56 protein-coding genes and 1 pseudogene (1 of these 57 cut by a window edge) are annotated in these 56761 nt (G+C 68.8%); 33 read left to right on the forward strand and 24 right to left on the reverse strand.

Features of this window, described 5'->3' with window-relative positions; translation table 11 throughout:
• Positions 1-129: 129 nt before the first annotated feature.
• Together ABFX45_RS31840 and ABFX45_RS31845 are read right to left on the reverse strand one after the other, a co-directional pair.
• Positions 130-330, reverse strand: a pseudogene (locus ABFX45_RS31840) (hypothetical protein); the annotation flags it as partial.
• Positions 327-905, reverse strand: coding sequence for a DJ-1/PfpI family protein (locus ABFX45_RS31845; RefSeq protein WP_346133965.1), 579 nt, complete (start codon positions 903-905; stop codon positions 327-329). The pseudogene ABFX45_RS31840 and the gene ABFX45_RS31845, both read right to left, overlap by 4 nt.
• A gap of 106 nt (positions 906-1011) precedes the next feature.
• Between ABFX45_RS31845 and ABFX45_RS31850 the strand changes: the two genes are divergently transcribed.
• A complete protein-coding gene (locus tag ABFX45_RS31850) occupies positions 1012-1938 on the forward strand; it encodes a GlxA family transcriptional regulator (protein WP_346133967.1) in 927 nt (308 codons plus the stop codon).
• On the opposite strand, the gene ABFX45_RS31855 is transcribed toward ABFX45_RS31850, so the two are convergent.
• Positions 1935-2471 (reverse strand): NUDIX domain-containing protein, encoded by a 537-nt coding sequence (locus ABFX45_RS31855; protein WP_109634595.1) that lies wholly within the window; start codon positions 2469-2471, stop codon positions 1935-1937. The genes ABFX45_RS31850 and ABFX45_RS31855 overlap by 4 nt on opposite strands.
• 54 nt (positions 2472-2525) lie before the next feature.
• On the opposite strand from ABFX45_RS31855, the gene nucS reads away from it, so the two are divergent.
• Entirely contained in the window at positions 2526-3185 is a 660-nt protein-coding gene (nucS, locus tag ABFX45_RS31860; protein WP_346133970.1) for an endonuclease NucS, read from the forward strand.
• On the opposite strand, the gene ABFX45_RS31865 is transcribed toward nucS, so the two are convergent.
• Entirely contained in the window at positions 3186-3479 is a 294-nt protein-coding gene (locus ABFX45_RS31865; protein ID WP_346133972.1) for a hypothetical protein, read from the reverse strand. It abuts the gene before it with no gap.
• A 329-nt stretch (positions 3480-3808) separates the two neighbouring features.
• Between ABFX45_RS31865 and ABFX45_RS31870 the strand changes: the two genes are divergently transcribed.
• The 4 genes from ABFX45_RS31870 (at position 3809) to ABFX45_RS31885 (ending at position 8554) form a co-directional block, all read left to right on the forward strand.
• Entirely contained in the window at positions 3809-5500 is a 1692-nt protein-coding gene (locus ABFX45_RS31870; RefSeq protein WP_109634589.1) for a sodium:solute symporter family protein, read from the forward strand.
• An 11-nt stretch (positions 5501-5511) separates the two neighbouring features.
• Entirely contained in the window at positions 5512-5754 is a 243-nt protein-coding gene (locus ABFX45_RS31875; RefSeq protein WP_109634586.1) for a hypothetical protein, read from the forward strand.
• Between the two features lie 199 nt (positions 5755-5953).
• On the forward strand, positions 5954-6970 hold the full coding sequence (locus ABFX45_RS31880) for a hypothetical protein (RefSeq protein WP_146771993.1): 1017 nt from the start codon (positions 5954-5956) through the stop codon (positions 6968-6970).
• A gap of 78 nt (positions 6971-7048) precedes the next feature.
• On the forward strand, positions 7049-8554 hold the full coding sequence (locus tag ABFX45_RS31885; protein WP_109634582.1) for an aldehyde dehydrogenase family protein: 1506 nt from the start codon (positions 7049-7051) through the stop codon (positions 8552-8554).
• A gap of 22 nt (positions 8555-8576) precedes the next feature.
• On the opposite strand, the gene ABFX45_RS31890 is transcribed toward ABFX45_RS31885, so the two are convergent.
• Positions 8577-9569, reverse strand: a complete 993-nt coding sequence (locus ABFX45_RS31890; protein ID WP_109634580.1) for an ABC transporter substrate-binding protein — start codon at positions 9567-9569, stop codon at positions 8577-8579.
• 144 nt (positions 9570-9713) lie between these two features.
• Here ABFX45_RS31890 and dhaK point away from each other — a divergent pair, with 144 nt between their 5' ends.
• The 5 genes from dhaK (at position 9714) to ABFX45_RS31915 (ending at position 15548) form a co-directional block, all read left to right on the forward strand.
• Positions 9714-10706, forward strand: coding sequence for a dihydroxyacetone kinase subunit DhaK (gene dhaK / locus ABFX45_RS31895; protein ID WP_109634577.1), 993 nt, complete (start codon positions 9714-9716; stop codon positions 10704-10706).
• Position 10707: 1 nt separating this feature from the next.
• Positions 10708-11334 (forward strand): dihydroxyacetone kinase subunit DhaL, encoded by a 627-nt coding sequence (gene dhaL, locus ABFX45_RS31900; protein ID WP_109634575.1) that lies wholly within the window; start codon positions 10708-10710, stop codon positions 11332-11334.
• On the forward strand, positions 11331-12038 hold the full coding sequence (dhaM, locus tag ABFX45_RS31905; RefSeq protein WP_346133977.1) for a dihydroxyacetone kinase phosphoryl donor subunit DhaM: 708 nt from the start codon (positions 11331-11333) through the stop codon (positions 12036-12038). Before dhaL ends, dhaM begins: the two co-directional genes overlap by 4 nt.
• A 1103-nt stretch (positions 12039-13141) precedes the next feature.
• Complete coding sequence (locus ABFX45_RS31910; protein WP_346133979.1) at positions 13142-14917, forward strand: 3-hydroxyacyl-CoA dehydrogenase family protein; 1776 nt, start codon at positions 13142-13144, stop codon at positions 14915-14917.
• Positions 14918-14960: 43 nt separating this feature from the next.
• A complete protein-coding gene (locus ABFX45_RS31915; protein ID WP_346133981.1) occupies positions 14961-15548 on the forward strand; it encodes a DUF3558 family protein in 588 nt (195 codons plus the stop codon).
• On the opposite strand, the gene sigJ is transcribed toward ABFX45_RS31915, so the two are convergent.
• On the reverse strand, positions 15545-16408 hold the full coding sequence (gene sigJ / locus ABFX45_RS31920; RefSeq protein ID WP_346134107.1) for an RNA polymerase sigma factor SigJ: 864 nt from the start codon (positions 16406-16408) through the stop codon (positions 15545-15547). The genes ABFX45_RS31915 and sigJ overlap by 4 nt on opposite strands.
• A gap of 80 nt (positions 16409-16488) precedes the next feature.
• On the opposite strand from sigJ, the gene ABFX45_RS31925 reads away from it, so the two are divergent.
• On the forward strand, positions 16489-16860 hold the full coding sequence (locus tag ABFX45_RS31925; RefSeq protein WP_346133983.1) for a hypothetical protein: 372 nt from the start codon (positions 16489-16491) through the stop codon (positions 16858-16860).
• Here ABFX45_RS31925 and ABFX45_RS31930 read toward each other — a convergent pair.
• Positions 16857-17060, reverse strand: coding sequence for an FmdB family zinc ribbon protein (locus ABFX45_RS31930; protein WP_109634565.1), 204 nt, complete (start codon positions 17058-17060; stop codon positions 16857-16859). The genes ABFX45_RS31925 and ABFX45_RS31930 overlap by 4 nt on opposite strands.
• 32 nt (positions 17061-17092) lie before the next feature.
• Here ABFX45_RS31930 and ABFX45_RS31935 point away from each other — a divergent pair, with 32 nt between their 5' ends.
• Positions 17093-17386 (forward strand): hypothetical protein, encoded by a 294-nt coding sequence (locus tag ABFX45_RS31935; protein ID WP_109635279.1) that lies wholly within the window; start codon positions 17093-17095, stop codon positions 17384-17386.
• Here the strand turns inward: ABFX45_RS31935 and ABFX45_RS31940 are convergent.
• Entirely contained in the window at positions 17367-18059 is a 693-nt protein-coding gene (locus tag ABFX45_RS31940; protein ID WP_346133985.1) for an alpha/beta fold hydrolase, read from the reverse strand. The two genes, ABFX45_RS31935 and ABFX45_RS31940, sit on opposite strands and share 20 nt — an antisense overlap.
• On the reverse strand, positions 18059-18604 hold the full coding sequence (locus ABFX45_RS31945; protein WP_233439378.1) for a GNAT family N-acetyltransferase: 546 nt from the start codon (positions 18602-18604) through the stop codon (positions 18059-18061). Before ABFX45_RS31945 ends, ABFX45_RS31940 begins: the two co-directional genes overlap by 1 nt.
• 19 nt (positions 18605-18623) lie before the next feature.
• Here ABFX45_RS31945 and ABFX45_RS31950 point away from each other — a divergent pair, with 19 nt between their 5' ends.
• Positions 18624-19151, forward strand: a complete 528-nt coding sequence (locus ABFX45_RS31950; RefSeq protein WP_109634563.1) for a histidine phosphatase family protein — start codon at positions 18624-18626, stop codon at positions 19149-19151.
• 87 nt (positions 19152-19238) lie between these two features.
• Here ABFX45_RS31950 and ABFX45_RS31955 read toward each other — a convergent pair whose 3' ends face one another.
• Entirely contained in the window at positions 19239-20678 is a 1440-nt protein-coding gene (locus ABFX45_RS31955) for a coiled-coil domain-containing protein (RefSeq protein ID WP_109634561.1), read from the reverse strand.
• A gap of 36 nt (positions 20679-20714) precedes the next feature.
• Positions 20715-22028 (reverse strand): crotonyl-CoA carboxylase/reductase, encoded by a 1314-nt coding sequence (gene ccrA / locus ABFX45_RS31960; RefSeq protein ID WP_346133987.1) that lies wholly within the window; start codon positions 22026-22028, stop codon positions 20715-20717.
• Positions 22029-22190: 162 nt separating this feature from the next.
• Here ccrA and ABFX45_RS31965 point away from each other — a divergent pair, with 162 nt between their 5' ends.
• Together ABFX45_RS31965 and ABFX45_RS31970 are read left to right on the forward strand one after the other, a co-directional pair.
• On the forward strand, positions 22191-22550 hold the full coding sequence (locus tag ABFX45_RS31965; RefSeq protein WP_233439377.1) for an SPW repeat protein: 360 nt from the start codon (positions 22191-22193) through the stop codon (positions 22548-22550).
• Positions 22551-22615: 65 nt separating this feature from the next.
• Positions 22616-23176 carry a TetR/AcrR family transcriptional regulator gene (locus ABFX45_RS31970; RefSeq protein WP_109635273.1) on the forward strand — a complete coding sequence of 187 codons (561 nt, stop codon included), beginning with the start codon at positions 22616-22618 and terminating at the stop codon, positions 23174-23176.
• Here ABFX45_RS31970 and mce read toward each other — a convergent pair.
• Positions 23145-23585, reverse strand: a complete 441-nt coding sequence (gene mce / locus ABFX45_RS31975; protein ID WP_109634554.1) for a methylmalonyl-CoA epimerase — start codon at positions 23583-23585, stop codon at positions 23145-23147. The two genes, ABFX45_RS31970 and mce, sit on opposite strands and share 32 nt — an antisense overlap.
• Positions 23586-23709: 124 nt before the next feature.
• Between mce and ABFX45_RS31980 the strand changes: the two genes are divergently transcribed.
• From ABFX45_RS31980 to ABFX45_RS32000, 5 genes are all read left to right on the forward strand, one after another.
• Positions 23710-24900, forward strand: a complete 1191-nt coding sequence (locus ABFX45_RS31980) for an acetyl-CoA C-acetyltransferase (protein ID WP_109634552.1) — start codon at positions 23710-23712, stop codon at positions 24898-24900.
• A gap of 120 nt (positions 24901-25020) precedes the next feature.
• Entirely contained in the window at positions 25021-25971 is a 951-nt protein-coding gene (gene meaB, locus ABFX45_RS31985) for a methylmalonyl Co-A mutase-associated GTPase MeaB (protein ID WP_346133991.1), read from the forward strand.
• Positions 25968-26576: a hypothetical protein gene (locus ABFX45_RS31990; protein ID WP_346133993.1), complete on the forward strand. Its 609-nt coding sequence runs from the start codon at positions 25968-25970 to the stop codon at positions 26574-26576. The genes meaB and ABFX45_RS31990 overlap by 4 nt, the downstream gene beginning before the upstream one ends.
• Positions 26577-26719: 143 nt before the next feature.
• Positions 26720-28228 (forward strand): sensor histidine kinase, encoded by a 1509-nt coding sequence (locus ABFX45_RS31995; protein ID WP_346133995.1) that lies wholly within the window; start codon positions 26720-26722, stop codon positions 28226-28228.
• Positions 28219-28872 carry a response regulator gene (locus ABFX45_RS32000; RefSeq protein ID WP_109634542.1) on the forward strand — a complete coding sequence of 218 codons (654 nt, stop codon included), beginning with the start codon at positions 28219-28221 and terminating at the stop codon, positions 28870-28872. Before ABFX45_RS31995 ends, ABFX45_RS32000 begins: the two co-directional genes overlap by 10 nt.
• Here ABFX45_RS32000 and ABFX45_RS32005 read toward each other — a convergent pair.
• Positions 28869-30185 (reverse strand): glycosyltransferase family 2 protein, encoded by a 1317-nt coding sequence (locus ABFX45_RS32005; protein ID WP_109634540.1) that lies wholly within the window; start codon positions 30183-30185, stop codon positions 28869-28871. The genes ABFX45_RS32000 and ABFX45_RS32005 overlap by 4 nt on opposite strands.
• Before the next feature lie 345 nt (positions 30186-30530).
• Here ABFX45_RS32005 and wecB point away from each other — a divergent pair, with 345 nt between their 5' ends.
• From wecB to ABFX45_RS32020, 3 genes are all read left to right on the forward strand, one after another.
• Positions 30531-31787 (forward strand): non-hydrolyzing UDP-N-acetylglucosamine 2-epimerase, encoded by a 1257-nt coding sequence (gene wecB, locus ABFX45_RS32010; RefSeq protein WP_346133997.1) that lies wholly within the window; start codon positions 30531-30533, stop codon positions 31785-31787.
• 71 nt (positions 31788-31858) lie between these two features.
• A complete protein-coding gene (locus ABFX45_RS32015) occupies positions 31859-33577 on the forward strand; it encodes a DUF2334 domain-containing protein (protein WP_346133999.1) in 1719 nt (572 codons plus the stop codon).
• 11 nt (positions 33578-33588) lie between these two features.
• Positions 33589-34203, forward strand: coding sequence for a hypothetical protein (locus tag ABFX45_RS32020; protein ID WP_233439376.1), 615 nt, complete (start codon positions 33589-33591; stop codon positions 34201-34203).
• Here ABFX45_RS32020 and ABFX45_RS32025 read toward each other — a convergent pair.
• From ABFX45_RS32025 to ABFX45_RS32055, 7 genes are all read right to left on the reverse strand, one after another.
• A complete protein-coding gene (locus ABFX45_RS32025) occupies positions 34188-35723 on the reverse strand; it encodes an alpha/beta hydrolase (RefSeq protein WP_233439375.1) in 1536 nt (511 codons plus the stop codon). The genes ABFX45_RS32020 and ABFX45_RS32025 overlap by 16 nt on opposite strands.
• A 16-nt stretch (positions 35724-35739) precedes the next feature.
• Positions 35740-37263: an alpha/beta hydrolase gene (locus ABFX45_RS32030; RefSeq protein ID WP_346134002.1), complete on the reverse strand. Its 1524-nt coding sequence runs from the start codon at positions 37261-37263 to the stop codon at positions 35740-35742.
• A gap of 199 nt (positions 37264-37462) precedes the next feature.
• Entirely contained in the window at positions 37463-38437 is a 975-nt protein-coding gene (locus ABFX45_RS32035; protein WP_109634530.1) for an ABC transporter substrate-binding protein, read from the reverse strand.
• Positions 38438-38454: 17 nt separating this feature from the next.
• Entirely contained in the window at positions 38455-39492 is a 1038-nt protein-coding gene (locus ABFX45_RS32040; protein ID WP_109634527.1) for an ABC transporter permease, read from the reverse strand.
• The gene (locus ABFX45_RS32045) at positions 39492-40256 is read right to left on the reverse strand and encodes an ATP-binding cassette domain-containing protein (protein WP_109634524.1); all 765 of its coding nucleotides are present in this window, start codon (positions 40254-40256) and stop codon (positions 39492-39494) included. Before ABFX45_RS32045 ends, ABFX45_RS32040 begins: the two co-directional genes overlap by 1 nt.
• Complete coding sequence (locus ABFX45_RS32050; RefSeq protein ID WP_346134004.1) at positions 40253-41284, reverse strand: class I mannose-6-phosphate isomerase; 1032 nt, start codon at positions 41282-41284, stop codon at positions 40253-40255. The genes ABFX45_RS32045 and ABFX45_RS32050 overlap by 4 nt, the downstream gene beginning before the upstream one ends.
• Positions 41281-42264: a LacI family DNA-binding transcriptional regulator gene (locus ABFX45_RS32055; protein WP_109634519.1), complete on the reverse strand. Its 984-nt coding sequence runs from the start codon at positions 42262-42264 to the stop codon at positions 41281-41283. Before ABFX45_RS32055 ends, ABFX45_RS32050 begins: the two co-directional genes overlap by 4 nt.
• 245 nt (positions 42265-42509) lie before the next feature.
• Between ABFX45_RS32055 and ABFX45_RS32060 the strand changes: the two genes are divergently transcribed.
• A complete protein-coding gene (locus tag ABFX45_RS32060) occupies positions 42510-43964 on the forward strand; it encodes a glycoside hydrolase family 47 protein (RefSeq protein WP_109634517.1) in 1455 nt (484 codons plus the stop codon).
• A 141-nt stretch (positions 43965-44105) separates the two neighbouring features.
• Here ABFX45_RS32060 and ABFX45_RS32065 read toward each other — a convergent pair whose 3' ends face one another.
• Complete coding sequence (locus ABFX45_RS32065; protein WP_170154836.1) at positions 44106-44510, reverse strand: hypothetical protein; 405 nt, start codon at positions 44508-44510, stop codon at positions 44106-44108.
• A gap of 63 nt (positions 44511-44573) precedes the next feature.
• Between ABFX45_RS32065 and ABFX45_RS32070 the strand changes: the two genes are divergently transcribed.
• The 6 genes from ABFX45_RS32070 to ABFX45_RS32095 all read left to right on the forward strand — a co-directional run bounded on the left by ABFX45_RS32070 (position 44574) and on the right by ABFX45_RS32095 (position 52363).
• Positions 44574-46784, forward strand: coding sequence for a GH92 family glycosyl hydrolase (locus tag ABFX45_RS32070; protein ID WP_346134007.1), 2211 nt, complete (start codon positions 44574-44576; stop codon positions 46782-46784).
• 28 nt (positions 46785-46812) lie between these two features.
• Entirely contained in the window at positions 46813-49068 is a 2256-nt protein-coding gene (locus ABFX45_RS32075) for a helix-turn-helix transcriptional regulator (protein ID WP_346134009.1), read from the forward strand.
• Positions 49069-49164: 96 nt separating this feature from the next.
• Positions 49165-49959 (forward strand): hypothetical protein, encoded by a 795-nt coding sequence (locus ABFX45_RS32080; protein ID WP_109634508.1) that lies wholly within the window; start codon positions 49165-49167, stop codon positions 49957-49959.
• A 78-nt stretch (positions 49960-50037) separates the two neighbouring features.
• On the forward strand, positions 50038-50949 hold the full coding sequence (locus ABFX45_RS32085) for an ABC transporter ATP-binding protein (protein WP_109634505.1): 912 nt from the start codon (positions 50038-50040) through the stop codon (positions 50947-50949).
• A complete protein-coding gene (locus tag ABFX45_RS32090; protein WP_346134011.1) occupies positions 50946-51989 on the forward strand; it encodes an ABC transporter permease in 1044 nt (347 codons plus the stop codon). The genes ABFX45_RS32085 and ABFX45_RS32090 overlap by 4 nt, the downstream gene beginning before the upstream one ends.
• A 50-nt stretch (positions 51990-52039) precedes the next feature.
• A complete protein-coding gene (locus tag ABFX45_RS32095; protein WP_109634500.1) occupies positions 52040-52363 on the forward strand; it encodes a DUF3817 domain-containing protein in 324 nt (107 codons plus the stop codon).
• Here the strand turns inward: ABFX45_RS32095 and ABFX45_RS32100 are convergent.
• From ABFX45_RS32100 to ABFX45_RS32110, 3 genes are all read right to left on the reverse strand, one after another.
• Complete coding sequence (locus ABFX45_RS32100) at positions 52335-53261, reverse strand: phosphotransferase (protein WP_346134014.1); 927 nt, start codon at positions 53259-53261, stop codon at positions 52335-52337. The genes ABFX45_RS32095 and ABFX45_RS32100 overlap by 29 nt on opposite strands.
• 143 nt (positions 53262-53404) lie before the next feature.
• Positions 53405-54457 (reverse strand): phosphotransferase, encoded by a 1053-nt coding sequence (locus tag ABFX45_RS32105; protein ID WP_346134016.1) that lies wholly within the window; start codon positions 54455-54457, stop codon positions 53405-53407.
• 40 nt (positions 54458-54497) lie between these two features.
• Complete coding sequence (locus tag ABFX45_RS32110; RefSeq protein WP_109634492.1) at positions 54498-54995, reverse strand: MarR family winged helix-turn-helix transcriptional regulator; 498 nt, start codon at positions 54993-54995, stop codon at positions 54498-54500.
• Between the two features lie 51 nt (positions 54996-55046).
• Between ABFX45_RS32110 and ABFX45_RS32115 the strand changes: the two genes are divergently transcribed.
• Positions 55047-55352, forward strand: coding sequence for an MTH1187 family thiamine-binding protein (locus ABFX45_RS32115; RefSeq protein WP_109634490.1), 306 nt, complete (start codon positions 55047-55049; stop codon positions 55350-55352).
• Positions 55353-55398: 46 nt separating this feature from the next.
• A protein-coding gene (locus ABFX45_RS32120) for a WD40/YVTN/BNR-like repeat-containing protein (RefSeq protein ID WP_346134019.1) crosses the window boundary here: on the forward strand, positions 55399-56761 show its 5' portion. Its footprint extends 440 nt past the window's final position; only the first 1363 of its 1803 coding nucleotides appear in the window; the start codon lies at positions 55399-55401; its stop codon lies off the right edge, out of view.

A 56761-nucleotide genomic window follows, 5' to 3' on the forward strand; every position in this document is an offset into this window, starting at 1 on the left:
AGGGACTACGGTGAGCATGGGCGTGCCTTCCCGACCGACGCGCCAACGTCGGCCTTGCTTGAGGATCAGCAGATCATCGGGAAGGTACGCCCCTTCCCAACTCATCCACAGATTTCAAGCATTGCTCGTCACGCCCATCACGCCGGCCGTCGCGAACCCGAAGACCGGCACCGAGATGCCGATGAGGGCGTAGACGCGGCAGATCCGGTGCAGGAGCTCGGGATTGCCGTCGCCGGTGACGGCCTTCGGGAACATGCTCGCGGCCACCGTGACCGGGCCGATGGCGATGATGGCGGCCAGGACGTGCAGCGAGAGGAAGAGCTTGCTCACGCGACCCTCCACGCGGTGCCACGGCGTTCGTGGGCGAAGAGGGCTTCCACTTCGAGTGCTTTCTGGGCGCCGGCCTCGCGTTCGACCAGGTGCAGGCCCAGGTCGATGCCTGAGCTGACGCCCGCGGCGGTCACCAGGTCGCCGTCGTCGACGATCCGGGCGCGGATGGCGTTGACACCCAGTCGATCCAGCGCCTGGAGGCCGAGGTGGTTGGTGGTCGCGTTCCTGCCCTTGATCAGGCCGGTCATCGCCAGCAGCAGCGATCCGCCGCACACGGTCGCGATGGTGGCGCTCGTTGCTTTCAACACGGGGCCGATGGTGGTGGCGGCCTTGCTGAGCAGCGCGAACGTCTCGTCGTCCTGGAGGGCGGCGGCGCCGGGGACGACGACGAGGCCGGCGTCCGGGTCGAGCTGGCCGGTTGCCCTGAGCGACAACAGGTCCATGCCTGCCGGGACCTCGCGCGGCCCCTCGGTCGTCACCAGCTCGGTCCTGATTCCACCTGCGGTCAGCGTTTCGTACGGGCCGATCACGTCCAACGGGTCGAAGCCGTCGAACAACACCACTTGTGCTCTCACTTCGTCGCTCCTTTTTCGTTGATCACGACGGTAGGAGCGGACAGGCGATGGGAGAACTGGCTGGAATGCCATGTTCCAACGGATTCTCGCCAGCTACGGTGTGGACATGCACGAGGTGGCGGTGGTGGCGATGGACAGCGTCGTTCCGTTCGACTTCGCGACGCCGGTGGACGCGTTCAACTGGACCGGGCGGTACCGGGTCCGGATGTGCGGTCCGAAGAGGACGGTCGACGCGGGCTGTTTCGAGCTGAGAGTGCCGCACGGCTTGGAGTTGCTGTCCGAGGTGGACACGATCGTGCTGCCGGGTCACGATCCGGCACTGGTCGTTCCCCCGCGGTTGATCGAGGCACTGCGGCAGGCCGCGGCGAGGGGCACGCGGATCGCGTCGATCTGCACGGGGGCGTTCGTGTTCGCGGCGACCGGTCTGCTGGACGGGTTGCGGGCGACCACGCACTGGCTGGGAGCCGGGGAGCTGGCGGCGCGGTTTCCGGCCGTCGAGGTCGACCCGGACGTGCTTTACGTGGACAACGGGCAGTTCCTGACGTCCGCGGGCGCCGCGGCGGGGCTGGACCTGTGCCTGCACATGATCCGGCGCGACCACGGGTCCGCGGTGGCGGCCGATGCGGCGCGGTTCGCCGTGATGCCGCTGGAACGAGAAGGCGGGCAGGCGCAGTTCATCGTGACGCCGCCGGCCGCGCCGCAGGGTGCGGAGCTCGAACCGTTGTTGCTGTGGATGGAGGCAAACACCGCGCGCGACCTGACGCTGGAAGACCTGGCACGGCAGGCGGGGATGAGCACGCGGACGCTGAACCGGCGGTTCCGCGAGCAGACCGGCACGACGCCGTTGCAGTGGCTGCACCGGGCGCGGGTGCGTCAGGCGCAGCACCTGCTGGAGACGACCAGGGACTCGGTGGAGCTGATCGCGAGCCGGGTCGGGTTCGGGTCGGCCACGGCGTTCCGCGACAGGTTCAAGCGGATCGCCGGGACCTCGCCCAACGCCTACCGGGCCGCGTTCCAGGGTTGTCAGAACTAGGGCTGCGAGTGCTCGTGCAGCAACAGCAGCGTGTAGGCGGCGATCGACTGGGCGTCGGTGATCTCGCCCTTCGCGATCATCGTCTCGAAGCCGGCGCGCGGGAACCACGTCGAGCGCATGTCCTGCTCCTCGTGCTCCCGCTCGTGGAAGCCCTCCGCGAGATCGGTGGCGAGGAACACGCGCCCGCGCTGCGACGACATGCCCGGCGCCACGTCGAGCACTCCCAGCTCGATCATCCTGCCGGCGCGCAGCCCCGTCTCCTCGCGGAGCTCACGGGTGGCCAGCTCGAGCGGGTCGACGTCGGCGCGGTCGGGCGCGGTGCCCTGGGGGAACTCCCAGCGCCGCAGGCCGATGGGGTACCGGAACTGCTCGACGAGCCGCACGCGCTCGCCGTCGAGCGGGATGATCAGCGCGAAGTCCGGCTTGTCGACCACGCCGTAGATGCCTTTTGTGCCGTCCGCGCGCCGGATCTCGTCCTCGCGAACGGTCATCCACGGGTTTGCGTACACCTGACGGGTGCCGAGGCTTTCCACGCCACGGACCGTACCTAACGGCCGGTTTCTGGACGCACCCCGTAGCCTGTCGCGGTGCGTCTCGTCATCGCTCGCTGCAAGGTCGACTACGTAGGACGACTCACCGCCCATCTGCCGATGGCTCAGCGACTGCTGCTGATCAAGGCCGATGGCTCGGTGTCGATCCACTCCGACGACCGCGCCTACAAGCCGTTGAACTGGATGAGCCCGCCCTGCTGGCTCATCGAGGACCCGGACATCTGGACCGTGCAGAACAAGGCGGGGGAGAAGCTGATCATCACCCTCGAAGAGGTGATGCACGACTCCAAGCACGAGCTCGGTCCCGAACCCGGCCTGCAGAAGGACGGCGTCGAAGCGGACCTCCAGAAGCTGCTCGCCGAGCACGTCACGACCCTCGGCGAGGGCTGGACGCTGGTGCGCCGCGAGTTCCCGACCGCCATCGGCCCGGTCGACCTGATGTGCCGCGACTCCGCGGGCGGCTCGGTCGCCGTGGAGATCAAGCGGCGCGGGGAGATCGACGGGGTCGAGCAGCTGACCAGGTACCTGGAGCTGCTCAACCGCGACCCGCTGCTGGCGCCGGTGCAGGGTGTGTTCGCGGCGCAGCAGATCAAGCCGCAGGCGAGGACGCTGGCCGAGGACCGCGGGATCCGGTGCGTCGTGCTGGACTACGACGCGTTGCGCGGGATCGAGCCGGACGAGTTCCGCCTGTTCTGATCAGCCGGCCGCCGGTGCGCGCAGACTGTCGCGGTAGACGACCATGAGCGTGTGGTCGAAGGTGTCGAGCCGGTTGTGGTCCAGATCCCTCAGCCGGTAGACGGCGGACATCAGACCACCCGTCTCGACCATCGTCCCGATCTCGTCGCGAACGGACTGCGGCAAGGCTTCCCAGTCCGGTCGCGAGAGACAGGCCGACAGTGTCGCCACGGGTTTCGTCGCAGCCCATGAGCAGCCGGTCGGCACGACGGGCACGTCCAGCTCCGGTAGCCCGCCGGGTCGTCCGGCCGTCATCGACCATCGCGCCGACCTCGTCCCGCACGGCTTGCGGCAGCGCCTCCCAGTCCGGCCGGGTGCGGCAGGAATGGCAGATCTCGCCCCGGCCGTCGCCGCTGCCCATGATCACCCCGCGGCACAACGGGCACACCCAGCTCACCTGCTCGTGGTCGGTCACCGCGCCAGTGCCGAGGTGCCGCTCGACAGGCCGACCCGGTTTTCGGACTTCAGTGAGCGACCCACCACACATCGTGGTTTTGTGAGCGCGCACAGGGGGTAAGAACCGGCGCACCTGGAGTGACGTCCCCTCCTGGTCGTTGATGTTGGACTTGTCTGGGAGGTGGGCGGTGTCGGTGTTGGCCGAGGCGGACCTGCGGCTCGACGCGGGGCCGATCGACTACGCGTTGCTCGTCATCTACTTCGTGGTGGTGCTCGGCATCGGCGTGATGGCACGACGATCCGTCTCTTCCAGCCTCGACTTCCTGCTGTCCGGGCGGTCGCTCCCGGCCTGGGTCACCGGTCTCGCGTTCATCAGCGCGAACCTCGGTGCGCTTGAGCTGATGGGTATGACGGCCAACGGCGCGCAGTACGGCATGGCGACAGTGCACTACTACTGGATCGGCGCCATCCCGGCGATGGTGTTCCTCGGTCTGGTGATGATGCCGTTCTACTACGGCTCGAAAGTGCGCAGCGTTCCCGAGTTCATGCTGCGGCGCTTCGGCAAGCCCGCGCACCTCGTCAACGCCATCAGCTTCGCCGTCGCACAGGTCCTGATCGCGGGCATCAACCTGTTCGCGCTCGCGGTGATCATCGACGCGCTGCTCGGGTGGCCGCTGCCGGTGTCCATCGTGGTCGCGGCGATGGTCGTGCTCGCGTACACGGCGCTGGGTGGCCTGAGTGCCGCCATCTACAACGAGGTTCTGCAGTTCTTCGTCATCGTGGCCGCGCTGGCGCCGCTCACGATCGTCGGCCTGATCAAGGTCGGCGGCTGGCAGGGGCTCGTGCAGAAGGTGACCGACCAGGAGCAGCTGAGTGCGTGGCCCGCGACGGAGCTGACCGGCATCGAGAGCCCGGTCTGGAGCGTCGTCGGCCTGGTGTTCGGTCTCGGCTTCGTGCTGTCGTTCGGGTACTGGACGACGAACTTCGCCGAGGTGCAGCGCGCGATGAGCGCCAAGTCGATGTCTGCGGCCAAGCGCACGCCGATCATCGGTGCGTACCCGAAGGCGCTCATCCCGGCGGTCATCATCATCCCCGGCATCATCGCCGCGGTGATCGTGCCGGAGATGGCACAGCTCAAGGCGGGCGACACGAGCAGCGGTGTGGTCTACAACAACGTGCTGCCCTTGCTGATGCGGGATCTGCTGCCCAACGGCATCCTCGGCATCGCGATCACGGGTCTGCTGGCGAGCTTCATGGCCGGCGTGGCGGCGAACGTCAGCTCGTTCAACACGGTCTTCACCTACGACCTGTGGCAGGACTACGTCAAGAAGGACCGGCCGGACGAGTACTACCTGCGCGTCGGGCGGTTGGCCACGGTCGGCGCGTGCGTGCTCGCGATCGGCACGGCGTTCATCGCGGCGGCGCTCGGCGGGTCCAACATCATGGACTACATCCAGGCGCTGTTCTCGTTCTTCAACGCGCCGCTGTTCGCGACGTTCATCGTCGGCATGTTCTGGAAGCGCATGACGCCCACCGCCGGCTGGGTGGGCTTGCTCGCGGGCACGTTCACCGCGATGTTCATCTACGCGATCTCGGAGCCGTCGTTCGGTATCAAGTGGCTGGAGCTGCCCGGCCAGGGCGCGAGCTTCCTCGGCGCGGGTCTCGCGTTCCTGGTGGACGTCGTCGTGAGCGTCGCGGTCAGCTTGGTCACGCGACCCAAGCCGGACAGCGAGCTGGTCGGACTTGTCTACAGCCTGACGCCGAAGAAGGACCGCTCGCACGCCACCACCGGTGAGGACGCGGGCTGGTACCGCTCGCCCGCCCTGCTCGGCGGCGGCGTGCTGGCGCTGACGACCGTTCTCTACATCATCTTCGGCTGAGGGAGGCCGTCATGAGGTTGTTCGACCTGCGACTGATCATCGCTTTCCTCTTCGGCCTGTACGGCGTCGTACTGGTCGTCGTCGGTCTCGGTTTCACGACCGACGACGACCTGAAGAAGGCCGAAGGGGTCAACATCAACCTGTGGGCCGGCATCGCCATGGTGGTGCTGGCGGCGTTGTTCGCCGTGTGGGCGTTGCTGCGGCCTCAGTTCGCGAAGACTACGACTGCGGACGACCTGGGAAAACGGGGTTGAAGGCCTCGATCGTCCACGCGTCGAGCCAGTTGAATGCGCGGCGAATTCGGTTACGCACGTCTCTCCTCTTTCTCGGGGTCTTCACCAGGTACATCGCGTTGATCTTCTGAATCGTTCCCGTTGCGCTCCGTGACATGTGCCACGGAGCAACTCGGGGTACCGGCCACGAACGCGCGCAAAGGTCGCTACCGTGCACGTCGTGCTCCGTTTTCGTGCCACAGCCCTGGTCGCCGCCGCTGCTCTGCTGGTGGCCGGCTGCGCGACCGGTCCCGGTCTCACCAAGACCCACTCGCCGCGCCGCACCGTGCAGGCGGGGGCGGGCGCGAGCTCGACCGACCCGTCGGTCAAGCCGTCGGCGCAGGCGGGCAAACCGGTCGATCCGGCGTTCGCGGCGGAGCGGTTGCGGCTGGTCAACCCGTGCGCGTTGATCGAGAAGGACCTGCTGCAGACGGTCGGCACGCCGTCGAGGTACTCGAGCAGCAACTACACGCGCTGCTCGAACTACATGAAGGACAAGGCGGACAAGACCCTCAACTTCACGCTGGACATCGGCTACTCGCTGACGTCCACCGACGTGAAGAACGCGACCAAGCAGCTCGCCGGGCTCAAGAGCGGTGAGCAGAAGCTGAGCTCGTCGTGCTTCATCACCGCCGTGACTCAGGAGAACCCGGCACAGGCCGTGCGGATCCAGGTGACCACGGGCACCGGTGACCGGGCGGTGGCCGACCCGTGCGAGCCGGGGCGCAAGGTGCTCGAGGGTGCGATCCGCAAGCTCAAGGGCAACCCGCAGAAGTACACCCCGCCCAAGGGCTCGCCGGTCGAGGTCGACCCGTGCACGATCGTCGACAAGGCGACACTCGCGCCGGTGCTCGGTGCCTCGCCGCGGTCCCTGCCCTTCGGCCTGCACCAGTGCGGGTGGTCGGGCCAGAACGCTGAGATGCGCATCGAGTTCAAGACCGCGCGCATCCCGAAGGACGGCAAGTTCGACAGCAAGTCGGTAGAGGTCGATCTCGGCGGTGGGGTCAAGGGTTACCAGGCGTCGAAGGACGGTGCGTACCCGACGTGCGAGCTGATCGTGGTTCGCACGAAGGATTCCAGCGACGCGGGTGAGGTGGCCGAGTTCTCGGTCGGCGGCTCGAAGGAGAAGCAGCTGGACCGCTGCCAGGCGGCGCAGGCGTTCGCCAAGGCGGTGCTTCCGAGCCTTCCCAGTGCCTGACGGGCCGGGCGGGGGGCTGAAAGTTCTTCAAGTACGCGTTAGTGTCGAGGTTACTGGCGAGTACCCGGGAGGGGCCCAATGACGCAGACCGCTTCGGACAGCGCGCTGTCGGCCGATGGCGAGCAGCGGCGGTTCGCTTCACTGGACCCGCGCACGGGGGAGGTCGTCGCGCACCACCCGATCCACACGGCCGCCGAGGTCGAGGAAGCGGTGTCCTCGGCACGCGAGGCCTCCGCGTGGTGGGCGGGTCTCGGTTTCGAGGGGCGCAAGACCAAGCTCGACGCGTGGCGCAGAGTCCTGTCACGGCGCGCTGACGAGTTCGTCGCGCTGATCAGCGCGGAGACCGGCAAGCCCGCCGACGACTCCCGCGTCGAGATCACGCTGGTGATGGACCACCTGCACTGGGCCTCGCGGCAGGCGGGCCGGGTGCTGGGCAAGCGCCGGATCTCCTCGGGCATGCTGATGTTCAACCACAGCGCGACGGTCGAATACCGGCCGTTGGGCGTCATCGGCGTCATCGGGCCGTGGAATTACCCCGCGCACACGCCGATGGGGTCGATCTCCTACGCGCTCGCCGCCGGCAACGCCGTGGTGTTCAAGCCGTCGGAGTTCACGCCGGGTGTGGGCACGTTCCTCGCGTCGACGTTCAGCGAGGCGGTGCCGGAGTACCCGGTGTTCCAGGTCGTCACGGGCTTCGGTGAGACGGGCTCGGCGCTGTGCACCTCGGGCGTCGACAAGGTCGCGTTCACCGGCTCCACGCGGACCGGCAAGAAGGTCATGGAGGCGTGTGCGGCGACGCTCACGCCGGTGCTGGTCGAGTGCGGCGGCAAGGACGCGCTGATCGTCGACTCCGACGCCGACCTGGTGGCCGCGGCCGAGGCCGCGATGTGGGGCGCGGTGTCCAACGCGGGCCAGACGTGCGCCGGCGTCGAGCGCGTGTACGTGGCCGAGGACGTCGCCGACCAGTTCATCGAGATCGCGGTGAAGCGGGCGAAGAAGCTCAAGCCCGGCGGTGAGCCGAACGCCGACCTCGGGCCGATCACGATGCCGTCGCAGGTGGAGATCATCCGCGAGCACGTGCAGGACGCGCTGGACCGCGGTGGCAAGGCGCTGGTCGGTGGACCGGAGTCGATCAGGCCGCCGTACGTCGAGCCGGTCGTGCTGACGGACGTGCCGGAGGACTCGCTGGCGGTCACCGAGGAGACGTTCGGGCCGACCGTGGTGATCAACCGGGTGCCCAACGCGTTGGAGGGCGTGCGGCTCGCGAACCAGTCGAAGTACGGGCTCGGCGCCGCGGTGTTCTCGAAGTCGCGCGGCGAGGAACTGGCGCGGGAGCTGCGGGTCGGCATGGTGTCGATCAACGCGGTGCTGACCTACGCGGCGATCCCCGGCCTGCCGTTCGGCGGGGTCGGCGACTCCGGGTTCGGGCGGATCCACGGCGAGGACGGGCTGCGCGAGTTCGCCTACCCCAAGGCCGTGACGAAGCAGCGGTTCAAGGCGCTGCTCAACATGACGACGTTCGACCGGTCATCGCTGGCCGGCAAGCAGCTGCTGCGGCTCGCGCGGATGCTCTTCGGACGGTGAGGAGCACCCGCGCGGACCGGTTCTAGGCGCCGAGCTGCTTCTGCAGGTCGTCCAGGACCACGTTCGCGGCGAGCACGCCGAGGCCGAGGAAGTAGGTCTCGTCGAGCACCGGCTTCGCCTTGCCGGCCTTGACGGCGTTCAGGCCGCTCCACAGCGGGCCGCCGAGCACCGAGGCCTGCTCGGTCTTGGCCGGGTCGCCGTAGGTGGAGTAGATGATGAAGTCGCCGTCGGCCTTGCCGATCTGCTCCGCGCTGACCTCGGCGGCCAGGTCGTCGACCTGGGACGGCGTCGGCTGCGGGATCTTGGCGTCGATCAGGATGGTGCCGATGAACGACTTCTTGGCGTAGAGGCGGATCTTGCCGGGCATGAAGCGCAGCGCCGTGACCGTCGGGCGCACACCGAGCTTCTTCTCGATGGCGGCGCCGGTCGCGGTGGCCTTGTTCGTGTAGTCCTCGAGCATCTTCGCGGCGTCGGCCTGGCGGTCGAGCGCGGCGGCGTTGAGGAGGAAGTTCTCCTTCCACACGTAGCCGGGACGCACCGAGAAGACGGTCGGGGCGATCGCGCTCAGCTTCGGGTAGAGGGACTCCGCGCGCAGCTTCGAGCCCAGGATCAGGTCGGGGTTGAGCTTGGTGATCGCCTCCAGATTGAGGTTGTTGATCGTGCCGACGTTCTCCGGCTGGCCACCCTTGTCGCCGATGTAGGACGGCATGGTGGGGGAGCCGTCGGTGAACGCGATGCCGACCGGCTTGATGCCGAGTGCGGCAACGTTGTCGAGCTCGCCGGTGTCGAGCACGATCACCCGTTCGGGTTTCTTCTCGAGCTTCGTCTCGCCCATCGCGTGCTTGATCGTGCGGGGAAACTCGCCCGGTTTGGCTTGCGTGCCGAAACCGTTGCTCAGTTCGTAGGCCTTGCCGAAGTCCTCGCCGCCCTGGGCGACAGTGGGCTTGTCCGTGCTCTGGCCGCACGCGGCGAGCACCAGGGCGACTGCGGCGAGCAGAGCGGCTCTCTTCGACACGACGTTGTTCCTCCGCTACTTGCAGTGATGTTGACCTGCATTTCTTAGGGCAGGCTAACGGTACCGGTGCCTTTTGCCCGTTCCGAGTGTCAGACCCCCGGAGTAAGAAGGAACACGGTCACCGCCGATCGGAAGGGCTCTTCGATGAAGAAGATCATCAATGATCCGGAAACCGTGGTGCAGGACGCGCTGCGGGGAATGCAGGCTGCCCATTCCGATCTGCTGACCGTGCACCACGACCCGGCCGTGGTCGTGCGTGCGGACGCTCCGGTGCGGGGAAAGGTCGCGATCATCTCGGGTGGCGGGTCGGGCCACGAACCGCTGCACGGCGGGTTCGTCGGGCGCGGGATGCTCGACGCGGCCTGTCCCGGAGCGGTGTTCACGTCGCCGACGCCGGACCAGGTGCTCGACGCCGTCGCGCGGACCGATGGCGGTGCGGGCGCGCTGCTGATCGTGAAGAACTACACCGGTGACGTGCTGAACTTCGAGACCGCGGGCGAGATGGCGGAGTCCGAGGTGCGCAGCGTCGTGATCGACGACGACGTGGCGGTGAAGGACTCGCTGTACACGGCGGGCAGGCGCGGTGTCGGCGGCACCGTGCTGCTGGAGAAGATCGTGGGCGCGGCGGCGGACCGCGGCGCCGATCTGGCGGCGTGCGAGGCGCTGGCTTCGAGGGTGATCGGTTCGGTGCGCTCGATGGGGCTGGCGCTGTCCGCGTGCACGGTCCCGCACGTGGGTTCGCCGAGTTTCGAGCTGGCCGACGACGAGATGGAGATCGGCATCGGGATCCACGGCGAGCCGGGCCGCCAGCGGGTGCCGGCGGGCTCGGCCACCGAGATGGTGACGGCGCTGCTGGATCCGATCCTGGAAGACCTGCCGTTCGCGTCGGGTGACCGGGTGCTGCTGTTCACGAACTCGATGGGCGGAACTCCGTTGATCGAGCTGTACTTGGCGCACGGCATCGCGGAGCAGTTGCTGGCTGATCGGGGGATCACCGTGGAACGCAGGCTCGTCGGCCCGTACATCACCAGCCTGGAGATGCAGGGCATGAGTCTCACGCTGTTGAAGCTGGACGACGAGATGGTCGAGCTGTGGGACGCGCCGGTGCACACGCCCGCACTGCGGTGGGGAGTCTGAGGTGGGGTGCACGGCAGCCGACGTCGTGGCGGCACTCAGGGCGGCCGCCGAGGTGGTGCGGGAACACCGCGACGAGCTGGTGCGCCTGGACCAGGCGATCGGTGACGGCGACCACGGCGAGAACCTGAAGCGCGGCTTCACCGCGCTGCTGTCCCGGCTGGACGCCGAGGAGCCCGCTTCTCCCGGCAAGGTGCTGAAGCTGGTCGCCACCACGTTGATCTCGACGGTGGGCGGCGCGGCGGGCCCCTTGTACGGCACGGCTTTCCTGCGCGCGTCGGCCGCGGTGGGCGACGCCGCCGAACTCGACTGCGACGCCGTGGCGCGAGCGTTGCAGGGCGCGTTGGACGGCGTGGTGGCACGTGGCAAGGCGGTGGTGGGCGACAAGACGATGGTGGACGCCCTGACGCCCGCCGTGACCGCGGCGGCATCGGTGGACGGTTCGGTGGCCGCGGTCCTCTCGGCGGCGGCGGACGCGGCTGCCGAGGGCGCGGAGTCGACGGTGCCGATGGTGGCGCGCAAGGGCCGTGCCTCGTACCTGGGTGAGCGCAGTGCCGGCCACCTGGATCCGGGCGCCCGTTCGACAGCGTTGCTGCTGCGGGCTTTCGCGGACGCGGCGGCCAAGGCATGACGGCGGCATCCGACCCCGGCCGCGTGGGCCTGGTCATCGTCTCCCACAGCGACATGCTGGCCAACGGCGTCGCCGAACTGGCGGCGCAGATGGCCCCCGACGTGTCGGTGCTGCCCGTAGGCGGCACCGAGGAAGGCGGCCTCGGCACCGACTACGGCTCGGTGGTCGAAGCCCTGGCAGACGCCGACACGGGCAACGGCGTCGTCGTCCTCTACGACCTGGGCAGCGCCAAGATGACAGCCGAGATGGCCGTGGAATCGGCGGACGACCCGTCCCGCTACGCCGTGGTCGACGCACCACTCGTCGAAGGCGCGGTGGCCGCAGCCGTCGCCGCGCAAGGCGGCGCCTCTCTGCCCGACGTGGCAACCGCCGCCGAAGGCACGTCCGGCGAGACCCCGGCAGCCGCGCCGAGCAGGCCCGCACTGCACCTCGTGCCGGACGCGGTGTCCGCGGAAATCCTGCTGACCAACGAGGTGGGCCTGCACGCCCGCCCGGCAGCCCTGCTGGCCCGAACCGTCGCCGAGCTCGACGCCGACGTCGTAGTCCGCTACGGCGACGAGGAGGCGAACGCGGCGAGCGTGCTGGCGCTGATGGGCCTGAGCGCGCCCGGCGGCAAGTCGATCACCGTGGTGGCGACGGGGAAGGACGCGGGCGAGGCGGTCCGGCGCATCGAGGAACTCGCGGAGAGGGGGTTCGACGACTAGCCACGCTGCGGCTTCGCTCCCGCTCCGAGCTACGCCCAGGTGAGGCCCACGCCCCGGCCAACCACCCGCTCACACCCCGGTGGGTCGCCGCGCCTGCCCGCAGGCGGCAGCGCGGGAGGTGTCTGGCTTGCCGGCTGGCGCTGCGATCGCGGCCTCCCCGGTGCGGACCTGAGCCGGCGCTCAAGCGGCTTGGGCCTATGCACGCCAGCGGGCCTGGGCTCGCCACAACATCAGCAGGTGTGAGCTCGCCGCGACCAGCGGTCCCGAGTCTGCTGTGACCAGCGGCCCATACTCGCCGCCACTCAGGGCCTTGGCCCGCTGCACCTGCGCCTCGAGCCTGCCTCGACCGGAGGGCCGAGGTCCGCTGCGGCAGCGGTTCCGAGTGTGCCGCCGCCTGCGGCCCCAAGCCTGCCTCGACCGGCGAGTTCGAGGCCGCCGCGACCAGCGGGCCCGAGCCTGCCGCCACCCGCGGGCTGAACTCGCCGCACCTCAGTGGGCCTGGACCCGCCGCGATTCCAGCAGGCGCGAGTCCGCCGCTCCGCGAGCCTGAGCCCGCTGCATCTGCGCCTCGAGCCTGCCGCGACCGTAGGGCCGAGGTCCGCTGCGGCAGCCGTCCCGAGTCCGTCGCGGCCTGCGGGCCCGAGTGCGCCGCCACCCGCGGCCCCAAGCCTGCCGCGACCGGAGAGCCCTGAGTGTGTCGCGACCAGCGGTCCAAGTCCGCGGCGATCCGCGTGCCCGAACTAGCCGCGCCCCGTGTGCCCGAGCCCACCGCGCTCCCGTGTGCCCGAGCCTGCCGCGACCCGCCCGCCGAGCCTGCCGCCACCCGCCCGCCGAGCCTGCCGCCACCCGCGCTCCAGAACTCGCCGCCATCCGCGGGTCCGAACCCCGGTGCCCGCCGCACCCCGAGCGAACCCGGATGGCTCAACTTCGCGTTGCCCCACACGGGTTCACCAGGCAGGACAGCGGGTCTAGGCTTTTGCTAGACCGATAACTGTTTCGATCCTGATGGCGAAGCTCACGGCGCCCGTCCGTGCTGGGAGTGGCATAGTCGCCCGCAAGTTACTCCTTGGTAGCCCACGCTTTACCCCGCAGGGAGGTCTGCAGTGGCGCGCGAAATCAACACCGTCGGAGTCGTCGGCTTCGGAACCATGGGCGCGGGCATCGTGGAGGTACTCGCGCGCACCGGGCTCACGGTGAAGGTGGTGGATGTCGACGCGGCGGGTGTCGAGCGCGGCCTCGGGCACCTCGAGCACTCGACGAGCCGGGCCGTGAAGCGCGAGAAGCTGAGCGCGGCCGAGAAGGCCGCCCTGCACGACCGCATCACGACGTCGCTCGACCTGACCAGCCTCGCCGGGTGCGACCTGGTGATCGAGGCGGTGCCGGAGAGCATCGAGCTGAAGGCGCGGATCTTCCAGGAGCTGGACGCGATCCTCGCGCCCGAGGCGATCATCGCTTCGAACACGTCGAGCTTGTCGATCACCGAGATCAGTGTGCACACGAAGAGGCCCGGCAAGGTCGTCGGCCTGCACTTCTTCAACCCGACGCAGGTGCTGAAGCTGGTCGAGGTCGTGCGCACGGTCGTCACGGAGCCGGACGTCATCACCGAAGTGGTCGCGTTCACCGAGCGGCTGGGCAAGTCGCCGGTCGTGATCGGCGACCGGGCGGGCTTCATCGCGAACGCGCTGCTCTTCCCGTACCTCAACCACGCGGTGAAGATGCTGGAGTCCAAGTACGCGACGCGTGAGGACCTCGACGCCGCCATGCGTTACGGGTGCGGCTACCCGATGGGACCGTTGGCGCTGCTGGATCTCATCGGTCTCGACACCGCGTACGAAATCCTCGACACGATGTACCACCAGTCGCGCAACCGGCTGCACGCCCCGGCGCCGCTGCTCAAGCAGATGATCACGGCTGGGCTGCTGGGACGGAAGTCCGGGCGCGGCTTCTACACCTACGACGGGCCCGACTCGCCGGTGATCGTGGCGGACGCGCAGACGCCATCCGAAGTGGACGGTGGTACGCAGGCTCGTGACGTTCAGCGGGTCGGTGTCATCGGCACCGGCACCATGGCGACCGGCATCGCCGAGGTGTTCGCGAAGCGCGGTTACGACGTCGTGCTCCGGGCGCGCAGCCTGGAGAAGGCCGAGAAGGCGATCGGCGCGGTGCGGAAGTCGCTGGACCGCGCGGTTTCCAAGGGCAAGCTGGCCGAGGCCGACCGCGACGCGGTCCTCGCGCGGATCACGCCCGCCGTCGAGTTCGTCGAGCTGGCCGACTGCGACCTCGTCGTCGAGGCCGTGGCCGAGGAGATCGGCATCAAGAAGGAGGTCTTCGCGGCGCTCGACGAGGTGTGCAAGCCAGGCGCCGTGCTCGCGACGACCACGTCCTCGCTGCCGGTCATCGAGGTCGCGGCGGCCACGTCGAGGCCCGCTGACGTCGTCGGCCTGCACTTCTTCAACCCGGCGCAGGTCATGAAGCTGGTCGAGATCGTCGAGACCATCTCCACGGGCGCCGACGTCGTGGCGACGGCCCGCAAGATCTGCCTCGACCTCGGCAAGCACCCGGTGCACTGCGGTGACGTGGCCGGCTTCATCGTCAACGCGCTGCTCTTCCCGTACCTCAACGACGCGGTGAAGATGCTGGAGGCCCACTACGCGGAGGCCGACGACATCGACAACGCGATGAAGGTCGGCTGTGGCCTGCCGATGGGACCGTTCGCGCTGCTTGACGTCGTGGGCCTGGACGTGTCGCTGGCGATCCAGCGCACGCTCTTCAACGAGTTCCGCGAGCCCGGTTTCGCGCCGGCGCCGTTGCTGGAGCACCTCGTGACGGCGGGCCGCCTCGGTCGCAAGACGGGCAAGGGATTCCGGGACTGCTCGTGAGCCGCTAACAGGAGCACCATGTCGCGTCTGGCATGGTGGTGCCATGCGGCGACTGGTGCTCCTGTTGGCTGTCCTCCTGCTCGCGTCCGGCTGTGCCCGGACGATGGTCGGCGGCAGTCCGGTCGCGCAGGCCCCGCTCGACGCGGGCTCCCCGTTCGACCAGGAGAGCTCGACCGATCCGAGCGCGTCCGAAGATCCCAGCGCCGAGCCCGCGCCGATCGACGGCGAGGTGCAGGGCGTGTGCGCGAAGCTCAAGTGGACGGACCTGCCGTACCCCGGCGCGAAGGCCGACACGCCGCCCACCCAGATCAACTACGACTCGACGTTCGACCAGTCGTGCCGCTGGACGACGAAGATCGACAAAGTCGAGGTCGGCGTCTCGCTGCGGTTCCGCGAGGGGCGGCAGATCACGATCGAACGCACCACCGGTGACTGGGACGTGAAGGGCCGCAAGGTCACCTACCTCGACCGTTCCGGCGAGCAGGACGTCGAGCCGTCGTGCGTGCTGGTCGTGCCCTACGAGGGCGGTGGGCTCGGAATCATCATCATCGACTCGTCCGACAAGTTCGGCGCCGTCTGCGACCAGGGGCGCAAGGTCGCCGAGGTGCTGATCGACCGCGAGAACTCCTAGTCCCCGGTTCGCCAGGGCGTCAGCTTCTCCGGGTTCCGCACCGCCCAGATCCGGGTGATCCGGTCCTCCGCCACCTCGAAGGCCGCGACCGTCACCGTGACTCCGCGCTGCGTCGCCACCAAGCCGGGCAGGCCGTTGACGGTCCTGAGAAGGATGGTCAGATCCGGGGCGATTTCCCGGATGCCGGCGATGTAGCGGGCGAGGTGCTCGCCGCCTGTCACGGGCTTCAGCGCTGTGCTGGCCTGGCCGCCGCCGTCGGCGATCATGGTCGCTGCCGGGTCCAGCAAGGAGATCAGTGCCTTGATGTCCTTCGCTTCCCAGGCTTGCTTGAAATTCCTCACGACCTCCGCCTGCCCCGCGGCCGGGGACTCGTCGCGCCGCGATGCGCGGATGCGCCGCCGCCCGGACGCGGCCAGTTGCCGGCACGCCGCAGGGCTTCGGCCGACGATGTCCGCCACCTCCGCGAACGGGTACCGGAAGACGTCGTGCAGCACGAAGCTCACCCGTTCCGCCGGGGTCATCTGCTCCAGCACCACCAGGAACGCCATGGTGACGGACTCGTCCAGGGTCACGTGGTCCGCCGGATCGGACGCACCGCCCCATTCCTCCCGGTCCGGGAGCGGCTCCGGGACCCACTCGCCCACGTAGCGCTCCCGCCTGACCCTGGCCGAGCCCAGCAGGTCCAGGCAGATGCGGCCGGCGACCCTCGTCAGCCAGGCTCCGGGGGACTCGATCGCCTCCCGCTGCTCCGGCGACAGGGCGTACCACCGCGCCCAGGTTTCCTGCAGCACGTCCTCGGCGTCGGCCAGTGAACCCAGCAGGCGGTAGGCGAGGTTCAGCAGCTGCCGCCGTTCGCGCATGATCGCGGGCAGAACCGGGTCGGCCACGTGTGTTCCCTTCACCGGCCTCACATTCCGGACGGCTGTGTCGTCGGACTGTCATGGCCGCACAAACCACGGCGAAACCCGCCGGCCTCAAGGTCCTGCACGCCACCGTCGCTCTGCAGACGGCAGCCGTCTTCGTTCAGTCGATCACCGCAGGACTGATGATGACCGTCCCGTACGGCCATGTGCTGCACAGCGCGGGTTCGTACGCGTTGTGGGTCGTGACGGTCGCCCACGTCGTCGTCGCGGTTCTCGCGTGGCGGCCGGGCGGCGGATCAACCGAGCCCATCTGGTACTCGGCCGGGTTCCTGGCGCTGATCACCGCGCAGGTGTTCCTCGGCGTCTTCCACGTCACGGTCCTGCACGTCCCCCTCGCCGCCGTGCTGCTCGTCGCCGGCGTGGTGTACCTCTTCCGGATCCGGCGCTAGCCGCAGCAGCCCCCGCCACAGCAGCCCCCGCCGCCACCGGCCGGTTGCTGCTGCGTGCCACCGATCCCGGCCATGGACAGCAGCTTGACGGTGTCGGGGTGACCTTCTGGGCAGCTCGCCGGCGCGGACGACTCGCTCATCGGGCGCTGCAGCTCGAAGGTGTCTTCGCAGGTTCGGCAACGGAACTCGTAGGTCGGCACGGCCTGATTCTACGAGCGGTTACCGTGTGGTCGTGCCTCGTCGTAATGCGCCGAAGAACGAAGAACACCGGCCCCTCGGCGGGGGTGTCGGCTGGGCCCGCGCCGAGTCGGGCCCGGACGGCGACTGGCTGGTCCGCGCCATCTCGGGGGCGCAGGCCCAGAAGACCTACCGGTGTCCGGGCTGCGACCACGAGATCCGCCCCGGCACTCCGCACGTCGTCGCCTGGCCCGCCGAGGAGACCGGTTCGGTGGAGGAACGACGGCACTGGCACCAGGGCTGCTGGGACTCGCGTGGCCGCCGCGGCCCTACCACCCGGCGCTGGTGACCCAGCTTTCCAGCACCGACGCGAACTGCTCCGGCTGCTCCACCGGCGGCAGGTGAGCGACACCCTTCATCTCCACGAAGGTGCTGTGCGGCAACACGTCCGCGAGTTGCCGTACGACCTCCGGTGACATGAGCGGGTCGAGCTCGCCGGCCACGACGAGCGCGGGGACCTCCGCTTTGCCGAGCACGTCAGCGGAATCCGGCCGCTTCGCCATCGCGCGCTGCCACCACGCCACGTCCTCCGGCCGTTGCTCGAGGATCATGGTGGTGACGCGGTCCCGCGCCTCCGCCGGCGCGTTCGGGTTGAGCAGGTTCGGCAGCATCGCGTCCACGAGCCACTCGCCGACACCCTCTGCTTCGACCCTGTCGGCCATCGCGTGCCGGTTCCGGACCGCCTCGGGAGCGTCGGCCGTGTGCTTCGTGTCGACGAAGACGAGGCCCTTCACGCGTTCCGGCGCGCGCCTGAGCACCGCCATCGCGACGTAGCCGCCCATCGAACAACCGCCGAGCACGACCTGGTCGAGGTTCCGCTCGTCGAGCTCGGCCAGGACCTGGCTCGCGAGCGTGCCGAGATCCGGTTCGCCGTGGCCGCGGAGATCCGGCGTCAACGCGCCCGGCACCTGCCACATCCGCGCGTCGAGCGGAAAGGCGTGCAGCAGCACCAGATCGTCCATCAGCTCTCCCACTCCGGTGCCAGCACCGACCACACCTCGAGGTCCTGCCGAACCCCGCGGTGCTCGTGGTACGAGCGCAGCACGCCGTCCTTCGTCAGCCCGAGCCGCCGGGCGACCGCGATGCTGGGCGCGTTCGCCGCCGACACCAGCCACTCAACCCGATGCATGCCCCGCTCGCGAATCGCCCAGTCGATGAGGACCCTGGCCGCCCGCGTGATCAATCCCTTGCCGGTCGCCGCCGGTTCCAGCCAGCACCCGACCTCCGCCCTGCCCTGCTTCACGTCCATCTCGCGGAACAGGACGCCGCCGACCAGCTTGTCGTCGAGCCAGATCCCGTAGATGCGACCGGTGTCGGTCGCCGCCTTGTCCGCGTAGCGCTGCAGGAGGGCCCGCGCACCGTCGAGGTCCTTGGCGGCGTCCGCGAACCCGATGTGCTGCCCGATGAACTCCCGCCCGCGCTCCACGTGCGCGAAGAACTCCTCCGCCTGCCACGGCTCCAACGGCCTCAGCTCGGCCCCGTCGCCCAATGACCTGAAAAACATCATTTCCCCCATGATGAGTGGTGTGCCCACTCGAATCGTATTAGTGCGCCATGCACAGTCCGTCCCACCACGGCTCGGTGAACCGGACTTCGACGAGCGGCCCTTGAGGCCGGACGGTCTGGCGTCCGCCGAGGCCCTGGTGCCGCGCCTGGTGAGTTATGCGCCGGTGGCGGTGTTGTCGAGTCCGCAGTCGCGCGCGATGCAAACGGTTGCGCCGGCTGCTGCGGCGCTGGGGCTCGCGGTCGAGACGTGGCCGGAGTTGCGGGAGTGGGAGTCGGGGCTGCTGCCGAGCGCAAATTTCGAGGAGCTTTACGCCCACAGCTGGGCTCACCCCGGTTCGGCGTACGGGGATGGCGAGAGCCTCGACGAGCTGACCGTGCGGGCGGGGAAGGCGTTGGCGCGCATGGCCGCGGCGTACCCGGATGCGACCGTGGTGGTGGGGTCGCACGGGACGTTCCTGTCGCGCGCGTTGATCGCGGCGGGGCGGCACGCGGACTGGGAGTTCAGCCGTGCGATGCCGATGCCGGCGATCTACGAGGTCACGTGGTGACCTGCGGGGATCCGAAATTGTCGGTGTCGGCTGGGATAATTGAAACAGGGGACCCCCAGAGGGGGACCCCTGCGTCAGCTTGCGGTGTCAGGACTTCTTGGCCGGCTGCGGGCGGGTGATCTTGGTGGTCGGGCCGTCCACCTGAGGCGACTCGGCAGGCTTGCCCGATGCGGCCTTCGCCTGCGGAGCGGAGGCTGCTGGCTGACCAGGAGCTGCCTGAGCCTGTGCGGGCTTGGCCGGAGTGGCCTGACCCTGTGCACCCTGAGCCGATGCCCCCTGCCCCGGAGCGCCCTGAGCTGGGGCGCCCTGAGCCGCTGCGGCTTGTGCGGACGCGGTCTGGCCAGGAGCCGCCTGTCCCGCAGCGGCTTGCGCGGAAGCAGCTTGTCCGGCTGCGGTCTGGCCGGCAGCGGCGTGCCCAGGAGCGGCCTGGCCTGGCGCGGTCTGCGCAGGAGCGGCCTGCCCAGGAGCGCCCGGAGCCTGCTGCGCCGGCACCTGCGACCCGTCCACCGGCCCGACCGCCGACTCCTTCTCCTCCTCCACCGGGTCGAGCAGCGGCACGACGTCCTGCAGTGCCGTCCGCACGCTGTGCAGCTGGTGCGAGAGGCGGTTGCGGAGGTTGCGGAGCTGGTCGACGCGCTGGGTGGCGGCGGTGGTGCGGCGGTTGGCTTCCTCGGTGGCCTCGCGGACGCGGCGGTTCGCCTCGTCGGTGGCCTCCTGGATGCGGGCCGTGGCCTCGGTGATCGAGTCGTGGCGGCGGCGGTTGGCCTCTTCGGTGGCCTCGCGGACGCGGCGTTCGGCCTCGGCCTTGGACGAGGTCTGCTCGGCGGCGATCGCCGCGCGGACTCGGGCGGCTTCCTCCGCGGCCTCGCGCAGGCGGCGGTCCGCCTCGGACTTGGAGGTCGCCTCCTGCTGGGCGAGGGTGGCCATCGCCTCGCTGCGGCGGGCCGCCATCGCGATCTCGAAGTCCTCCTCGACGGTCACGCGGCGGGCCTCGGACTCGTCGGCGATCTTGCGGGCGGCGGCCTCGGCCTCGGAGACGATCTTCTCGGCCTCGGCGCGGGCGGTCTCCAGCACACCCTTGTGCTCGGCCTCCATGGCGGCGCGGCGCTCGTCCAGTTCGGCGATGAGCTTTTCGTAGCGCTGGCGGAGCACACCCGCGTCGGCTTCCGCCTTGGCGCGGATGTGCCCGCCCTCCGCTTCGGCGCGGGCCTTGATCTCGTTGGCCTCGTCCTGGGCCAGCCGCAGCATGCGCTGGAGGCGCTCGGAGAGCCCCTCCAGCGTCGTCGGCGGCAGTGACAGGCGCTCCACCTGGTTGCGCAGCTCGGTGATCTCGTGCCGAGCGGCTTCCAGCTGGCGCGCCAGGTCGGACGTCTGGGACACGGCGGCATCGCGGTCCGCGGCGAGCAGCCGCAGGTCCGAGTCGAGGCGTTCGAGATGATCCTCGACCTGGGCGCGGTCATAACCGCGCTTGACGATGTCGAAGCCGGATCCCAGTGGGACGAGGTCACGGTCGTCGGCGAGGCCCATGCCCCTCACGCTACCCGTTCGGGTAACCCCAGAAGGTCACACACCCCGGAATCGGTTGATGGCCGTGAGGTGCTTCGCGCGCATCTCGTGATCGAGAACACCCAGACCCTCTTCCGGGGCAAGGCAGAGCACGCCGACCTTGCCCTGGTGCACGTTGCGGTGCACGTCGTGCGCGGCCTGGCCCGTTTCGTCCAATGAGTACACCTTGGACACTGTCGGGTGGATCTTTCCCTTGGCGATCAAGCGGTTCGCCTCCCACGCCTCGCGGTAGTTCGCGAAGTGCGAGGAGATGATCGACTTCAGGTTCATCCACAGGTAGCGGTTGTCGTACTGGTGCATGTACCCGGAGGTCGACGCACACGTCACGATCTTGCCGCCCTTGCGCGTCACGAAGACCGAGGCGCCGAACGTCTCACGGCCGGGGTGCTCGAACACGATGTCCGGGTCCTCGCCGCCGGTCAGCTCGCGGATCTTCGCGCCGAAGCGCTTCCACTCGCGCGGGTCCTGCTCGTGCTCGTTCTTCCAGAACCTGTAGCCCTCGGCAGACCTGTCGATGATCAGCTCCGCGCCCATCGACCGGACGATCTCCGCCTTCTCCGGCGAGGAGACGACGCAGATCGGCGTCGCGCCACCGTTCAGCGCGAACTGCGTGGCGTACGAACCCAGACCTCCGGACGCACCCCAGATCAGGACGGTGTCGCCCTGCTTCATGTTGGCACCGTTGGTCGACACCAGCTGGCGGTACGCGGTGGAGTTGACCAGACCGGGGGAGGCGGCCTCCTCCCACGTGAGGTGCTTCGGCATCGGCATCAGCTGGTTGGACTTCACCAGCGCGAGGTCCGCGAGGCCGCCGAAGTTCGTCTCGAAGCCCCAGATCCGCTGCTGCGGGTCGAGCATCGTGTCGTTGTGCCCGTCCGGCGCCTCCAGCGGCACGTCGAGGCAGTGCGCGACCACGCGGTCGCCCGGCTTCCACGCGGTGACGCCGGGTCCGACGCGGACCACGACGCCCGCCAGGTCGGAGCCCACGACGTGGTACGGCAGGTCGTGGCGGCCGCCCAGCTTGCGCAGGAAGCCGAACGTGGACACCGGCTCGAAGATCGAGGTCCAGACGGTGTTGTAGTTGATCGCGGAGGCCATGACGGCGACCAGCGCCTCACCGGGGCCGAGCTCCGGCGTGGCGACCTCGTCGACGTGCAGCGACTTGCGAGGGTCCTTGTCCCTCGTCTCGAGGCCCGAGAACATGTCGGCCTCGTCCGCGTGCACGGTCACGCCCCGATAGCTCTCCGGAACGTCCAAGGAACCGATCGCGTCCAGCTCGTCGGCCAGAATCGCATCAAGGATCTTCTGCACGGCGGCATTCCTTCCCTAGTGAGGGATCGTCGCAGGTTGCCGGAGGTTACCGACCAGTAAACGATCCAGAATCACGCCTGTGAGGGATTCCACTGAAGTTTCTTGACCGGGCGGCCAACCAAGCGGAGCATGGAGGTGTCCGAGAAGGAGGAGGTGGAGGTAATGACCAAGCCGTGGACCAGGTGGCAGGACTGGGCCGAGGTTGCGATCGGTGTTCTGGTGCTGCTGTCTCCCCTTGTCGTCGAAACCTCGAACGCGGCCATGTGGACGATGATCGTGCTCGGCGCGCTCATCGCGATCGACGGACTCGTCGATCTCGCCATGCCCGCGATGATCTACGGGGAGTACGTGCAGATGGTGCTCGGAGCACTGCTGTTCATCTCGCCGTGGGTGATGGGCTACACCGGCATGATGGAGGCCTCGTGGGTCTCCTGGGTCGGTGGCGTGCTCACCGTTGCCGCGGGGGCGCTCGCGATGCCCGCCGCGAACGCAGCACACTCGGCTGCGGCGCAACCGCACTGATCAACCGGAAAACCGTGGGCCCAGGAGCGTTCTTGGGCCCACACCCTGCTGTGTGGGAGGACCGCGTGGAGGATTCGGCCAAGGAGCGCATCCTGGCCGCGGCCGAGGAGCTGTTCGCCGACTCCGGCTTCGACGCCACCCCGACCTCGCGCATCGCCGAACGCGCCGGCGTGCCCAAAGGCCTGGTGCACTACTACTTCAACCGCAAGAAGGACCTGCTGGCCGCACTGGTCGCGCGGCTGCCGGACAGCACCGTCGACCACCGCAGAGTCGTCGTGGCCGGGGACATCGCCGAGTCGTTGCGCAGGCTCGTCGCGGCACTTGACGCGCGCTTGAACGCCTCGCCGCTGCTGTCGCACCTGCTGTGGCGTGAAGCGGATACGCATTCGGCCGTGCGCGACGCGATGCAGGCGCGCTACGACAACGTCGCGGCGCAGATCAAACAGGTCATCCTCGCCGCGGGTGGCGCTGCCGTCGCGGTGAAGGACGTCGAAGCCGCCGCGGCACTCCTCGCGCTGGCCGTGAGCTACCGGCATTCGGTGGCACGGCACAGCGACGAGGAGGACCCCATCGACAACGAGCTGACGTTCGTGGCTAGTGCTCTGCTGGCTCGACCAGCTCGATGAGCACGCCGCCCGCGTCCTTCGGGTGCACGAAGTTGACGCGGCTGTTCGACGTGCCGCGCTTGGCCTGGTCGTAGAGCAGACGCAGGCCCTTGGCCCGCAGTGCGTCCGCCGCGACGTCCACATCGGACACCCGGTAGGCGAGCTGCTGCAGGCCGGGGCCTGAGCGTCCGATGAACTTGGCGATCGTCGAGTCCTCGTTCAGCGGCGCGAGGAGCTGGATCGCGGTGCCGCCGTGGTCGCCGGGCGCGTGCAGCATCGCCTCACGCACGCCCTGCTCCTCGTTCACCTCTTCGTGGGCCACTTCGAGGCCGAAGTTGTCGCGGTAGAACGCGATGGCCACGTCGAGATCGGGCACCGCGATGCCCACATGGTCGATCGCGGTCACGAATCGAGCGAGTTCTGCGTTCATGGGCATGGAGGGTAACCACCTGATCGGTGCAGGTGCCTCTGTGCGTGGTCTCACAGAATTACCGCCCAGTAGCCGCGGGTATGGTGCTCAGTTAACGACCGTTCGCTCTTCCATGGAGGCAGCTGTGTCCGGTTCCGTCATCGTCGCCGGGGCGCGCACCCCGATGGGGCGACTGCTCGGATCGCTCAAGGATTTCTCCGGCGCCCAGCTCGGCGGCGTCGCGATCAAGGCGGCACTGGAACGCGCGGGTGTGGCTCCCGAGCAGGTGCAGTACGTGATCATGGGTCAGGTGCTCACCGCCGGCGCCGGCCAGATCCCCGCCCGCCAGGCCGCGGCCGCCGCCGGGATTCCGATGAGCGTTCCCGCGCTGACGATCAACAAGGTGTGCCTGTCGGGCATCGACGCGATCGCGCTGGCCGACCAGCTCATCCGCGCGGGTGAGTTCGACGTCGTCGTGGCCGGTGGCCAGGAGTCGATGACGCAGGCGCCGCACCTGCTGCCGAAGTCGCGCAGCGGGTTCAAGTACGGCGACGTGCAGTTGCAGGACCACATGGCGCACGACGGCCTGTTCTGCGCGTTCGACCAGGTCGCGATGGGCTCGTCGACCGAGAAGTACAACGCCCGCTACGGCGTCACTCGCGAGGAGCAGGACGCGTTCTCCGCGCGTTCGCACCAGCTCGCCGCGAAGGCCGCCGAGAACGGCGTCTTCGCAGCCGAGATCGCGCCGGTCGCGATCCCGCAGCGCAAGGGTGACCCGATCCTGTTCAGCACGGACGAGGGCGTGCGCGGCGACACCACGGTGGAGACCCTGGGCAAGCTGCGTCCCGCGTTCGCCGCGGACGGCACCATCACCGCGGGTTCGGCGTCGCAGATCTCCGACGGCGCCGCCGCTGTGGTCGTGATGAGCAAGGCGAAGGCCGAGGAACTGGGCCTCGAGTGGATCGCGGAGATCGGCGCGCACGGCGTCGTCGCCGGCCCCGACGCCTCGCTGCACGAGCAGCCGTCCAACGCCATCAAGGCCGCCTGCGCCAAGGAGGGCATCGAGCCCACCGACCTCGACCTGGTCGAGATCAACGAGGCGTTCGCGGCGGTCGGCCTCGTGTCGACCCGTCAGCTCGGAATCTCCGAGGACAAGGTCAACGTCAACGGCGGCGCCATCGCGCTCGGCCACCCGATCGGCATGTCCGGTGCCCGCATCGCCCTGCACCTCGCTCTGGAGCTGCAGCGGCGTGGCGGCGGCGTGGGTGCCGCGGCGCTGTGCGGTGGCGGTGGTCAGGGCGACGCTCTGATCATCCGCGTGCCCAAGAAGGCCTAGTGCGTTGACCACCGACCCTCGCCGGCCGATTTCGCCGGTCAGGTCGGCACCGCGCGGTGCCCCGCTGAGCGCCGGAAGCGGTCGGTGAGGATTGTGGTCAGCGCACTAGGGTTCTCGCTTGTGGCCAAGGCTGTTGACGTAGCAGGACTGGTCGACCGCGCGCGTGACGGCGAACCGCGCGCGGTCGCCAGGCTGATCTCCCTGGTGGAGCAGGGGAGTTCCGCGCTGCCGGAGGTGGCCGCGGCTCTCGCGCCCCACACGGGGCACGCCCGGGTCGTCGGCATCACCGGCGCCCCCGGCGTCGGCAAGTCGACCTCCACGAACGCTCTGGTGCGCGCCTTCCGCGACCAGGGCAAGCGGGTCGCGGTGGTGGCCGTCGACCCGTCCAGCCCGTTCTCCGGCGGTGCTCTGCTGGGCGACCGCGTGCGGATGGGCGACCACGCCACCGACTCCGGCGTCTTCATCCGTTCCATGGCCACGCGCGGGCACCTCGGCGGGCTGTCCTGGGCCACCCCGCAGGCGTTGCGCGTGCTCGACGCGGCGGGCTTCGACGTGATCCTGGTCGAGACGGTCGGTGTCGGTCAGTCCGAGGTCGAGATCGCGGCGCTGGCCGACACGACGCTGGTGCTGCTCGCGCCCGGCATGGGCGACGGCATCCAGGCAGCCAAGGCGGGCATCCTGGAGATCGCCGACGTGTTCGTGGTCAACAAGGCCGACCGCGACGGCGCCGACCAGACCGCGCGCGACCTCAAGTACATGATCTCGCTGGGCCGCCGTGACCGGGAAGGCCCGTTGTGGCGCCCGCCCGTCGTGAAGACGGTCGCCGCCCGCATGGAAGGCCTGGACCGCGTCGTCGAGGCCATCGCTGAGCACCAGGAGTGGATGGCCTCGCACGGCGAACTCGAGGAGCGCCGGCTGCGTCGCGCGGCCGCCGAGATCGAGGCGATCGCGGTCGAACGTGTGCGAACGCGGTTCGGCGCGGTGGACCAGCTGGCCAAGCGCGTGGTGTCCGGCGAGCTGGACCCGTTCGCCGCCGCGGAGCAGTTGATCAGCGGTAACCTGCGGGAATGACCGCTTGGGGACCGCCTCCACCTGTCGTCGTCGACCTCGGCAAGAGCGACACCCGCAAGGTGCTCATCGGCGGCTCGGTCGCCGGTGGCCTCGGCATCCTCGCCCTGATCGGCGCCGTCAGCGCGTTCGCGGACGGTGAGCCGGTCGGCGGGATCATCGCGGGCATCATCGGCGTCGCCTTCACCGGCATCGGCGTGATGGCAGTGGTGAAGTGGAAGACCATCTCGCGGCCCCGCAAACTGATCATCGAGCAGCAGGGCATCCGCCTCGACGACCCGCAGGGCATGCCGTGGGCCGTCGGCTGGCAGGAGCTCGGCGCCGTTTCGATCTCACGCACGCAGGAGCGCGCAGTTCAGCTCGCGGACGCGCTGGTCAGGCGCACTCTGGTCCGGGTCGACCTGCACCCGCGCGACCCGCAGCGGTTCCGGCCGGCACACCCGACGATGGAGCCGCTGTGGGAGTTCCACCGGGTGCAGAACGGGTACCGGCTGCCCCTCGGCGACTCGGCCGGGTTCATCGCTCCGATCGACCACGGGCTGCGGACGTTCGCGCCGCAGATCTACCGCGGGGTGATCGACGAGGGCTTCAGCGTCGGGTTGCACTGATTCGTCCAAATGAGTCCGGCCTCTACTCTGAGTAGTTCTCGTTTTCACCGTTTGCGGTGATGGGCCTCCCCTTTGACTACTGAGAGGAGTTACTCTCAGTCGTTCGTGCGGTGTCACTTCTCTCCCCCCGAAGGGGTGAAGCCGTGGGCGGCAACGTGAGCACAGAACAGCGAGTGCTGGACGTCGTGCTGTCGTTCGCCGACGACGACACCCTTCCCGAGCTGCTGCGACACGTGGTCGAGGCCGCGTGTGACCTGATCGAGGCCCCGTACGGCGCCCTGGCCGTGATCGGCGGCCACCGCGAGCTGCTGGAGTTCACCCGCACGGACGGCCAGGCCCATATCACGTCCGGTGACCCGCGCTCGATCGGCGTAGCGGACTTCCTGGGCGCCCCCGTCATGGTTCACGACGAGACCTTCGGCAACCTCTTCCTGGCCGGAAAGCCCGAGTTCACCGACCGGGACGGCGACATCCTCACCGCCCTGGCCACGGCGGCGGGCTCGGCCATCGAGCACCTCAACCGCTACGAGCAGACGCGCAAGCGTGAGGTGTGGCTGCGCGCCGCCGCCGAGGTGACGACCAAACTGCTGATGGGCACGAACGGCCGTGAAGCGCTCTATCTGGTCGCGAAAACAGCCCGTAGGACCGCCGACGCCAACTTCGCCGCGGTCGTGCTGCCGGACCACAATGGCAACCTGGTCATCGAGGTCACCGACGGCGGCTCCTACGACGCCGAAGGCATGCGCGTCCCCAGAGAGGGCACGGTCAGCTACCGCGTTTACGAGTCCGGTCAGGCCGAGTGCCACGAGGAGGGCAAGGTCCCGAGCGTGCCGGGGCCGTGCGCGGTCGTGCCGCTGACGGTGGGAGACCGCACGCTCGGCGTCCTGATCGTGGCGCGACCCAAGGGCGAGCCCACGTTCGACGACCCGGAACTGATCGAGGCCTTCGCCTCCCAGGCCGCACTCGTCCTGGAGTTCACCCGCGCCCAGGGCGACACCGAACGCCTCGCGGTGCTGGAGGAACGCGACCGCATCGCGCGGGATCTCCACGACCTGGTCATCCAGCGCCTGTTCGGGCTCGGACTGGGCCTGCAGGGGCTGACCGGGACGAGCGGCAGGCCCGAGCTCACCGAGCGGATCAGCGGGTTCGTGCGGGAGGTCGACCAGACGATCCGCGAGATCCGCAGAACCATCTTCTCCCTGCAGGAACCACCGTCCGGCGGTGCGAGCCTGCGCGGGCAGCTGCTCAACGCGGTGCACGAGTCCGCGCGGCTGCTCGGCTTCGAGCCGGACGTGTCGCTGGAAGGGCCGCTGGACACGGTGGTGCCGGACCAGCTACGTCCCGATCTGCTGGCCACGCTCCGAGAGGCGCTCACGAACGTTGTGCGTCATGCGAGAGCGCGGCACGTGGCTGTCGCCGTGAGCGTGAACCGCACGATGACCCGGCTGGAGCTCGTGGTCAAGGACGACGGCAGAGGCTTGCCGTTGACTGACGATTGCCCGGGCATGCCCCACCACGCGGGGGGACTCGCGAACATGGCGGCTCGGGCGCGGCGTCACCACGGCGACTGCGCGGTGGACTCGATCCCCGGTGCGGGCGTGAGCATCACGTGGTTCGTCCCGCTGGTGCTGCAGGAGGCGAGATGGCGATAGCGGTGCTGTTGGTGGACGACCACGAGATCGTGCGGCGCGGGCTGGTGCAGTTGCTGGCCCAGGCCGACGACATAGCCGTGGTGGGACAGGCGGACAGCGCCACCGCCGCGATCGCGCTGGCACCGAGGCTCAAACCCGACGTGGCGATCATCGACGTGCGCCTGCCCGACGGCGACGGGGTCACCGTGTGCCGCGAGATCAGGAGCCTGGTGCAGCCGCCGCCGGCGTGCCTGATGCTAACGTCCTATTCGGACGACGAGGCGTTGTTCGGCGCGATCATGGCCGGCGCGTCCGGGTACATGCTGAAAGAGGTCAGCGGCAACGATCTCGTGGCCGCCGTCCGCACGCTCGCGTCCGGCGGTTCGCTGCTGCACGCCGGTGTCACGGCGACCGTCCTGCAACGCCTGAGGGGCGGGCCGGAGGAGGATCCGCGCTATGCCGCGCTGAGCCCGCAGGAACGCCGGATCCTCGACCTCATCGCCGAGGGCATGACGAACCGGCAGATCGCCAACCGGCTCTTCCTCGCCGAGAAGACCGTGAAGAACTACGTGTCCTCCCTGCTGCACAAGCTCGGCTTCGACCGCCGGACCGAGGCGGGCGTCTACGCGGCCCGGCGCAGACGCACCCACCCCGGCACCTTCTAGGCCACCCGAGGAACCGGCTTCGAGGCCGGGGATTCCTTCTCCACCAACCGTTCCGTCTTGGCCCACGACTTGCGCCCCGCGACGTGCCGGTACAGCGCGCGCAACGTCGAGATCGAGCCCAGGATCAGGAAGGCCGGATAGGCGAGACCGACCGCGAGGCACCGCCACATCGGCTCGTCGCCGTGCTTCAGCCGGTGCACCACGCCCCAGATCAGGCCGGGCAGCACCAGCGCCACGAGCCAGATCGCCAGTGCCAGCAAGGTGTTCCCGCTGTTCACGGTGAGGCTGCCGATGCTGTGACCGCTGAACTGCGCGTAGAAGTTGATGCCCACCAACGCGGTGATGAGCAGCGTCATCGGCGCGACCAGCCACGGCGTCAGCAGGTACTGCAGGAACTCCAGCAACGCTACGGATCCCACGTGCTTGGCCCTGAGCAGCTTCGGCACGTACCCGAGGCACTGCAGGTTGCCCTGGCCCCACCGGGTCCGCTGGCGCAGCAGGCGGTTGACGTCGACCAGGCCCTGCTGGGTGATCGTCGCGTGGGTGGCGTACCGGATGCGCTGGCCGGTGAGGTGCACGCGCAGGCCCAGCTCCAGGTCCTCGACCAGGCACGCCGACCAGGGCGCGTCGCCGAGCTGCATCAGCGTGGCGAGCCGCACGAACTGGCCGTTGCCGCCGAGCCCCACCGTGCCGACGACGTCCCGCAGCGACTGCGACGCGTCCACGACGCAGCTGAACTCCAGGTCCTGCAGGAACGCCAGCAGGTTGGTGCGGTTGTGGATGCGGACGCGGCACTGCACGGCGCCCACGTCGCGCTGCCCGAAGTACGACGTGATCTCGGACAGCATGCCGGGCGCGCCGCGGCCGTCGCCGTCGATCACGCCGATGACCGTGCGGTGCACCGTGCCGGTCTCCTCGGCGATGCCGCGGACGTACCGGAACGCGTGGTTCAGCGCCTCACCCTTGCCCTTTCGGGCATCGGGCAGGTTGCGGCGCAGCACGTGCAGTCGGTGGTCGTCGATCTCGGCGAGCACGTGCGGCGTGCCGTCGTCCGAGCCGTCGTCCACGACGACGACCTGGACCGGTGTGCGCGCGCCGTCGAGCGCCAGTGCGGAACGAACGGTGTTTGCGACAACACGTTCCTCGTTCAGCGCCGGAATGATGATCCAATACTGCAGCGGATGCCGTGAAGGCACTTCTGGTCCGCCTGGTTTCGGACGCCACCAGACGAACAGTGCGAGCACCAGGTTGTAACTGGGCCAAAACACGAGCAAGACGAGCATGAACGTCGCGAATTGCGTCGTGTCGCTCATGACACAAACCTGTCTACAAAAGCGGTTGTTGTGGCAACCACAGCCAACCGGATGTGAAGTTGAGTCATTGCTGGCTCCTGGTAACGATGCGCTGGGCCGGTGCGAGATACCAGACAGCAAGGCCAGGAGCTGGTGTTCGAGGCGAGACTAGGGGCAGACAGAGCGGAGCGTCAACCGGCCATATCGGGGACGAATGGAGCTTCGTTGCACGAAGTTCTAAAAGCGAATCACCGATATGGCGGTACCCGCGCGGGGCGGGACCCAATTGATTGTCAGCGATGATCGAGTCGCGTCTGTGATGGCGCACGTTCGCCGCGCGTGCCTGAGAGTCCGAAGAGGTAAAAGATGGGACCAACTGCCCTTGTGCCCGGGCCTCGGCAGTTCTGCCGGGGTGAGGTGCCCGAGGTGTTCCTGGTTGCGGGAACGCGCCCGGAAGCGGTGAAGATGGCTCCGGTCGCCGCCGCGATGTTCTCGGGCGGGCGCATCCGGCCCGTGCTGGTGAACTCGGGGCAGCACCCGGAGATGGTCGACCAGGCCCTGGAGTCGTTCGGCTTCGTGCCGGACGTCCGGCTCAAGCTGAACCGCGTCACGGGCGGGCAGGCCGAGCTGACGAGCCAGCTGATCGAGGAGCTCGACCGGCTCTTCACCGAACGCGCGCCTGCCGCGGTGCTCGTGCAGGGCGACACGACGACGACCCTCGCGGGCGCGCTCGCCGCGTTCTGGCATCAGATCCCGGTCGTGCACCTGGAAGCCGGACTGCGGTCGTACGACCTGACCTCGCCGTTTCCAGAGGAGGGGAACCGCAAGATGGTCGGCCAGCTGGCCTCGCTGCACCTCGCGCCGACCGCGGACGCCACCGCGCACCTCGCCTCGGAGTCGTTGCAGGGCAACAACGTCCTGACCATCGGAAACACGGTGGTGGACGCCGTGCTCGACGTCGCCGCCAGACGTGCTCCGTACGGGGACGCGCGGCTGCAGGAGATCGAGAACAGAGTCCACTCGGGACAGTCGCGGCTCGTGCTGGTCACCGCGCACCGCCGTGAGTCGTGGGGCGAGCCGCTCGACCACGTGCTGCGCGCGGTGGCCGACATCGTCGAAGCCCGTCCCGATGTCGAGGTGGTGCTTCCGGCACACCCGAATCCCGCTGTGCGCAGGCAGGTTCAGGACGTGCTGGGCGGCGTCGGGCACGTGACGATCACCGATCCGCTGCCGTACGCGCAGATGGCGCGGTTGCTCGCGCAGTGCACGCTGGTGCTCTCGGACTCCGGTGGCATCCAGGAGGAGGCGCCGTCGTTCGGTGTTCCCGCACTGGTGCTGCGGGACGTGACCGAGCGGATGGAGGCGGTCAACGCGGGCTGCGCCGTGCTCGTCGGCACCGACCGCGAGCGCATCACGTCGCTCACCGTCCGGCTGCTCGACAACCCCTCCGCACGCGAGGCGATGACCGCTGACGGCAACCCGTTCGGCGACGGGCTCGCGTCCGTGCGCACCGAACAGGCATTGGCCTGGCTGCTGGGCCTGCAGCAGCAGCGACCCGTTGAGTTTGCTCCTTACGCCGGCAGCGTGAGCGTTCGCGTGTCGGGAGAGGTGGATGTGGCATGAGAGGCCGACTGTTCAGAGTGCGCGTCGCGGCCAAAGTGATCGTGACTGCCCTCGCGGTTTCCATGATTCCCGTGCCCGCTGCACAGGCGGATCTCAGGCTCGGCCTGAAGCTCGGTGAGATCGTCGACAACGTGCTGCCCGCGCCACCGACGCCGGACACCACGCCATCGCGCACCAGCTCGCGCATCACCAAGCGCACCACTCAACCCGGCCTGATCTCGACGGTGCTCGGCACGCTCGGGCCGACCTCGACCCGGGCCGCCACCGCCGGCACGAACGGTGGCGGCGCGCCCGGTGCGAGGTCGAGCCAGAAGACGTTGATCCTGTACGACAACACCGGGCCGTGGGCGTGGCTCGGCGAGGCGTACGCGGTGCAGGCGGGCAACCTCGCCTCGCACGGCAGCTCGTACGTCATGCACCCGGTCGGCTCCTACGCCGCCGGTGAGATCTCCGGCTACACCGGCGTGATCTACATCGGCTCGACCTACGACGAGCCGATCCCGCTGGCGTTCCTCGACGACGTGCTGGCGACCACCAAGCCGGTGCTGTGGATGGCGCACAACATCTGGCAGCTCACCGCCCGCGCGCCGAGCTTCCAGACGACCTACGGCTGGAACTGGGTCCAGTACGACACCGGTGCCGCGACCACGGTCCGGTACGAGAACACCGACCTCGGCCGCAACCCGCTCGCGACCCCGTCCGGCCTGATGATCACGTCGATCACCAACCCGGCGATCGCGTCGGCCCCGGCGATCGCGACAGGTTCCGCCGCCGGACCGATCAACTGGGCGACCAAGGCGAAGAACCTCACCTACATCGGCGAGATCCCGTTCAGCTACGTCGACCACGGTGACCGCTACCTGGCCGCCGCCGACCTGATCTCGCGCGTGTCGAACCCGGCGATGGCCGACCGCAAGCGCGCTCTGGTGCGCATCGAGGACGTCGGCCCCGACGCCGACCCCGGCGAGCTGCGCGCGATCGCGGACTACCTGTACCGCCAACGGATTCCGTTCAGCATCGCGGCGTACCCGAGGTACGAGAACCCGTACGGCGTGGAGAACAACGGCGTGGCCGAGTCCTACACCCTGGCGGAGCGCCCGGACGTGATCAGCGCGCTGCGGTACATGCAGAACCGCGGCGGCACGATCCTGATGCACGGCTACACGCACCAGTACGAGAAGCTGATCAACCCGTACGACGGCGTCAGCGGCAACGACTTCGAGTTCTACACGGCGCACGTCAACGAGAACGACAGCGTGATCTACGACGGCCCGGTGCCCGGTGACTCGGCGGCGTGGATGCAGGGCCGGATCAACTCGGCGACGACGGCGTTCGCCCAGGCCGGGTTCGCCCGTCCGGCCATCTTCGAGCCGCCGCACTACGCCGCGTCGGCCGTGGACTACGAGGTCATCCAGCAGAACTTCGGCAAGCGCTACGACCGCGGCCTGTACTTCGGCGGGTACTGCCCCGGTGGCGCGTGCGGCACCGGCACGCCGCAGTACGACAAGATCTACGGCCAGTACTTCCCGTACCTGGTCCGCGACATCTACGGCTCCGTGGTGGCGCCGGAAGCGGTGGGCAACGTCGAGCCCGAGCCGTTCAACAACCACCCCGCCCGGCTGCCCGCCGACCTGGTCAAGACGGCGCAACAGCTCAAGGTGGTCGATGATGGTGTCGCGAGCTTCTTCTACCACCCGTACCTCGGTACGGCGTACCTGCGCGACACCGTGCAGGGGTTGAAGAACGCGGGCTACACGTTCGTGTCCGTCGGCACCGTGATGGCGGGCTGACAGGAGGTGCTGTGCGCTGGTTGTGGGCGGTGCTGGTCCTGGCCGGCTGTGCTGCCGGCCAGGACGGCCCGCCCGCTTCCGGTGGCACGGACGAGGGCTGGCGGGTGACCGTCTACTACACGGCGGTCGAGCGGTTCCACAGTGGACCCGCGGTGCCCGTGCGCGGGTGCCCGGTGATCGACTGCGAGCACGGCGACGAGTTGCTCGGCACGTTCCCGCAGTCGTTCGCGAAGGCGGTGAAGGACGAAGGTACCGGCCGTACTTCCGCCGGCCGGTACCTCAACTGGTCCCACGACAAGGGCTACTGGATGGACGACGCGCCGCGGGACGCGTTCGGCAGGCCCTTGCGGCCGTTCGTCTCCGCGGCCGCCGACGGGCTCCGGCACGGTTCGCGGATCAAGCTCGTCTCGTGTGGACAGACGCCGGTGGGTGCGAACGTCGACTTCGCCGTGTGCCAGAAGCTCGTCTCGTCGTCGTGGGAGATCACCGACGAGTTCACGCCGGGGCTCGGCGGGGACCGGCACCTCGACCTCTACCTGGGCGAGGAGACCGGCCCCCGGTTCACCGAGAGTCCCTGGTACACCACCTTGTCCGAGGCGGTGCTGGAGATTCACCAGCCGAGCTGAACCGCCAGTTTCCGCGCCTGCTCCAGCACACCGGTCTGCTGCTGTCCCGGCTCCGGCAACGGCACGCCGGGGCAGGAGAGGTCACCGGACGGCGTCACGCGGTCGACGAGGTAGCGCTCGACGACGTCGTTGACGCAGGCGTTGTCGAACCCGTAGATGCCATGGTCACCCTCGTCCTTCACGGTCAGCATCCGCGAGCCAGCGAACCCGGCGTGGGCCTTGCGCGCGCCCTCGATCGGTGTCGGGGCGTCCCGTTCGGACTGCACCATCAGGGTCGGCGCGACGCCGATGCCGGTGGGCTGCTTCAACTGCACGTTGGGGCGGTCCCAGTACGCGCACTGACCCATGAACTGGTAGTAGCCCAGCAGCGGCCACCTCGCGCCGTCACGTGCCGCGTCACGCTCCAAGTACCTGCGGTCACCGCGGAACGGCGTGTCGTTGCACAGGATCGTGTACAGCGTGGCGGTCTGCGCGTCCGGGTAGCTCGCCTGCGCCGTCACCTGCGGGGGCACCGCGCCGGCCAGCTCCGCGAGCTTCCGCGCGGCGCCGTCGAACGCGTACTTGCTGTACTGGCCCCGGAAGAGCGCCACGTCCAACGTGACCGGGTAGTACGTGCCGTCCGGCAGCGTGACGGGCTGTTCCGTCAGCTTCTCGCGCGTCCGCTCGTAGACCTGGCGCACCTCTTCCGCTGTCTTGCCGAGGTGGTAGACGTTGTCGTACTTCGCCACCCACGGCAGGAAGTCGACGCGGAACCGCCGCTCGAAGCCCATGCCGAAGTCGCCGAACACCGTCTGCCACGGCGCGGTGAACTCGGTGTTGGAGTCGAGGACGATCTTGTCGAGCGTCTTCGGGAAGTAGGTCGCGTAGTACGCGCCCATCCAGCTGCCGCCGGAGTAGCCGAGCCAGTCGACCTTCTTGCGCCCCAGCACCTGGCGGAGCAGGTCCAGGTCCTTCACCGTCTGCTCGGTGGTGACGTGCCTGCCGAACTCGCCGGACTTGGTCTGGCAGAACTTGGCCTGCAGCTCCATGCCGCTGTAGATGAGGTCCAGGTTGGCCTTGCTGCGGTCGCGCGGGTCGGTCGAGCCGAGCGTGTCGAACAGCCCGCACGTGATGTTGCTGCTGGCGCCGGTGCCGCGGACGTCGATGCCGATGATCTCGGCGTTCTCGCTGAGCTTCGGCCGGCTCAGGTAGACCAGCGGCAAGGTGCGGCCCTCACCTCCCGGTCCGCCGGGGTTGGTGAAGATCGTGGTTTTCGCCTTGCCGGTCAACGGAACCGTGCGGCTGACCGCGATGGTGATGGTCTTGCCGTTGCCGGGGTTGTTCCAGTCCATCGGCGCGGTGAAGCTGCCGCACTCCAGTCGTTCCGCGCCGGGCGGAAGGCCCGGCGGGACCGGGTCGAAGCACTTCTGCCACGTGATCTCCTGGTCGGCCAGGCGGTTCTGGGCCTGTGCCGGTGGCGCGACGAACAGTGATGTCGCTGTGACGACGGCTAGCGCGGCCGCCATTTTCTTGCGGTGCATCGGTCATCCCCCTCTTCTACCAACCGAGCTGGGTGGCGAGCTCACGCGTCCTGGTGAGCGAGTTCTTCGCGGTCTCGCCGGGAACGGGTAGCGGAACCCCTGGACACGTCAGGTCTTTCGTCGGCGCGACGCCGTCGACGAGATACCGCTCGACGATGTCGTTCACGCACTCGTTGCCGAACCCGTAGATGCCGTGGTCCCCCTCGTCCTCAACGGTGAGCAGCACGGAGTTGTTGAAGTTCCGGTGGGCTTTTTGCGCGCCTTCGAGCGGCGTCGCCGGGTCGCGCACGGACTGGACCATCAACGTCGTCGCGACGCCGATGCCGGTGGGGCGCTTCAGCTGCACGTTCGGGCGGTCCCAGAACGCACAGGGAGCCATGATCTGGTAGTAGCCGACGAGCGGCCACTTCGCCCCGTCGCGCGCCGCGTCGCGTTCCAGGTACCTGCGGTCACCGCGGAACGGCATGTCGTTGCAGACGATCGAGTACGCCGTGCCCGCCTGGGCGTCCGGGTAGCTTGCCTGTGCCGTCAGCTGGGCCGGGACCGCACCCGCGAGCTCCGCGAGGGTCTGGGCGGCACCGGCGAAGTTGTACTTGTCGTAGATCGAGCCCCGCAGCAGGAGGTCGAGCGTCACCGGGTAGTAGACGCCCTCCGGTCGCGTGACGGGTTGCTCGGCCAGCTTGGCGCGCGTGCGTTCGTAGGCCTGGCGCACCTCTTCCGCTGTCTTGCCGAGGTGGAAGACGTTGTCGTACTTCGCCACCCACGGCAGGAAGTCGACGCGGAACCGGCGTTCGAAGCCCATGCCCCAGTCGTCGAACACGCCCTGCCACGGTCCGGTGAACTCGGCGTTGGAGTCGAGCACGATCCGGTCCAGGGTCTTCGGGAAGTAGGTGGCGTAGTAGGCGCCCATCCAGCTGCCGCCGGAGTAGCCGAGCCAGCTGACCTTCTTCTTGCCCAGTACCTGCCTGAGCAGGTCGAGGTCCTTCACCGTCTGGTCGGTGGTGACGTACCGGCCGAGCTCACCGGACTTGGTCTGGCAGAACTCGGCCTGCAGCTCCACGGCTCCGTAGAGCAGGTCGAGGTTGGCCTTGCTGCGGTCACGCGGATCGGTCACGCCGACCGGGTTGACGTTCCCGCAGGTGACGTTGCTGCTCGCGCCGGTGCCGCGGACGTCGATGCCGATGATCTCGGCGTTCTCGCTGAGCTTCGGCCGGTCGAGGTAGATCAGCGGCATCGTGCGCCCCGGCCCGCCCGGCCCGCCGGGGTTGGTGAAGACGGTGCTCTTCGCCGTGCCGTTCTTGGGCCTGAGCCTGCTGACCGCGATCGTGATGGTCTTGCCGTTGTTCGGGTTGTTCCAGTCCATCGGCGCGGTGAAGCTGCCGCACTCCAGCCGTTCCGAGCCTGGTGGGAAGCCGGGCGGCACGGTGCCGAAGCACTGCCGCCACTGGATCTCCTGGGTGGCGGCCGCCTGCGCGGGTGGTGCGATGAGCGCTGTGGCGGTGACGGCGGCCAGTGCTGCCGCCAGTTTTCTGCGGTGCATTCGGTTGTCCCCCTTCTACCGGCCGAGCCCGGCCGGCACCCCAGCTCATCGCGTCCGGGGGTACGGGAACATCGGCCTAAGGATGGCAACCACCTACAACTTGGGTCTTACGCCGACCGGCGAAACCCCTGATGACGTTCGTCATCTGACGCAACAGGGCCGCCCTCCGCAGCGGAGGGCGGCCCTGGAAGGCGAGAGCTCAGCAGGACTGCTTGTAGAAGTACTTCGAGTTCTTCTCCGCGTCGTCCTTCGTGATCGCGACCAGGTCGGTCTCGATGTTCCGCTTGTTCTCCTTGCCGTCGATCGCGGCCAGTGCCTGCTCGACACCCTGCTTGCCGATCGTGGCCGGGTCCTGGGCGATCAGCGCCTGCACGGTGCCCGCCTGCAGGTCCTGCACCTGCTTGGGCGAGGCGTCGAACCCGACCAGGTTCACCGCACCGGTCTTGCCGGCGTTGCGCAGACCGGTGGCCGCACCCTCACCGGTGTTCAGGTTGGTGGCGAACACACCGATCAGGTCGGGGTTCGCCGCGAGCGTCGCGGTCACCTTCGACGCCGCCGTGGCGGGCTCGTTGTCGGTGTACTGCTGGCCGATGTACTTGAGGTTCGAGTACTTCTTGATCTCCTCTTCGAACCCCTTGGCGCGGGCGTCCGTCGTTGACGTGCCCGCCTTGGTGTTCAGCACCAGCACCGAACCGGTCTTGCCGGCGCTGAGCTTGTTGAGCGTCTCGGCGGCGAGCTTGCCGCCCTGCTCGTTGTTGGACGAGATCGTGGACACGGCGATCGAGGTGTCCTGCAGCTTGGTGTCGACCTCGACGACCTTGATGCCCGCGTCCTTGAGCTGCTTCATCGGGCCCGCCATGGCCTTGTCGTCGGTCGGCGCGATGAGCACGGCCGCCGGCCTCGAGGCCAGGACGCCCGTGACGATCGGGGTCTGCTGGGCCGCGTCGAACTTGGCGGGTGCCTGCGTGTCGAACTCGTAGCCGGCGGCCTTGGCCGCCTCCTCGAAACCGCACTGCATCGAGATGTAGAACGGTTCCGCCGTGATGCCGGGGATCAGCACCAGCTTCTTGTTCGCGGCGGAGTTGCCCGAACCCGAATCGCCGATCTGCCCGCCTCCACCACACGCGGCGAGCAGGAAAGCGGCCGAGAGAGCCACTGCGGAGCGGATCTTCATTGGTCCAGCACCTTTCCCTAACGTTGGTTGCGCGCCCGCCGCCGTGTCTGGTCCAGCCACACGGCGGCCACCAGCACGATCGCGACGGCGATCGGCTGCCAGAACTCCTTGACCCCGATGATCACGAGGCCCTTCTCCAACACCGCCGGGATGAACACGCCGAACACCGTGCCCAGCACCGAACCAGTGCCGCCGAAGATGCTGGTGCCACCCAGTACGACGGCGGCGATCGCGTTCAGGTTGTCCGTCTCGTGGCCGGTGACGACCGCGACGCGGAAGAACGCGTTGCCCATGAAGCCCGCGAGACCGGCCAGGGTGCCCGCGAGCAGGTACACCTTCGTGAGGTGGCCGCGCACCGAGATGCCGACGCGCCTGGCCGCCTCCTCGTTCGAGCCGACCGCGTAGGTGTAGCGCCCGAAACGCGTTGTGGACAGGAGAAGCACGCCCAGAGCGGTGACGATCGCGGCCACGATCACGATGTTCGGGATGCCGAACCACGTGCCGGAGCCGAAGGTGCGGTTCAGCCTGTCCGGGATGCCGGACACGTTGGAACCGTTGTTCAGCAACAGGGCTGCGCCATGCGCCGCGCCGAACGAACCCAGGGTCACGATCAGCGCCGGGATCTTCGCACGGGAGATCAACAGGCCGTTGAGCAGACCCCACGCCGCGCCGCTGACCAACGCGACCAGCAGCCCGAACCCGATGACGCCCCAGCCCGCGTTCGTCGCGTCCCCGCCGGACACCGCGTTCATCGCCATCGCGGACGAGACGGACGCGAACACCAGCACCGAACCGACGGACAGGTCGATGCCTGACGTGATGATCACGAACGTCATGCCGACGGAGAGCACCAGCAGCACAGCGGTTTCCGCGAGCAGGAACTGCAGCGTGGTCACCTGGAACACCGCGTCCGGGCGGATCGCTCCGAACACCGCGACCAGGACGAGCAGCACCAGGCCGATCCACAGCGTGTTCGCACCGGTCAGTCGCTTGAGGAGCGGGGTGCGGGTTTCGCCGGACACGGTAGACAACGTTGTCTCTTTGGTACTGGTCATCAGGCGGCGTCCTCATGCGACAGTGCGCCGGTCATTGCACCGACGAGCTCTTCAACGGTCGTGTCGGCGGCCTTGAAACGGGCCACGCGGCGGCCGAGGCGCAGCACCTCGACGCGGTCGGAGACCGACAGCACCTCGGGCATGTTGTGCGAGATCAGCACCACGGCGACACCTTCGTCGCGCACGCGCTTGATCACCTCCAGCACGCGTTCCCGTTGCACCACACCGAGAGCGGCGGTCGGTTCGTCCATGAACACGAGCTTCGACGCCCACGCCACCGAACGCGCGACCGCGACCGACTGGCGCTGACCACCGGACAACGCCGCGATCGGCACGTCGATGCTCTGCAGGGACGCGCCGAACCGGGTGAAGTGCTCCTTCGCCTGTCGGCGCATCGCCTTCTTGTCGAGCACGCCCAGCCAGCCGAGGACACCTGGCTTCAGGATCTCCCTGCCCAGGAACATGTTCGCGGCGGGGTCGAGGTCGGGCGCGACCGCGAGGTCCTGGAACACCGTTTCGATGCCGCGGTCGCGGGCGTCGTTGGGAGAGCTCAGCACGATGGGCTTGCCGTCGAACAGCAGGGTGCCGCTGGTCGGCTGCTCCACCCCGGACATGCACTTCACCAGGGTGGACTTGCCCGCGCCGTTGTCGCCGATCAGCGACACGACCTCGCCGGGGTGGGCGGTGAACGACGCACCGCGGAGAGCTTCCACGGTGCCGTAGTTCTTCGTGAGGTCACGAGCCTCGAGAAGTGGCTCGCTCATGGCGACACATCCTCTACTGTGGACAGTACGGGCGGTCGGCAGCGGATCGCCACCAGGTCGCCGGTCAGCCCCAGCTCGCCGGCCGCGTGCGGCACGACGACGGTGCTGCCCTTGCGGACCTCCAGCTCACCGAGCTGGCCCGATCCCTCCAGCACCACCAGCACGGCGAACGACGGTTCCAGCGCGAGGGAACCCTCCACGTGCAGGCGGTCGGCCTGGAAGAACGGGTCGGCGTCGTGGCCGAGCAGATCGACCGACGGCGCCCATTTGTCGGACGTCTGACGCACGAGCTGGTCGAGCCGGCCGCTCCAGCCGTGCCGGTCGACGCAGTCCAGCGCGACGTCGTAGCCGAGACCGAGGTGACCGATGTCGGCGTTGGCCAGGAACCCCTGCCACTCCAGCGTCACCGAGAAGTCGGTCGGCTGCTGCAGCTCGACGATGAACACGCCCTCGCCGATCGCGTGCGGCACACCGGCGGGCACGAAGACCGTGTCTCCGGGCCGGACGCAGATCGGGTTGAGCGAGTCGAGCATCGCCCTGGTGTCCTGCTCCGCCACCCATTCGGCGACGGTGGCGGCCGGCACGTCGTCGCGGAATCCGATGTAGACGGTCGGGTCCGCACCGGTCGTGCCGACGACGATCCACGCCTCCGTCTTGCCGTGGCGGCAGTTCAGGTGTGAGGACGCGAAGGCGTTCGACGGGTGGCAGTGCACCGGCAGGCGCTGGCCCGCGTCGAGCAGCTTCACCAGCAACGCCGTGTCCGCGCCGAACTTCGCCACGTGCTCCGGTCCGAGCCATCCGGTCGGGTCCGCCTCGACGGCGTCACGCAGCAGCACGCCGTTTGGCAACGTTGTCAACCCGGCATCGCTGCGCCCGTACAGCGTTGTCGTCGAGGCCACCCAGTCCTCGGGCCCGAAGTCGCCGGTCGTGCCACCGCGCAACGCCGCGATCGCCTCGCCGCCGCGGTAGAACTGCTTCGGCTGGTTGGCCGGCAGGTTGACAGGCTGGTGGAGCACACCAGAACTCACGCGTGGACCTCCCCGGATCCTCGTGGCACCAAGCGCACCGGCAGCACGACGCGGCGCGGTGGTGAGTTGTCGCCGTCCAGTCGGGCGAACAACAAATCGGTGGCCGCCTTGCCGAGCGCACTCGCGTCGTGCGCGATCACGGTCACCGGCGGCGACAGCAGGTCGGCGAGCTCGAAGTCGTCGAAGCCCACCAGGGCGGGGCGGTCCGCGGAACCTGCGAGCGCGCGCAGGATGTGCACGGTGATGCGGTTGTTGCCGGCCACGATCGCCGTCGCGGGCTCACGCAGGTTCTGCAGCCGGTGCAGCGTGGTCGCCACGCTGTTCTCGTCGTGCGGCCCCATCGCCACGAGCTCCTCGTGGTAGCCGATGCCCGCACGCACACAGCCCTCGCGGTAACCACGGAGGCGCTCGTTGGCGGTGAAGATGTCCGGCGCGTCACCGAGGAACGCGATGCGGCGGTGTCCATGTGCCGCCAGATGGGTGACGGCTTCCACGGTGCCACCGATGTTGTCCACCAGCACGGTGTCCGCCACGACGTCGCCCGCCGGCCGGTCCAGGAACACCACGGGCGTGCCCGCGCGCATCTCCGGCACCAGATAGCTGTGCTGCAGCCCCGCGGGCACGATCAGCAGCCCGTCGACCCGGCGGGAGCAGAACTCCAGCGCCAGCTCGCGTTCGCGGCCGGGATCTTCGTCGGACGACCCGGAGATCACCTGTCTGCCCCTGAGTCGCGCGATTTCCTCGACAGCGCGGGTGACCCCGGAGTAGAACGGGTTGCCGACGTCCTCCAGCACGAGCCCGATGGTGCCGGTGGACGAGCCGCGGCGCAGGTTGCGGGCACTCAGGTTCCGCCGGAACCCGAGCTGGTCGATGGCGGCCAACACGCGCTCGGCGGTGGACGGATGCACGCCCGGCTCGTCGTTGACCACGCGCGAGACGGTCTTGATGCTCACGCCCGCCAGCCGTGCGACGTCGTTCATCGTCGCTCGACGGACCTTGCGCTGACCGGTTGCCGGTCCGCTGGGGGACAACGTTGTCATAGTGGCCGTATCTCACCTCGCCTTCACGCCCTTGTCAACAGTTCCGGAACCGGTCAAGCGGCTTCTCGTACGCGTGTTTGCTGTCCTGAAGAAGACAAGTGACGGCATTGGTCTTGACCACGACCGTGTGCGCTCCGCAAGGATCTGGTGACAGACAGCGTTGTCAGCCAGAGGGGAGTACAGCGATGCGTGACCTGCCACGCCGAAGCGTTCTCGGCCTCCTCGGCGCCGCCGGACTTGCCGGTGTGCCCGGTGTTGCTGCCGCTCAACCATCTCCGTCCGCGCCTCCACCCGGTGCCGAGGCCGGCGCGGCTCCTTCCGTCGGGGCCACTGCGCTGGCGCCACCTCCCGGCGGCTGGCGCCGGGTCGCCGAGGACGTGCGGAACGAAACCCGCTGGGCCTGGCGGTCCTATGTGGAGCGTGCGTTCGGCCACGACCAGATCAAGCCGGTGTCGGGCGGCCACGAGGAGTTCTTCGTGCCAGGCCACCCGATGGGCCTCACCGTCGTCGAGGCGCTGGACACGTTGTGGCTCATGGAGCTCGATGCAGAGTTCGCCGAAGGCGTCCGCTGGGTCAAGGCGAACCTGTCGTTCGACGTCGACGCGCCGTTCCAGGTGTTCGAGACCAACATCCGCATGCTCGGCGGCCTGCTCTCCGCCTACCACGTCAGCGGCGACAGCGCGTTGCTGAACCTCGCACGCGACCTCGCCGACCGGCTGCTGGTCGCGTTCACCAAGTCGCCGACCGGAATCCCTTACCGCTACGTCAACCTGCGCACGGGCGCGGTGTCGTCGCCCGAGACGAACCTCGCCGAAACCGGCACGTACATCACGGAGTTCGGCTCGCTCTCGAAGTGGACCGGCGACCGCAAGTACTACAACGCGGCCAAGAAGGCCTTCAAAGTCACTTTCGACAAGCGGACGGCCTACGACCTGCTGCCGTGGGACGTGCACGCCGAGACCGGCGCCTGGCGCAACCGGTACGCCACGATCGGTCCGCCCGCCGACTCCTACTACGAATACCTCTGGGACGGCTGGCACCTGTTCGGCGACCGCGACCTCAAGCGGTGGTGGGACATCCTGCTGCGCGGCATCCTGAGGAACCAGACGGACATCGTCGGCGGCCGGTTGTGGTTCGCCCAGGTCGACGCGTTCACCGGTCGCCGCGACTCGCGGACCCAGAGCGAGCTGGCGGCGTTCTTCGGCGGGCTGCTCGCGGAGAGCGGGGACATCGCGCGCGGCCGGGCGTACCACGACTCGTGGACCGCCGTTCAGGACCGCTACGGCGTGCTGCCGGAGGGCATCAACTACACGTCTCTGCGGCCGACTTCGGTCGGCAACCAGCTCCGGCCGGAATACGCCGACGGGGCGTTCTTCCTGTGGCTCGCCACGCGTGACGAGGTCTACCGCGAGCGCGCGTACCGGCACTACCTGGAGATGAAGCGGACCTCGAAGACCAACTACGGCTACACGATCCTGACGGACGTGACAACCGGGGCGAAGGGCGACTTCTGTCCCGGGTACTGGTGGTCGGAGCAGCTCAAGTACTACTGGCTGATCTTCGGGGATGCCCGGCGGTTCGACTACACCAGCCACTACCTGTCGACCGAGGGCAACATCTTCCTGGGGGCGCGCAGGTAGTTTCCCGAGGCTCCGGGTCCTGAGCGCCGTGACTTGGCGGCGGCGGCGCTCAGGCCCGGTCTCGCCTGGGGCTTGCGGGTGCGGGTCGGCTTGCGGGACGTCACCTTGCGCAGGTGGTTGCGCGGGCAGTGACGAGCCGGGTCATTTCATCGCGCTTCGCGGCGACAGCGATTGCGTTGTTGGATCAGGGGCGGGAATTACCGCGTCGACGAGGCGACGGAAACGCGGGTTCGCGAACATTTCGGTGATGCAGAAAATCGCCGAGCTGGCCGCCGACGCGGCGGCGGAGGGGGCGTTGTCGGTCGAGCATGTCGCGGTGGTCGCCGAGGTCATGAAGGCGCAGCCGGTAATTCCGGCACCCGACTCAACAAACGCAAGCCCCAATCGCAATCGTCGCGAAGCGGCGATGAAAAGACCCGGCTCGTCAAGTCCACGCAACCACGCTGGAACGAAACCAACCAACATCGGCGACCCCTCCGCTGGATCCGCCACCAGCCCGCGCCAGCCGACTCGCACCCGCGCCAGCCCATGACCAGGCGAGCCCACGCCGAGGCTCCACCACCCGTCTGGACACCCCACCACCCCGAGATCCCAACTAGGCTGAAACCCGTGGACGCACTGGATCCCATTGAGTCGGTCAACACGTTCATCGGCACAAAGGACGAGGGCAACACGTTCCCCGGCGCGTCCATGCCCTTCGGCAAGGCGCATTCCAGCCCGGTCGGCTCGCACTACGCCGGTTACCGCTACGACGACCCGGTGATCCGCGGCTTCGGTCACTTCTTCCTGTCCGGTGCCGGCTGCTGGGAACAGGGCGGTCTGGTCCCGATCCTGCCCGTCTCCGGCGGCCTGCCGAGCAGCTTCGACCACAAGCGGTACGGCGCCAGGTACACGCACGACGGTGAGATCGGCAAGCCCGGCTACTACAAGGTCAAACTGGACCGCGACATCACCGTCGAGTGCACCGCGACCACGCGGGCCGGTGTCGAGCGGTACACGTTCCCCAGCGGCACCAGCGGCACGCTCCTGGTCAACGTCGGGCAGGCCAACGACAAGGAGCCGGTGTCCGCGAGCAGCATCAAGGTCGTCGACGACCGCACGATCACCGGATCCGTGGAGACGCAGGCGTTCTGCGGTGGCCGGCCGTACGTCACCCACTTCACCACGCGGTTCGACCGTCCCTTCCGGGAGTTCGGCACGTGGTCGCCGAGTGGCGCCAAGCCGGGGCAACGGGAGTCCGCGGGTGGTGCGGGGCTCAGGGGCGCCTGGGTCACGTTCGAACCTGGACCGGTCACCGCGTGCACCGCACTGTCCCAAGTGGACGCGCAAGGTGCCACCAACAACCTGGAGGCCGAGACCGCGGGCAAGTCGTTCGACGAGATCCGCAACGAGGCCCAGGACGCGTGGCGCCAGGAGCTCTGCTGCATCGAGATCGAGACGGAGGACTGGGACGAGCGGGCCGTTTTCTACACCGCGCTCTACCACGTCCTGCTCCAGCCGCTGACCGGCAGCGACGCCGACGGCAGGTACCGCGGCTTCGACAACCAGGTCCATCACGCCGAGGACTGGACGTACTACGAGTACTACTCGCTCTGGGACACCTACCGCGCGCACAACCAGCTGCTCGCGCTGATCCGCACCCAGAGGTCGAAGGACATCGCCAGGAGCGTCCTCGCCATCCACGAGCAGGGCGGCTGGCTCCCGCGCTGGGCCTTCGCGAACCAGGAGACCAACTGCATGACCGGCGACCCGGTCACGCCGTTCCTGGTCGACCTGTGGCGGTTCGGGCACCTCAAGGGCTTCGAAGACCAGGCCTATCGGGCGCTGCTGCAGAACGTCGACGGCGTCCCGCCCGAGAGCTCGCGCTTCCAGGGGCGGTCCGGCAACCGGACCTACCTGGCCAAGGGCTTCGTCCAGTACGACAAGCGCTTCCCGAAGAAGGGGCAGGACACCGACCCGCACCACGGCGCGTCGGCGACTCTCGAATACGCGCTGGCGGACGCCACTCTCGCGATCATGGCTGAGGAGCTCGGCCACAAGGAGGACGCGGAACGGCTCAGGAAGCGGGGCCTCAACCACCGCAACCTCTGGGACCACAGCGTCGCCGACCGCGGCTTCACCGGCTTCCCACGGCCCAAGCTGCAGAACGGCGCGTGGCTCAGCCCGTTCACGCCGCAGGGGGCGGACGGGTTCCACGAAGGCACTGCCTGGCAGTACCAGTGGCTGGCCCAGCACGACATCAACGGCCTGATCACCGCGCTGGGCGGCAAGGCGGCGGCCGAGGCGCGGCTCGACGACTTCTTCGCCTACCAGGACCTCCTGACGGATCCGAAGCGAACTGTCCGGGAGAAGTGGGTTGTCGGGCCGTACGACTACTACAACCAGTTCAGGTACAACCCGAACAACGAGCCGGACCTGCACGCGCCGTGGATGTACGCGCTGATCGGCAAGCCGGAGAAGACGTCGGTGGTCGTGAGGGCCGCGCAGACGTTGTTCGTCAACGGGCCGGCCGGTGTCACCGGAAACGACGACCTCGGCACGATGTCGGCCTGGTATGTGTTCAGCGTGCTCGGGATGTACCCCGCGGTGCCAGGCACCGGTGAGTTCGTGCCACACGCTCCCAGATTCCGCCGAGCAGTGGTCCACCTGGAGAACGGCAAGGACATCGTGATCAAGGCGGAGGCCGCGGACACGACGAAAACGCAGGTGGTGGAGCGGATTCGCAGCGGCTGGCTCTCGCGCGCCAAAGATCGGATCGAGCTCGCGGAGCTGCGATCGGGGACCACGCTCGAGGTCGACCTCCACACACTTTCCAATTGAGACGCGGAAACGGTCGTAGGCTCGTCCGGTGGGCACCTGCGCGAGCTGTGGCACGGAGTTCGCGCCCCGGCCGTCGCGGGCGCGGTACTGCTCGAACGCCTGCCGTCAGCGTGCCTACCGTCAACGCTCTGCCGGTACGTCCACTGTGGTCGCCGAGCTGCCCGTTTACGACGACGCGTTCGTCGGCAGGGAGACGGAGCTGGCCGAGCTGCTTTCGTTGCTGCGCAAGCACAGGATGCTCACACTCGTCGGATCGGCCGGTGTCGGCAAGACGCGGCTCGCGGTCGAGCTCGCCGGACGTGCCAGGAGGACCGAGGTCCGCACGGTCGAGCTGGGCAGGCTGAGCAGGCTGAGCAGTCCTGGCCAGGTGGTGCAGGCGTTCACCGAAGCCGTTGGGGTGTACCAGCACGCGGGTGTCGCACTGCGGACGACGCTGCTCGCGGAGCTCGGCAACCGGCGCGTCCTGCTGCTCGTCGACAACTGCGAGCATCTCGTCGAGGAGTGCTGCGACGTCGTGGACGCGCTGCTCTCGCGCTGCCCGAACGTACAGGTGCTCGCGACCAGCCGGGAAGCGCTGCGAGCCGTCGGCGAGGCCGTCTACCCGGTGCACGGCATGGACGAGGACTCGGTGCGGCTCTTCGCCGAACGCGCCGGGGTGCCGGGCGACCAGGACACGATCGCGGCCATCTGCGCACGGCTGGACGGCGTGCCGCTCGCGGTGGAGCTGGCCGCGAAGGTGTCGCTGTCGGTGCCGCTGAGCGAGCTCGCGAACCGCCTCGACCAGCGGCTCGACCTGCTCAGCGACGCCGGAGAGGAGACGCGGCACCAAAGCCTGCGCGCGGCCATCGCGTGGAGTCATGACCTGCTGACCAGGTACGAGAAGGAGCTCTTCCGCAGGCTTGCGCTGCTGCCGGGAGGGTTCGGGCTCGACATCGCCCAGGTCGTGCAGGGCGGGCCGGTGATCGGGCTGCTCACGGCGTTGCAGGCGAAGTCGTTGGTGGTGCGGGAGAACGACGGGCGGTTCCGGATGCTCGAATCGGTGCGTCTCTACGCGGAGGAGCGGCTCAGGGAGCACGACGAGCACGCCGTGACGGCCGAACGGATCATCTCGTGGCTCTGCGGGCTGGGCGAACCCGGTGTCGCGTCGTCGATCCTGGCGCCGGAGCAGGTGAAGGCGCAGCACCAGGAGTACGACAACGTGGTGTACGCGTTCACCCGTCTGGTGGCACCGGACGACGATCGCCGCCTGATGCTCGCCACGATGTTGCTGCGGGTGTGCTTCGACCGCGGCTACTTCACCGAGGCGGGCGCGGTGCTGATGCAGGTGCTGGACCAGTCACCCGCCGACGCCCGCTACCGGATCCTCGCGCTGGAGTACGCGGCACTGCTGGCGGGACACAAGGCACGGCACGACGAGGCGGTGAAGTACGCGACGGAGGCGATCGAAACCGCGGAAGCCGGTGGGCAGCAGGAAATCATGTGCCGCCTCTACCGCACGTTAGCGGGCGCTTACGACGACATGGCCGACTTGCCGAACGCCACATGGGCGCTGCGCCAGTCGATCGAGTACGGCGTACGCAACGGCAACGACGTGAGTGTCGCGGTGTCGCAGCACAATCTCGGTTGGTGCCTGCTCCTCATGGGTTCGGTCGACGAGGCGAGTGTGCTGGTCGGGGACTCGTTGCCCGTGCTGAGAACACATGCACGATGTGACATCGTTGCCATCGCACTGCACACGTGGGGTTGCGTCGCGCTGGAACAAGGCGATCTGACCGCCGCGGGCGCAAGGTTCGCCGAAGGCGTGCGGATCTCGGAGCACCTCCCCTGGGAGGTGCTGGAGTCGGTCGAGGGACGCGCGGTGGTCGCGGTGCTGTCCGGACGGTACGAGCTCGGCGTCCGGTTGCTGGTGGCGTGCGAGCAGATGCGCACGGTACGGGCCCTTCCGGTGCAGGCGTGGTGGCGGCGGAAGCTGGACTCTGTGCTGGACGTCGCGAGGGAAGCCTTGTCCGGTGCGGCTTTCAGCCGCGCGGTGAGCGCCGGACGGGCGATGGACGTTCGCCATGCCGTGGAAACCGCGCTGGACAAGGAGATCGTGCGGCACGCGGTGCTGAGCGACCGGCAGCGCATGGTCGTCGAGCTGGTGGCGCAGGGCATGACCAACGCCCAGGTCGCGGCGAAGCTCGGGATCTCCCACCGAACGGTGGAATCCCACGTGCACAACGTGAAAACCGTGTTGGATCTTTCGACTCGCGCGCAACTCGTCGCGTGGGCGCAGTCGAACTGACACGTCCAACTGAGACGTAACGCTGCGGTTCATCCGGATGACTTCGCGCTCCCCGGCGTTCATTGTGAGTACAACCAACTGAGGGGAAGGGGACACGTGGAACCGTTCCGGCTGCTGCACCCCGACCTCGTGCCGCAAAGACGCGAGTCGTTGCAGCATGCTGCGTCCATGCTCGTCCGGATGGGGTTGGACGACACGGTGCTGTCGGCGTCGCCCGTGCACCAGCGGCTCGCCCGCGTGGTGCTCGCGAGCAGCGACGTGATCGAGTGGAAGCCCGGTCACGACAACGGTGGCACGGGCCACGACCAACGCTTCGGCGTCGTGCGGGTGGGTGGCGACCGCGGCGGCGTGTTCCTGTCCAGCATCCTGATCGCCTACCTCGACGTGCTGGAGAACGCGGCCAGGATGGGCACCTCCATCGGCGAGGACTCCTGGCGCACGCTGCTCTGGGCGCCGACCGCGCTCTTCGACCACGTGCTGCGCCGGCCCCAGGTCGGCATGACGGTCGTGACTCCCTGCCCCGGCACCGAGTACCTGCCGCACGAGCGCGTGCAGGCCGGCCAGCACCTCTACCTCGCGCTGATGCAGGCCGTGCGGTTCGCGGTCAGTGGCGTGGTGCGCGCCCAGGACGACCGGCCGCTGGTCGAGGACTGCGTGACGCTCGCGACGGCGTGCCTGCGTGCCGCGACGGTCGCGCTCGCGTTCGCCTGCGACGTTCGCGAGGAGCCGCCACCGCGGATCGTGGAAGCCGCCGAGCACCGCTACCTCTGGCAGGTGATCAACGACGTGCGCACGGCCGTCCCCCGCGCCAGGTTCGAGCAGTTCGCCGCGGCGTTGCGGCGGCTCAACGACATCTACATCGCGTGTCCGTTGCTGGCGGCGGGTGGCTGAATCCGTTCGTCTCGACTTGGCGCCGACTTTCGTCGTTCCGCCACGCGCACCGAGTCCCGCTGACATAACGTCCCGCCCATGACGGAGGAACGGTCGGCGGTCGTGGTGCGGGACATCCGCAAGAGCTACGGCGGGCTGAAGGCGGTGGACGGGGTCTCGTTCACCGTGGCGGAGGGTGAGTTCTTCGGCATCCTCGGGCCCAACGGCGCCGGGAAGACGACCACGCTCGAGATCATCGAAGGTCTGCGCGAGCCGGACAGCGGCGAGGTGCGGCTGCTCGGTGAGAGCCCGTGGCCGCGCAACGTGAAGCTGCTGCCGCGCATCGGCGTGCAGCTGCAGGCGTCGTCGTTCTTCGAGAAGCTGACGGCGAAGGAACAGCTGCAGACGTTCGGCTCGCTGTACGGCGTGAGCGCCGGCACCGCCGCCGACATGCTCGAACTCGTCGGACTCGCGGACAAGGCCAACGAGCAGGAGAACAAGCTCTCCGGCGGTCAGCGTCAGCGCCTCTCGATCGCGTGCGCGCTGGTGCACGACCCGGACATCGTGTTCCTCGACGAACCGACCGCGGCGCTCGACCCGCAGGCCCGGCGCAACCTCTGGGACGTGCTGCGGGCGATCAAGGCACGCGGCAAGACCATCGTCTACACCACGCACTACCTCGACGAGGCCGAGATCCTCTGCGACCGCGTGGCCATCATGGACACCGGCAGGATCCTCGCGCTGGACCCGCCCGCGGTGCTGGTCCGCGGCCTGGACGCGCCGACGCACGTGACGCTGCAGAAGGGCGTGATGTCCGTTGCGGACGCGTCCGCGATGGACGGTGTCGAAGAGGCGCACGAGGACGAGGTGTCGCTGACGATCTCCACTCGCCGTCCGGCTCCCGTGCTGTCCGCTCTGGCGGAACGCGGTGCGCTCGACGGGCTGCAGGTCCGCACGGCCACCCTCGAAGACGTCTTCCTCAACCTGACCGGCCGGGAGTACCGCGCATGACCGCGTTCAAGTCGCTTTCGGTGGCGATGCTCAAGGGCTTCATCCGCGACAAGGTGACGCTGTTCTTCACGTTCCTGTTCCCGTTGATGTTCCTGGTGATCTTCGGCCTGATCCTGCGTGACGTTGGTACCGACAAGACCAGGATCGCGGTGGTCGGCGACGGCCAGATCGTCTCGGCGCTGCGGGACAGCGGTGTGCTGGAGCTGGAGCCGTACAACGACGAGAACGCCGCGGTGCAGAAGGTGAAGGACGGCGACCTGCCCGCGGCGCTGATCGTGCACGGCCAGCAGCTCGACCTGCGGTTCGCGCAGAGCGACCAGGTCGGGTCCGCGACCGTGGTCGGCATCGTGAACGGGTTCGTGGACAAGGCGAACCTCGCCGCGACCGGCCAGCCGCCGCGGTTCACGTTCGCCGCGGAGAAGGTCGAGGACGCCTCGCTCAAACCGATCCAGTACCTGACGCCCGGCATCCTGTCCTGGGGTGTGGCGGTGTCCGCGGTGTTCGGTTCGGCGCTGACGCTGGTGTCGTGGCGGCGCAAGCAGGTGCTGCGGCGGATCCGGCTCGCGCCCGTGTCGGCGACCGCGGTGCTGTCGTCGCGGGTGCTGGTCAGCACGGGCGTCGCCCTGGTGCAGGGCGCGATCTTCGTGGGCATCGCGATGCTGCCGGTGTTCGGGCTGCAGCTGTCCGGGTCGTGGTGGCTCGCGATTCCGTTGCTGCTGCTGGGAACGATCGCGTTCTTCGCGCTCGGCATGCTGGTCGGCGCGTTCGCCAAGACGGAGGAAGCGGCTTCGGCGGCGGCGAACATCGTCGTGCTGCCGATGGCGTTCCTGTCCGGCACGTTCTTCCCGGTCGAACAGGCTCCCGGCTGGCTGCAGGCCGTGTCGAAGATCTTCCCGTTGCGGCACATGAACGACGGCATGCTCAACGTGCTGGTGCGGGGCAAGGGGATCGAGGCGCTGCTGCTGCCGGGAGCCGTCCTGATCGGCTTCACGCTCGTGATCGCCTTCATCGCCTCACGCGTCTTCAAATGGGAGGAATAGGACAGACCCGGATGCGTTGTGCTCCCCGTCACGGTTCATGATGGGGAGCCATGACGTTCTCCAGCGTGGTTGGACGGTTCCGCATCTTCGCCCTCGCCGAGGCGATCTCCTGGGCGGGCCTGCTGCTCGGGATGTTCTTCAAGTACGTCGTCGTGCAGAACGAGATCGGCGTCAAGATCTTCGGCCCGATCCACGGCGTCATCTTCGTCGGCTTCGTGCTCGTCACGCTGATGGCGAAGGAGCCGCTGAAGTGGGACGGCCGCACGCTCGTGCTCGGGCTGCTGTCGAGCATCCCGCCGTTCGGCACGGTGATCTTCGAGCGCTGGGCCGCGAAGACCGGCCGGCTCACCGAACCAGCTGCCGAACAGCTCTGAGCTCCGCCTGCGGGTCGCCCTCGTGGTAGATCCGCTCGGACTGCTCGATGTTGTCCAGGAACTCCTGGTACTTCACCGCGTTGTGCAGGTGCGAGGCGCGGCGGGCGACCTCGAGCGCTTTGAGCGGTTCGCTGTCCGGACGGTGCCGCAGCCAGGCCTCGCTCCACACCTGAGCGATCAGGTCGCGCAGGCCGGGGTTGCGCTCCATCAGGCGGTTCGCGTCCAGCGCGGGATGACCCCAGCAGGCGTCCGACCAGTCGATGATGACGCCGCTGTCGCGCCAGTTGCCGGAGTGGAAGTCGCCGTGGGTGAGCGTCTCCGGCAGTCCGAACGACGGCATCGGCACGGCGGACGACGGCAGCCGAGGCTCTCCGGCCAGTGCGTGCTGCACGGCGACCCAGCGCGGCACGATCCGCTCGACCATCTCCGGCGTCAGTTGTGAGCAGTTGGCACCCTTGGCGTCGCTGAGCAGCACCCGGCCCGGTGCGGAGGCCAGCACGGCTGGCACCAGCGTCGGGTCGTGCGCCGCGACCATCTTGATCACCGTGCCCTCGTCGGCGAAGAACGACGGCACGGCCTTCAGCCACACCAGGCCGTCGGCGGTGGGCAGCCGGTGCACGCTGGAGAGGTTCCAGGTCCTGATCTGCTCGGCCGGACCGGTGCGGGCGAGCACCGTGTCCGCCCACGCGACCAGTTCGGCCGGTCCGCCCAGCCGCGCCCACGGCATCCGGTGCTCGGCGTCGGCTTCAGGTTCCTCGGCGGGGTGCAGTTGCGTGCGGTCGGGCTCGCCGTAGGCCTCGACGTGGTAGGTGACCTCGCCGCCGCACATGATGTCGCCACCTTCGACCGAGATGAGCCGCAGCACGTTCGTCTCGACACCCAGCAGGTCCCGGAGCACGGCGTTGACCGGTTGGACGTGGTTTCAGTCCGAGGTCGCGACAGGGAGCGGGCCGACGCGGCCGGCGAACCCGCCCGGCGTGCTGACGAGCGCGACGATCGTGCGGTCCGGTCGTTCCCACCTCATCAAAGGCCGTTCCGTCATCAGCGAACCAGTTGCCGAACAGCTCTGAGCTCCGCCTGCGGGTCGCCCTCGTGGTAGATCCGCTCGGACTGCTCGATGTTGTCCAGGAACTCCTGGTACTTCACCGCGTTGTGCAGGTGCGAGGCGCGGCGGGCGACCTCGAGCGCTTTGAGCGGCTCGCTGTCCGGGCGCAGCGCGAGCCAGGCCTCGCTCCACACCCGGCTGATCACCTCGCGCAGGCCGGGGTGGAACTCCATGAGCCGACACGCATCCAGCGCCGGGTGAGCCCAGCAGGCGTCGGACCAGTCGATCACCACGCCGCTGCTGCGCCAGTTGCCGCCGTGGAAGTCGCCGTGGGTGAGCGTGTGCGGGAGGCCGAACGACGGCATCGGCACGGTCGTGGGCGTGAGCAGGGGTTCGCCCGCGAGCGCGTGCTGAACGGCGACCCAGCGCGGCACCACACGCTCGACCATCTCGGGCGTCATGTGCCAGCAGTTGCCGCCCTCGGCCTGGCTGAGCAGCACCCGGTCCGGCGCGGTGGCCAGCAGCTCGGGCACCAGGGTCGGGTCGTGCGCGGCGACCATCTTGATCACGGCGCCCTCGTCGGCGAAGAACGACGGCCTGGCCTTCAGCCACACCGGGCCGTCCGCGGTGGGCAGCCGGTGCACGCTCGACAGGTTCCAGGTGCGCATCTGGACCGCCGGGCCGGTGCGGGTGAGGACCGTGTCGGCCCACTCGACGAGCTCCGCCGGGCCGCCCAGTCGTGCCCAGGGCATCCGGTGCTCGGCGTCCGGCTCGGGTTCCTCCGCGGGTTCGAGGCAGGTCCGGTCGGGTTCGCCGTGCGCTTCGACGTGGTAGGTGACGACGCCGCCGAACGGGACGCTGCCGCCTTCCACCGAGACGAGGCGCAGCACGCTGGTCGGCACGCCGAGGAGCTCCCGCAACGCGGTGTTGATCGGCTCGACGTGGTTCCAGTTCGGTGTCTCGACCGGGATCGCGGCGGTGCGCCCGGCGAAGCCGCTGGGCGTGCTGACGAGGGCGACGATCGACCTGTCCGGTCGTTCCCACTGCATGGGCACATCACGCCACAGACGTGCGCGCGTGCCAAACGAATTAGTCCTCGAAGTCGCCGCTCGCCCGGCGGACCTTGGCGAGCAGCTCGGTGAGCTGCTCGGTCTGCCGGTCGGTGAGGCCCTTGAGTCCCAGGTTGACCTCGACGACCGCGGCGGTCGCGGCCTCGCGCCGCTGCAGGCCCGCGTCGGTGATCTCGACCAGCGTGGTGCGGCGGTCGGTCGGGTGCGGGGTGCGGCGGACCAGGCCGTCGCTCTCCAGCCGGTCGACGATGTTCGTGACGCTCGTGGGGTGCAGCTGCAGGCGCTCGCCCATGACCCGCATCGGCAGCGCGCCCTTGCGGGAGAAGTAGAGCAGCACCAACGCCTCGTAGCGGGCGAACGTGAGGCCGTGCGGCTTGAGGGCTGCGTCCACGGCGGACTGGATGATTTGCTGGACACGCATGACGCTCGTGACGGCGGCCATCGAGGTGGACGGACCCACCCGGTCGTCCCACAGCTCAGCCGCGCGGGCGATCGGATCGAACGGCAGCGGTGTCATGGGCACCGAAGCTACCAGTCAGTACAACCGTTGGATCATCAGGAGGCACGTGTGCTTGTCGCGTTCAGCGTTGCTCCGTCCGCTTCGGACTCGTCGGGAAGCGTCGCCAAGGCCGTCGCCGAGGCCGTGCGGATCGTGCGGGAGTCGGGCCTGCCCAATCAGACGAACGCGATGTTCACCTTGGTGGAGGGAGAGTGGGACGAGGTGATGGACGTGGTCAAGCGCGCCACCGAGGCCGTGCAGGCCGCCGCCCCGCGGGTCTCGCTCGTGCTCAAGGCGGACATCCGGCCCGGCCACACGAACCAGCTGAGCGCCAAGGTGCAACGGGTTGAGGAGCACCTCGCCGACACGCCATGATCGAGCTCCGCCGCTGACCGTTGGGAGTCGAGCGGAGGCGTACCTCGTGAGATTCGTGATCACCCTGCTGGCCGCGTTGCTGGCGGTCGTGCCGTCGGCGCACGCCGGGCCGTCCACCAGGTGGGAGAACATCGGCCCGAACGGTGCGGGCGGGTACATGGCGTTCGCGCGGAACCTCGTCTACGTGCTGCCGGGTGCCGGCCAGCAGGTGTTCCGGTCCGCCGACCGGGGCCGCACCTGGCGGCAGGGGCGGCTGTTCCCGGAGATGCGCGGGAACGCGCTGGCCGCCGATCCGGCGCGGCCGGACACCGTGCTCGTGGCGGGTGCGGAGGGCGGCGGCGGTGCCGGTTCGGTGCTGCGGTCCGTGGACGGCGGCCTGTCGTTCTCCGTCGCTCTGCGAACGCCGTCCGAGGTGCAGGACGTCGCGTTCGGCGGTGGCTTCTCGTACGCGGCGACCGCGGAGGGGGTCTATCGCGGGATCGGCGGGCAGGGATGGTCGGTGCTGCCCGGATCGCCTGCGTCGGCCGAGGACGTGCACCTCGTGGGCCCGGATCTGCTCGTGGCCGCCGGTGGGGTGGTGCACGTGCTGCGTGCCGGCAAGTGGTCGGTGTCCGACGTGCCGGCGGACAAGATCACCTCACTGGGTGACGTCGTGGTGGCGCGGAAGTTCAGCGTCGGGGTGCACCTGTCTTCGGACCGCGGTGTGAGTTGGCGTGCTGTGTCCGGTCCGTGGAAGTCGACGTGGATCTTGTACGGCGGGATCACGGCCAACGGCTGGGTCCAGGTGCAGACGTTGGACGGGCACTTCATCAGCGCGGACATGGGCGCCACGTGGAAGCGGACCGACGCGGTGGCGAAGGTCGACGTCTACACCGAGATCGGCAGCTTCCCCGACCTGCCGGACTGGCAGTGGGTCTACGGGTCCGGTGGCGTCTACGCGACCGCGGACCACGAGCACTTCAAGCGGGTCGGCGTGCCGGGAGCGCACGTGCTGTCGCTGGCGGTGTCGGGCCGGTCTCTCATCGCCGGGACCATGCAGGGCTCCTACCGGACGGATCTGCCCGTCGCCGCGCAGGAGTGGGACTTCGACGGGACCGCGCCGCACGCGATCGGCAACCGGATCGGTGCGCTGGCGGCGCGGGACGGGATCGTTCTGCGCGGGCGGAACGGCTATCGCGGGTCGCAGGACACGATCTTCGTGGAGCGGTCGCTCGATGGTGGCCGGACGTGGGTGATCACGGCCGAGATGCCGGGGAACACGCGCTCCCTGGTGTTCGACCCGGTGCTGCCGTCTCGGGTCTACCTGGGCGCTTACCTGATCAACGCGTTCTACGTGTCTCTGGACGGCGGGGCTTCTTTCGTGCCGCGGGTGCACGCCGGGTTGCGCGGGATCAAGACGATCGCGGCTG

The organism is Lentzea roselyniae (genome assembly GCF_039537795.1).
Lineage (GTDB): Bacteria > Actinomycetota > Actinomycetes > Mycobacteriales > Pseudonocardiaceae > Lentzea > Lentzea atacamensis.

Coding starts and splice junctions, on each gene's coding strand:
- dhaK (WP_109634577.1), top strand. CDS start 9,714: ATGAAGAAGATCATCAATGATCCGGAAACCGTGGTGCAGGACGCGCTG.
- ABFX45_RS32040 (WP_109634527.1), bottom strand. CDS start 39,492: ATGACCAGTACCAAAGAGACAACGTTGTCTACCGTGTCCGGCGAAACC.
- ABFX45_RS31915 (WP_346133981.1), top strand. CDS start 14,961: ATGCGGCGACTGGTGCTCCTGTTGGCTGTCCTCCTGCTCGCGTCCGGC.
- ABFX45_RS32000 (WP_109634542.1), top strand. CDS start 28,219: ATGGCGATAGCGGTGCTGTTGGTGGACGACCACGAGATCGTGCGGCGC.
- ABFX45_RS31850 (WP_346133967.1), top strand. CDS start 1,012: ATGCACGAGGTGGCGGTGGTGGCGATGGACAGCGTCGTTCCGTTCGAC.
- ABFX45_RS32005 (WP_109634540.1), bottom strand. CDS start 30,185: ATGAGCGACACGACGCAATTCGCGACGTTCATGCTCGTCTTGCTCGTG.
- ABFX45_RS31945 (WP_233439378.1), bottom strand. CDS start 18,604: ATGATGTTTTTCAGGTCATTGGGCGACGGGGCCGAGCTGAGGCCGTTG.
- ABFX45_RS31965 (WP_233439377.1), top strand. CDS start 22,191: ATGACCAAGCCGTGGACCAGGTGGCAGGACTGGGCCGAGGTTGCGATC.
- ABFX45_RS32035 (WP_109634530.1), bottom strand. CDS start 38,437: ATGAAGATCCGCTCCGCAGTGGCTCTCTCGGCCGCTTTCCTGCTCGCC.
- ABFX45_RS32055 (WP_109634519.1), bottom strand. CDS start 42,264: ATGAACGACGTCGCACGGCTGGCGGGCGTGAGCATCAAGACCGTCTCG.
- ABFX45_RS32085 (WP_109634505.1), top strand. CDS start 50,038: ATGACGGAGGAACGGTCGGCGGTCGTGGTGCGGGACATCCGCAAGAGC.
- ABFX45_RS32090 (WP_346134011.1), top strand. CDS start 50,946: ATGACCGCGTTCAAGTCGCTTTCGGTGGCGATGCTCAAGGGCTTCATC.
- ABFX45_RS31955 (WP_109634561.1), bottom strand. CDS start 20,678: ATGGGCCTCGCCGACGACCGTGACCTCGTCCCACTGGGATCCGGCTTC.
- ABFX45_RS31990 (WP_346133993.1), top strand. CDS start 25,968: ATGACCGCTTGGGGACCGCCTCCACCTGTCGTCGTCGACCTCGGCAAG.
- mce (WP_109634554.1), bottom strand. CDS start 23,585: ATGAACGCAGAACTCGCTCGATTCGTGACCGCGATCGACCATGTGGGC.
- ABFX45_RS31940 (WP_346133985.1), bottom strand. CDS start 18,059: ATGGACGATCTGGTGCTGCTGCACGCCTTTCCGCTCGACGCGCGGATG.
- ABFX45_RS31875 (WP_109634586.1), top strand. CDS start 5,512: ATGAGGTTGTTCGACCTGCGACTGATCATCGCTTTCCTCTTCGGCCTG.
- ABFX45_RS32105 (WP_346134016.1), bottom strand. CDS start 54,457: ATGCAGTGGGAACGACCGGACAGGTCGATCGTCGCCCTCGTCAGCACG.
- ABFX45_RS31885 (WP_109634582.1), top strand. CDS start 7,049: ATGACGCAGACCGCTTCGGACAGCGCGCTGTCGGCCGATGGCGAGCAG.
- ABFX45_RS32110 (WP_109634492.1), bottom strand. CDS start 54,995: ATGACACCGCTGCCGTTCGATCCGATCGCCCGCGCGGCTGAGCTGTGG.
- ABFX45_RS32095 (WP_109634500.1), top strand. CDS start 52,040: ATGACGTTCTCCAGCGTGGTTGGACGGTTCCGCATCTTCGCCCTCGCC.
- ABFX45_RS31865 (WP_346133972.1), bottom strand. CDS start 3,479: ATGACGGCCGGACGACCCGGCGGGCTACCGGAGCTGGACGTGCCCGTC.
- sigJ (WP_346134107.1), bottom strand. CDS start 16,408: ATGCGCGAACGGCGGCAGCTGCTGAACCTCGCCTACCGCCTGCTGGGT.
- ABFX45_RS32025 (WP_233439375.1), bottom strand. CDS start 35,723: ATGCACCGCAAGAAAATGGCGGCCGCGCTAGCCGTCGTCACAGCGACA.
- ABFX45_RS32030 (WP_346134002.1), bottom strand. CDS start 37,263: ATGCACCGCAGAAAACTGGCGGCAGCACTGGCCGCCGTCACCGCCACA.
- ABFX45_RS31925 (WP_346133983.1), top strand. CDS start 16,489: ATGGCCGCACAAACCACGGCGAAACCCGCCGGCCTCAAGGTCCTGCAC.
- wecB (WP_346133997.1), top strand. CDS start 30,531: ATGGGACCAACTGCCCTTGTGCCCGGGCCTCGGCAGTTCTGCCGGGGT.
- ABFX45_RS32045 (WP_109634524.1), bottom strand. CDS start 40,256: ATGAGCGAGCCACTTCTCGAGGCTCGTGACCTCACGAAGAACTACGGC.
- ABFX45_RS32060 (WP_109634517.1), top strand. CDS start 42,510: ATGCGTGACCTGCCACGCCGAAGCGTTCTCGGCCTCCTCGGCGCCGCC.
- dhaM (WP_346133977.1), top strand. CDS start 11,331: ATGACGGCGGCATCCGACCCCGGCCGCGTGGGCCTGGTCATCGTCTCC.